Annotated in this window: 53 protein-coding genes, 3 tRNA genes and 1 pseudogene (1 of these 57 running past the window's edge); 29 read left to right on the top strand and 28 right to left on the bottom strand. The window is 46.5% G+C overall.

Annotation, left to right across the window (positions count from 1 at the left end; all coding sequences use genetic code 11):
• The 4 genes from J3492_RS09360 to J3492_RS09345 all read left to right on the top strand — a co-directional run.
• On the top strand, positions 1-771 hold the end of the coding sequence (locus J3492_RS09360) for a glycosyl hydrolase family 28-related protein (RefSeq protein WP_207991785.1). The gene continues 2,043 nt to the left of window position 1, outside the view; only the last 771 of its 2,814 coding nucleotides appear in the window; its start codon lies off the left edge, out of view; its stop codon occupies positions 769-771.
• A gap of 362 nt (positions 772-1,133) precedes the next feature.
• Entirely contained in the window at positions 1,134-1,547 is a 414-nt protein-coding gene (locus J3492_RS09355) for a hypothetical protein (protein WP_207991784.1), read from the top strand.
• Between the two features lie 31 nt (positions 1,548-1,578).
• Positions 1,579-2,327 (top strand): IS5 family transposase gene (locus J3492_RS09350; RefSeq protein WP_165596948.1). Its coding sequence is split into 2 segments (ribosomal slippage): positions 1,579-1,909 and positions 1,909-2,327, totalling 750 coding nucleotides; the frame shifts between segments, so codons are not numbered across the junction.
• Positions 2,328-3,752 carry a glycosyl hydrolase family 28-related protein gene (locus J3492_RS09345; protein WP_207991783.1) on the top strand — a complete coding sequence of 475 codons (1,425 nt, stop codon included), beginning with the start codon at positions 2,328-2,330 and terminating at the stop codon, positions 3,750-3,752.
• A 114-nt stretch (positions 3,753-3,866) separates the two neighbouring features.
• On the opposite strand, the gene J3492_RS09340 is transcribed toward J3492_RS09345, so the two are convergent.
• The 8 genes from J3492_RS09340 to J3492_RS09305 form a co-directional block, all read right to left on the bottom strand.
• Positions 3,867-4,073: a hypothetical protein gene (locus J3492_RS09340; protein WP_207991782.1), complete on the bottom strand. Its 207-nt coding sequence runs from the start codon at positions 4,071-4,073 to the stop codon at positions 3,867-3,869.
• A 19-nt stretch (positions 4,074-4,092) separates the two neighbouring features.
• On the bottom strand, positions 4,093-4,836 hold the full coding sequence (locus J3492_RS09335) for a type 1 glutamine amidotransferase (RefSeq protein WP_207991781.1): 744 nt from the start codon (positions 4,834-4,836) through the stop codon (positions 4,093-4,095).
• A 183-nt stretch (positions 4,837-5,019) separates the two neighbouring features.
• On the bottom strand, positions 5,020-5,904 hold the full coding sequence (locus J3492_RS09330) for an N-acetylmuramoyl-L-alanine amidase (protein ID WP_207991780.1): 885 nt from the start codon (positions 5,902-5,904) through the stop codon (positions 5,020-5,022).
• A gap of 146 nt (positions 5,905-6,050) precedes the next feature.
• Positions 6,051-6,812: an MOSC domain-containing protein gene (locus J3492_RS09325; protein WP_207991779.1), complete on the bottom strand. Its 762-nt coding sequence runs from the start codon at positions 6,810-6,812 to the stop codon at positions 6,051-6,053.
• 300 nt (positions 6,813-7,112) lie between these two features.
• Entirely contained in the window at positions 7,113-7,514 is a 402-nt protein-coding gene (gene rsfS / locus J3492_RS09320) for a ribosome silencing factor (RefSeq protein WP_207991778.1), read from the bottom strand.
• A 121-nt stretch (positions 7,515-7,635) separates the two neighbouring features.
• Positions 7,636-8,400 carry a nicotinate (nicotinamide) nucleotide adenylyltransferase gene (nadD, locus tag J3492_RS09315; protein WP_207991777.1) on the bottom strand — a complete coding sequence of 255 codons (765 nt, stop codon included), beginning with the start codon at positions 8,398-8,400 and terminating at the stop codon, positions 7,636-7,638.
• 274 nt (positions 8,401-8,674) lie between these two features.
• Positions 8,675-10,819 (bottom strand): phosphate acetyltransferase, encoded by a 2,145-nt coding sequence (gene pta, locus J3492_RS09310; protein WP_207991776.1) that lies wholly within the window; start codon positions 10,817-10,819, stop codon positions 8,675-8,677.
• A 175-nt stretch (positions 10,820-10,994) separates the two neighbouring features.
• Positions 10,995-12,227, bottom strand: coding sequence for an acetate/propionate family kinase (locus tag J3492_RS09305; RefSeq protein WP_207991775.1), 1,233 nt, complete (start codon positions 12,225-12,227; stop codon positions 10,995-10,997).
• Between the two features lie 568 nt (positions 12,228-12,795).
• Between J3492_RS09305 and lptM the strand changes: the two genes are divergently transcribed.
• From lptM to J3492_RS09285, 4 genes are all read left to right on the top strand, one after another.
• Positions 12,796-13,002 carry an LPS translocon maturation chaperone LptM gene (gene lptM, locus J3492_RS09300; protein WP_207991774.1) on the top strand — a complete coding sequence of 69 codons (207 nt, stop codon included), beginning with the start codon at positions 12,796-12,798 and terminating at the stop codon, positions 13,000-13,002.
• A 44-nt stretch (positions 13,003-13,046) separates the two neighbouring features.
• On the top strand, positions 13,047-14,399 hold the full coding sequence (gene lysA / locus J3492_RS09295) for a diaminopimelate decarboxylase (RefSeq protein ID WP_207991773.1): 1,353 nt from the start codon (positions 13,047-13,049) through the stop codon (positions 14,397-14,399).
• Positions 14,400-14,631: 232 nt separating this feature from the next.
• A complete protein-coding gene (gene dapF, locus J3492_RS09290) occupies positions 14,632-15,519 on the top strand; it encodes a diaminopimelate epimerase (RefSeq protein WP_207991772.1) in 888 nt (295 codons plus the stop codon).
• Between the two features lie 75 nt (positions 15,520-15,594).
• Complete coding sequence (locus J3492_RS09285) at positions 15,595-16,611, top strand: tyrosine recombinase XerC (protein ID WP_243453202.1); 1,017 nt, start codon at positions 15,595-15,597, stop codon at positions 16,609-16,611.
• Here J3492_RS09285 and J3492_RS09280 read toward each other — a convergent pair.
• Positions 16,583-17,491: a nitrilase-related carbon-nitrogen hydrolase gene (locus J3492_RS09280; protein ID WP_207991771.1), complete on the bottom strand. Its 909-nt coding sequence runs from the start codon at positions 17,489-17,491 to the stop codon at positions 16,583-16,585. The two genes, J3492_RS09285 and J3492_RS09280, sit on opposite strands and share 29 nt — an antisense overlap.
• Positions 17,492-17,836: 345 nt before the next feature.
• On the opposite strand from J3492_RS09280, the gene rpoN reads away from it, so the two are divergent.
• Together rpoN and hpf are read left to right on the top strand one after the other, a co-directional pair.
• Positions 17,837-19,591, top strand: a complete 1,755-nt coding sequence (rpoN, locus tag J3492_RS09275; protein WP_207991770.1) for an RNA polymerase factor sigma-54 — start codon at positions 17,837-17,839, stop codon at positions 19,589-19,591.
• 356 nt (positions 19,592-19,947) lie between these two features.
• Positions 19,948-20,319 carry a ribosome hibernation-promoting factor, HPF/YfiA family gene (gene hpf, locus J3492_RS09270; RefSeq protein ID WP_207991769.1) on the top strand — a complete coding sequence of 124 codons (372 nt, stop codon included), beginning with the start codon at positions 19,948-19,950 and terminating at the stop codon, positions 20,317-20,319.
• A gap of 163 nt (positions 20,320-20,482) precedes the next feature.
• On the opposite strand, the gene thiS is transcribed toward hpf, so the two are convergent.
• The 4 genes from thiS to J3492_RS09250 form a co-directional block, all read right to left on the bottom strand.
• Entirely contained in the window at positions 20,483-20,683 is a 201-nt protein-coding gene (gene thiS / locus J3492_RS09265; RefSeq protein ID WP_207991768.1) for a sulfur carrier protein ThiS, read from the bottom strand.
• Positions 20,684-20,894: 211 nt separating this feature from the next.
• The gene (locus J3492_RS09260; protein ID WP_207991807.1) at positions 20,895-21,263 is read right to left on the bottom strand and encodes a DUF423 domain-containing protein; all 369 of its coding nucleotides are present in this window, start codon (positions 21,261-21,263) and stop codon (positions 20,895-20,897) included.
• A gap of 79 nt (positions 21,264-21,342) precedes the next feature.
• Complete coding sequence (gene rpoH / locus J3492_RS09255) at positions 21,343-22,206, bottom strand: RNA polymerase sigma factor RpoH (RefSeq protein ID WP_207991806.1); 864 nt, start codon at positions 22,204-22,206, stop codon at positions 21,343-21,345.
• A 250-nt stretch (positions 22,207-22,456) separates the two neighbouring features.
• Positions 22,457-22,948 (bottom strand): sulfurtransferase TusA family protein, encoded by a 492-nt coding sequence (locus J3492_RS09250; RefSeq protein WP_207991767.1) that lies wholly within the window; start codon positions 22,946-22,948, stop codon positions 22,457-22,459.
• Between the two features lie 271 nt (positions 22,949-23,219).
• Here J3492_RS09250 and J3492_RS09245 point away from each other — a divergent pair, with 271 nt between their 5' ends.
• Positions 23,220-24,887, top strand: a complete 1,668-nt coding sequence (locus J3492_RS09245) for a M48 family metalloprotease (RefSeq protein WP_243453201.1) — start codon at positions 23,220-23,222, stop codon at positions 24,885-24,887.
• Positions 24,888-24,954: 67 nt separating this feature from the next.
• Here J3492_RS09245 and J3492_RS09240 read toward each other — a convergent pair whose 3' ends face one another.
• Together J3492_RS09240 and rpsU are read right to left on the bottom strand one after the other, a co-directional pair.
• A complete protein-coding gene (locus J3492_RS09240; protein WP_207991766.1) occupies positions 24,955-25,404 on the bottom strand; it encodes a GatB/YqeY domain-containing protein in 450 nt (149 codons plus the stop codon).
• Between the two features lie 255 nt (positions 25,405-25,659).
• Positions 25,660-25,875: a 30S ribosomal protein S21 gene (gene rpsU / locus J3492_RS09235; protein ID WP_201575929.1), complete on the bottom strand. Its 216-nt coding sequence runs from the start codon at positions 25,873-25,875 to the stop codon at positions 25,660-25,662.
• A 382-nt stretch (positions 25,876-26,257) separates the two neighbouring features.
• Here rpsU and J3492_RS09230 point away from each other — a divergent pair, with 382 nt between their 5' ends.
• The 4 genes from J3492_RS09230 (at position 26,258) to J3492_RS09215 (ending at position 28,997) form a co-directional block, all read left to right on the top strand.
• Complete coding sequence (locus tag J3492_RS09230; RefSeq protein ID WP_207991765.1) at positions 26,258-26,629, top strand: hypothetical protein; 372 nt, start codon at positions 26,258-26,260, stop codon at positions 26,627-26,629.
• A gap of 124 nt (positions 26,630-26,753) precedes the next feature.
• Positions 26,754-27,323 (top strand): c-type cytochrome, encoded by a 570-nt coding sequence (locus J3492_RS09225; protein ID WP_207991764.1) that lies wholly within the window; start codon positions 26,754-26,756, stop codon positions 27,321-27,323.
• 226 nt (positions 27,324-27,549) lie between these two features.
• Complete coding sequence (gene tsaD / locus J3492_RS09220; RefSeq protein WP_207991763.1) at positions 27,550-28,587, top strand: tRNA (adenosine(37)-N6)-threonylcarbamoyltransferase complex transferase subunit TsaD; 1,038 nt, start codon at positions 27,550-27,552, stop codon at positions 28,585-28,587.
• A 38-nt stretch (positions 28,588-28,625) separates the two neighbouring features.
• Positions 28,626-28,997 (top strand): CrcB family protein, encoded by a 372-nt coding sequence (locus J3492_RS09215; protein ID WP_207991762.1) that lies wholly within the window; start codon positions 28,626-28,628, stop codon positions 28,995-28,997.
• 150 nt (positions 28,998-29,147) lie between these two features.
• Here J3492_RS09215 and J3492_RS09210 read toward each other — a convergent pair whose 3' ends face one another.
• From J3492_RS09210 to potA, 5 genes are all read right to left on the bottom strand, one after another.
• Positions 29,148-29,711, bottom strand: a complete 564-nt coding sequence (locus J3492_RS09210; protein ID WP_207991761.1) for a GNAT family N-acetyltransferase — start codon at positions 29,709-29,711, stop codon at positions 29,148-29,150.
• Positions 29,712-29,931: 220 nt separating this feature from the next.
• Entirely contained in the window at positions 29,932-30,822 is an 891-nt protein-coding gene (locus J3492_RS09205; RefSeq protein WP_207991760.1) for a LysR family transcriptional regulator, read from the bottom strand.
• A 79-nt stretch (positions 30,823-30,901) separates the two neighbouring features.
• Positions 30,902-31,702 carry a spermidine/putrescine ABC transporter permease PotC gene (gene potC / locus J3492_RS09200; RefSeq protein ID WP_207991759.1) on the bottom strand — a complete coding sequence of 267 codons (801 nt, stop codon included), beginning with the start codon at positions 31,700-31,702 and terminating at the stop codon, positions 30,902-30,904.
• Positions 31,702-32,589, bottom strand: coding sequence for a spermidine/putrescine ABC transporter permease PotB (gene potB, locus J3492_RS09195; protein ID WP_207991758.1), 888 nt, complete (start codon positions 32,587-32,589; stop codon positions 31,702-31,704). The genes potC and potB overlap by 1 nt, the downstream gene beginning before the upstream one ends.
• Positions 32,589-33,830, bottom strand: a complete 1,242-nt coding sequence (gene potA / locus J3492_RS09190; protein ID WP_207991757.1) for a spermidine/putrescine ABC transporter ATP-binding protein PotA — start codon at positions 33,828-33,830, stop codon at positions 32,589-32,591. Before potA ends, potB begins: the two co-directional genes overlap by 1 nt.
• A 364-nt stretch (positions 33,831-34,194) precedes the next feature.
• Here potA and J3492_RS09185 point away from each other — a divergent pair, with 364 nt between their 5' ends.
• The 3 genes from J3492_RS09185 (at position 34,195) to J3492_RS09175 (ending at position 36,696) form a co-directional block, all read left to right on the top strand.
• The gene (locus J3492_RS09185; protein WP_207991756.1) at positions 34,195-34,833 is read left to right on the top strand and encodes a carbonic anhydrase; all 639 of its coding nucleotides are present in this window, start codon (positions 34,195-34,197) and stop codon (positions 34,831-34,833) included.
• 244 nt (positions 34,834-35,077) lie between these two features.
• The gene (gloA, locus tag J3492_RS09180) at positions 35,078-35,656 is read left to right on the top strand and encodes a lactoylglutathione lyase (RefSeq protein ID WP_243453200.1); all 579 of its coding nucleotides are present in this window, start codon (positions 35,078-35,080) and stop codon (positions 35,654-35,656) included.
• 53 nt (positions 35,657-35,709) lie between these two features.
• On the top strand, positions 35,710-36,696 hold the full coding sequence (locus J3492_RS09175; protein WP_207991755.1) for a mechanosensitive ion channel family protein: 987 nt from the start codon (positions 35,710-35,712) through the stop codon (positions 36,694-36,696).
• Positions 36,697-36,789: 93 nt separating this feature from the next.
• On the opposite strand, the gene J3492_RS09170 is transcribed toward J3492_RS09175, so the two are convergent.
• The 3 genes from J3492_RS09170 to ribA all read right to left on the bottom strand — a co-directional run bounded on the left by J3492_RS09170 (position 36,790) and on the right by ribA (position 39,256).
• Entirely contained in the window at positions 36,790-37,263 is a 474-nt protein-coding gene (locus tag J3492_RS09170; protein ID WP_207991754.1) for a c-type cytochrome, read from the bottom strand.
• A gap of 279 nt (positions 37,264-37,542) precedes the next feature.
• A complete protein-coding gene (gene hemF, locus J3492_RS09165; RefSeq protein WP_243453199.1) occupies positions 37,543-38,538 on the bottom strand; it encodes an oxygen-dependent coproporphyrinogen oxidase in 996 nt (331 codons plus the stop codon).
• 61 nt (positions 38,539-38,599) lie between these two features.
• Positions 38,600-39,256: a GTP cyclohydrolase II gene (gene ribA, locus J3492_RS09160; RefSeq protein ID WP_207991753.1), complete on the bottom strand. Its 657-nt coding sequence runs from the start codon at positions 39,254-39,256 to the stop codon at positions 38,600-38,602.
• 502 nt (positions 39,257-39,758) lie between these two features.
• On the opposite strand from ribA, the gene dxs reads away from it, so the two are divergent.
• Together dxs and J3492_RS09150 are read left to right on the top strand one after the other, a co-directional pair.
• Positions 39,759-41,828 carry a 1-deoxy-D-xylulose-5-phosphate synthase gene (gene dxs / locus J3492_RS09155; RefSeq protein WP_207991752.1) on the top strand — a complete coding sequence of 690 codons (2,070 nt, stop codon included), beginning with the start codon at positions 39,759-39,761 and terminating at the stop codon, positions 41,826-41,828.
• Between the two features lie 274 nt (positions 41,829-42,102).
• Positions 42,103-42,930 (top strand): inositol monophosphatase family protein, encoded by an 828-nt coding sequence (locus J3492_RS09150; RefSeq protein WP_207991751.1) that lies wholly within the window; start codon positions 42,103-42,105, stop codon positions 42,928-42,930.
• 229 nt (positions 42,931-43,159) lie between these two features.
• Here J3492_RS09150 and J3492_RS09145 read toward each other — a convergent pair whose 3' ends face one another.
• Positions 43,160-44,554 (bottom strand): WS/DGAT/MGAT family O-acyltransferase, encoded by a 1,395-nt coding sequence (locus tag J3492_RS09145; RefSeq protein ID WP_207991750.1) that lies wholly within the window; start codon positions 44,552-44,554, stop codon positions 43,160-43,162.
• A gap of 393 nt (positions 44,555-44,947) precedes the next feature.
• Entirely contained in the window at positions 44,948-45,763 is an 816-nt protein-coding gene (locus J3492_RS09140; RefSeq protein ID WP_207991749.1) for a thiazole synthase, read from the bottom strand.
• 252 nt (positions 45,764-46,015) lie between these two features.
• On the opposite strand from J3492_RS09140, the gene gspE reads away from it, so the two are divergent.
• Positions 46,016-47,557, top strand: coding sequence for a type II secretion system ATPase GspE (gene gspE / locus J3492_RS09135; protein WP_207991748.1), 1,542 nt, complete (start codon positions 46,016-46,018; stop codon positions 47,555-47,557).
• 105 nt (positions 47,558-47,662) lie between these two features.
• On the opposite strand, the gene J3492_RS09130 is transcribed toward gspE, so the two are convergent.
• Positions 47,663-48,157 (bottom strand): RidA family protein, encoded by a 495-nt coding sequence (locus J3492_RS09130; protein WP_207991747.1) that lies wholly within the window; start codon positions 48,155-48,157, stop codon positions 47,663-47,665.
• 103 nt (positions 48,158-48,260) lie between these two features.
• Complete coding sequence (locus J3492_RS09125; RefSeq protein ID WP_207991746.1) at positions 48,261-48,983, bottom strand: DUF4442 domain-containing protein; 723 nt, start codon at positions 48,981-48,983, stop codon at positions 48,261-48,263.
• Positions 48,984-49,397: 414 nt separating this feature from the next.
• Between J3492_RS09125 and J3492_RS09120 the strand changes: the two genes are divergently transcribed.
• The 8 genes from J3492_RS09120 (at position 49,398) to gspF (ending at position 56,973) form a co-directional block, all read left to right on the top strand.
• Entirely contained in the window at positions 49,398-50,936 is a 1,539-nt protein-coding gene (locus J3492_RS09120) for an McrB family protein (RefSeq protein ID WP_243453197.1), read from the top strand.
• Between the two features lie 5 nt (positions 50,937-50,941).
• The gene (locus J3492_RS09115; RefSeq protein WP_207991745.1) at positions 50,942-52,492 is read left to right on the top strand and encodes an McrC family protein; all 1,551 of its coding nucleotides are present in this window, start codon (positions 50,942-50,944) and stop codon (positions 52,490-52,492) included.
• A gap of 199 nt (positions 52,493-52,691) precedes the next feature.
• Complete coding sequence (locus J3492_RS09110) at positions 52,692-53,837, top strand: RNA-guided endonuclease TnpB family protein (protein ID WP_207991744.1); 1,146 nt, start codon at positions 52,692-52,694, stop codon at positions 53,835-53,837.
• A 321-nt stretch (positions 53,838-54,158) separates the two neighbouring features.
• Positions 54,159-54,235 (top strand) — tRNA-Pro (locus J3492_RS09105).
• A 101-nt stretch (positions 54,236-54,336) separates the two neighbouring features.
• Positions 54,337-54,413: transfer RNA gene (locus J3492_RS09100), tRNA-Arg, on the top strand.
• Positions 54,414-54,452: 39 nt separating this feature from the next.
• Positions 54,453-54,528: transfer RNA gene (locus J3492_RS09095), tRNA-His, on the top strand.
• 216 nt (positions 54,529-54,744) lie between these two features.
• Positions 54,745-55,716: a hypothetical protein gene (locus J3492_RS09090; RefSeq protein ID WP_243453196.1), complete on the top strand. Its 972-nt coding sequence runs from the start codon at positions 54,745-54,747 to the stop codon at positions 55,714-55,716.
• A gap of 54 nt (positions 55,717-55,770) precedes the next feature.
• Positions 55,771-56,973: a type II secretion system inner membrane protein GspF gene (gene gspF, locus J3492_RS09085; RefSeq protein WP_207991743.1), complete on the top strand. Its 1,203-nt coding sequence runs from the start codon at positions 55,771-55,773 to the stop codon at positions 56,971-56,973.
• 160 nt (positions 56,974-57,133) lie between these two features.
• On the opposite strand, the pseudogene J3492_RS13230 reads toward gspF, so the two are convergent.
• Positions 57,134-57,671: pseudogene (locus J3492_RS13230) on the bottom strand (RNA-guided endonuclease InsQ/TnpB family protein); the annotation flags it as partial.

The raw sequence follows: 57,671 nt of genomic DNA, 5'->3' as shown, positions 1-57,671 counted from the left end.
CTTGTAACTAATGTTAGTATCATTAGCTCTCAATCTTTAAATAACGAAGGCAATGGTATTGTCATATCCGAAAGAGCCTCTGGGGTTAATCATGGGATTAACAATATAACTGTAGATGGCAATGAGGTAGTGGGTAATGGACTGAATATCCTTCTAAATGGGGTTACCGATGGGCAGATTACTAACAACTTCATTGATGGTGTCGGTACCGCATTTAGTGCAGATGGCCGAGTACTCACTGGTATCGCACTTGATGATAACACCAACGGTATTGAAGTGAGCGGTAATACGGTTGTTACCAATGGTAATGAGGTCAGGCGTCATGATATCGATGACAGAGGCCAGGGTAACGAGGTATTTGACAACTTAGTTATTGGTACTGACGGCAATGACGCTCTTCAAGGTGGCTTTGGAAATGATATACTCAATGGTGGCTACGGTCGGGATATCCTAACGGGTGGTGATGGCGCAGATATTTTTCTCTTTAATAGTGAGTTGGGTGCGAAGAATATCGATACTATCACAGACTTCAACTCAAGAGAAGGAGATCAGATTGGTCTAAGTGAAGTGATATTTGGAGACCTTAGTATCGAGAGCTTAGAAGGTAATTGGTTTGCTGCAGATGGCGAGCGATCAGACGCTAATACTCGTGTCTTGCAAAAAGGTAATAAATTGTATTTTGATGCGGATGGCTCCGATAATGCTTTCTCCGAAGTTCAGTTTGCGACAGTAAATCAAACACTGACGATGGATGATTTCATTATCATGTAACGCGTAGTGTATATGTGATCAAAAAAGGTGTCTTAGTTAAAAAAAGCTATCAAGTAAATTTACTTGAGAGCTTTTTTGCGTGTATCGTTTTTGCATCTCATATTTTTAGACATTCTCAAGAGTATGCTTATTGTTAGAGGGAAATAAAACTATGTTGTTAACTGGTTAGGTTGTATCCAACTCTGTTTTTTACTACTATCTTCATTATTAACTAAAACGATATCGTTAGCCTTTTAGGAAATGAGCATGAAGAACCAATTTTAAAACTATAGGTCATGTCTTTATTATAAGTCCTATATAGGTAAGTCTCATTCACCATAGCTGTTCATTCGAGTCGATCAATCATAAAGCTGAGATAATAAATGAAATATCCCCTACTCTTACTCACTTCATTTTCTCTACTTGCTTTTAGCACGGGATGTATGGATGTGCCAGACAGTAAGGTGACAGCTATGGCTGCCGACAACAAGCTATTTAGTCACTTCACTATCTCTAATGCCTCTATTGGTATGATAGTCAGGGGCAATAAGGATGGCATGTTAAGCGCGAAGATTCAGGATGCTGATGGTGTGCCGAACTCTAGTGTCAACTACCAGTGGTTTGCAGACGGCCAAGCGATAGAGGGTGCAACAAAAGATACCTATAAACTGACCAGTAACGAAGCTGGTAAAAAAATCACCGCAGCAGCGCATACTAATGAATCAGGGTTGGCACAAACCAGAATTAGTGACAGTGACGCCAGTATTTATACCACTGATCCTGCTAGGATGTGTTGACATATATAGAATAATTGATAATCATAGTGTTATGACTAGATTAACCCTAAGTGATGCCCAGTGGGCAAAGATAGCACCGTATTGTGCAGGTAAAGAGACCGATGTTGGTAGAACAGCGGTAAATAATCGACTATTTATCGAAGCTGTTCTATGGATTGTCCGAACAGGTAGTCCGTGGCGAGACTTACCCCCTGAATTTGGTAACTGGAACAGTGTTTATAAGCGCTACCGTCGATGGGTAAAAAGCGATAGATTCAGCAAGCTATTTAATGCTCTGAATGACTCAGATTTAGAGTATGCCATGATTGATGGCACTATTGTTAAGGTACATCGTCATGGACAAGGCGCAAAAGGGGGGCTTGTCATCAGGCAATTGGCAAATCAAGAGGCGGTATGACCACTAAAATCATGGCAATGGTTGATGCATTAGGCAACCTTGTTGATTTTACTTTATTGAAAGGACAACAGCATGACATGGCTGGCGTTAAACCTTTAATTAAAGACAAAGAGTTTGGTGCATTGCTTGCTGATAGAGCCTTTGACACGGATTGGCTACTGCTAGACTTAGAAGAGCGTGGTAGCAAAGCGGTCATACCCCCTAAACGCTCTCGTTTAAAGCAACGAGATTTCGATAAAGAAATGTACAAGTGGCGTCACTTAATCGAGAACTTCTTCTGTAAGCTGAAAGATTTCAAGAAAATTGCCATGCGTGCTGAAAAAACGGATGAGTCGTTTGCTGCTAATATCTATTTAGCAGCGACGATTATCCATTTACGGTAATTGTCAACACACCCTAGTTCACTGGTAGTGGATGTGACCGATGGCGACTATGGCGCTAAAGGAAATGATCGCACAGATGATACTGCTGCTATCCAAAAAGTCATTAACTTCGTTGCTAAAAGCGGCGGTGGTACCGTGTATATTCCTGAAGGTGACTATCTAATTGATACCACAGCCAGATTAAGAATGCGTAGCAATGTCACCGTAAAAATGGAAGATGACACCGTACTAGAAGCGATTCCTAGTGACAAAGGCACTCATTATGTTTTCTTTATTAGAGACGTCGAAAACGTAAATATCACTGGCGGTACCATAATCGGTGATCGTTATGATCATATTGGTACCAAAGGAGAGTGGGGTATGGGTATAGGTATCCTAGGCTCAAAAAACACCACGATTGAAAATGTAAAGATAAAGGGTTTTTGGGGCGACGGTATCTATATTGGGGCGAGCAAAAGTAAGAGTGAAAATGTGACAATTTACAATGTGGTGTCTGACAATAATCGTCGCCAAGGGCTTACTATCGTCGATGGCAATGGCATTGAGATTATCAACTCTGTATTTAAGAATACCAATGGCACTCGCCCAGCAGCGGGCATAGACATAGAGCCAAATAATGACGAGCTAGTGACGAATGTAGATATTCTCAGTTCCAAATTTTTGCATAACGAAAGTTATGGTATGGTGATCTCCGAGAGAGCTTCTGGAGTTAATAACGAAATCAATAATATACTTGTAGATGGCAATGAGATTGTCGGTAATGGCACAGATTTTCGGATCAATGGTGTCACTGACAGCAAAATCACTAATAACTTTATTGATGGGGTTGGCACCGCACTCAGCTCAGACGGTCGAGTCTTAGCGAGTATCGTACTCAATGACAAAACGAGTGGTATTGAAATAAGTGGTAATACGGTCGTTACCAATGGTAACGAAGTCAAACGAGCCGATATCGATGACAGAGGGCAAGGAAATAAAGTATTTAGCAACACAGTGATGGGCACTAAGGAGAAAGACCATCTGAAAGGAGGTGTCGGCGATGATACTTTAATAGGTGCTGCGGGTGACGATATTCTCGTAGGAGGTGTAGGTCGTGAAACGCTTTATGGTGGTGGCGGTGCAGATACCTTTGTGTTCAGTAGCAAGTTAAGTGCAAACAACATTGATACTATCGCAGACTTTAGCTCAAAAGAGGGCGATAAGATTGGCCTCAGTAAACGAATATTTGGAGACCTTAACGCTAAAGGTCTAAAGGGTAACTGGTTTGCTGCAGGTGGCGAGCGAGCGGATGCCAATACTCGTATTCTACAAAAGGGTGATAGTTTGTACTTCGATGCAGATGGCTCAGGCAAGGGCTTCTCAGCAGTTCAGTTTGCGGTAGTGAATCAAGCCCTTACCAAGAATGATTTCATCATTGTAAAATGAGAAGCAGGAGAGAAGCTAATCGATAGTGTTCCAAACTCTGTGCCACTGTCGTTTAGATTAAGCACCTGCTGATGCCGTCATAAATAAAAGCTAAATGAGTAAAGATTCTAAAAGTTACTCATCTGTTGAGTGCTCTTTAGCTTTCTTCTGAGCCTCCGCAATCAACTCATGAATCTTAGCGCTTTCTCTTAGCACACAAGCCTCGTAAGCCGACAGCTGCGCAGGCTCTTCTTTCTGCTTTTCCTGCTGCTGCTCTTGTTTCGCTTTCTCTTCTAGGTATTTCTGTAGCTTGTCTTGTTCGTTATGTTGTGAGTTACTCATGATATATACTCCTTACTATTTAGTTTGCCGCTATCCGATTTAGCATCGCAGATAGCCTTGCGTTATTTGCTTTGATATATTTATCACCCAATTCTAATATCTCAGCGGGTGATTGCACGGTGTTGGGATAATCTTTAAGTCCATTTTGAATGGCATTATTGCCATTTAAGACCATCTTAGCAAGGCTCTCTTTGGTCACTTCAAAGTGACATTGCCAGCCCAGTACCCAAGTGCCTCGCTCTTTATGCAGCGAGGTCTGATAGACAAAGCCTTGATTCGCCCAAGCATCCGATGATGCGATAATGCTTGCGCCTGTTGGACAGTCAAAACCATCACCATGAAAGTGAAGCACGTTAAAGTCCTGTTTGGGTAAGTCTTGTAATAAAGGATGTGCCTGACCTGCGGGCGTCAATCGCATCGGCAACCAGCCGATTTCTTTTACCCCAGAAGGCTGCACGCTAGATCCCAAACAGTGGGCGACAAGTTGCGCCCCAAGACATACACCGATGACCGTTTTACCCGCAGCCATGCTTTGTTTAATCAGGCGTTTTTCTGCTATGAGCCACGGGTGTTTTTCTTCATCATGGACGCTCATCGGCCCACCCATAACGATCAGCCAATCAAAGCGATCAGGATTGGGCAGGGTATCATTATCAAAAGAGCGACTGATGGTCATAAGGTGACGCTGACGGCTTGCCCACTGCCTGATAAAGCTCAAGTCTTCATAATCAGTATGGAATAGCGCATGAATACGTAGCGTCATAAGAGGCCTCATTAACAAGTATTGATTAACCAGTATAGTCAAGGAGTTTTAAAATCGCTACAAGGCGACCGGCCGCAGATAGTACACTAAGTACATCTAGGGTGGGTAACACCGTAGCGGTTTAAAAGTGCTCCGACTATATCAATTAAAGCACATCGTTTTGGCAAGGCTTAAAATTCAGCCTTAATAGAAGTCATCACGACCCGCATACTTTTTATTGAGAGCTTTTAGGATCGCATAAGTCTCTAAATCCAGCTCGCCCGTTGGCTGTTGCGGGCGAAAATGCAATTGAAACGCATAAACCACATCACGACTGGCTTTATCCCATTCGTTTGTATCATTGATTTGATAGCCGTAATCACGAAAGGCTTGCTTCATCTCGGGTATCGTCGCCGCTGCAAAGGTGCCTGGATGCATAAAGAACTGCTTATCAAATTCATCATACCAAGCGCCAACGCCGTACTCCTTATGCAGTCGCTCCCAAGGGAACTTGGCACCGGGGTCGATTTTACGGGACGGTGCTATATCAGCATGACCAACGATGTTTGTCGGTGAAATGTCATAACGCTTGGCAATATCTTGCACCAGATCGGCGACCTTTTTAATTTGTAATTCATCAAATGCCACAAAATGCTCATAAGGATGATATTGTAGCTCGCTATTTTTTAGCGCCTCTCGATATTCAGGTTTGATGCCTGCATTTACAATCTCGATGCCGATAGAGGTGTCGTTTAAGATACTGCGCCCAGCAAACCCGCTATCGCCTGCATGCCAAGCACGCTCAGACTCGGGCACGAGGCTATAAATTTTATTGTCGTTCTGATTCAGAATCAGATAATGAGCGCTGACTTGACTTGTGGTCAGAGTTTTTATCGCTCGTTCATTATCAGAGACGGTGTAGTGCAAGACGATGGTTTTGATGCGCTGGCTTTTGCCTGTAGCTTGGTAGGTTTCGCTATCGACAATGTAACTTTCGGTGGTGGCTACTGGAGAGATGGCCGTCACGCAGCCGATTAAGGGTAGTGTGAATAAAGACACCAATGCTAAAGCGGTGATATTTTTTGCCATAAAATGCTCTGTGTTAAAGATTCAATATCAAAGTGATAGTATAAAACCTTCTGTTATTCATTATCTAAACCACTGTGTTTGAGACAGTTCTGCTTACTCTTTTAGCCATCGCTATATGCTGTCATTGAGCGTTTATTTATTATAAATTAGGTCGTTTTAATCTTCTTCTTAAGTACTTTTTTCCAGCTGTCCTCCAGACACTCAATCGCCAGCCAAGGTTCAATCACTTTAGCGTCAAACTTCTGTTTTGAGTTCGATAACTGCCACAGCGTCTCAAGGGTGGCAAACGGATAAGGGCGCTCGGTCAAATAAACAGGTAATCCCGTGTCAATCAGCCCGTCACGCACCACTTCAAAGTACCAACCTGCAATGCCTTGCTTACTGACCCAAGAGGCGACATTCGGTATTTTGCTAAACTTAAATTGTCCAATTTGATCGTTTATTTTATAGCACGGGCGGCGCGGCTGTACGATACGTAGCTGGACGCTTTTGTCGTCATCAATAGCACCATACTGCAACACATCGCCGATACAAACGCTCGACTCGTCCATCTCTGGGAGATTGTTGACTGCTTCCGTAGTTAGGTTTTCACCCAAAGTGCCGACACGTACCTTGAGCCCAAACTCAGCATTGATTTTGTCATAGGTCGCTATCGGCAGTTGATGCACGGCTTTTAAGGGGCCACCATGATGACGGCGGTCGGCTTGTTCGTCGGTAGTCAGTCCCATAAAATTGACGGTGACAGGTGCTTCAATGGGTTTTTTATCGATGGCGCTCATCTGCTCACGGGTAAACGGCATAGCCTTGCCGGCACGCACGCAAGTTAAGTTAGCGATATGGAGGGGTAGGGGGTGGTTATAATTTGATAGATTTTGTTGAGATGGTGACTGGTTTGCTGCTGCGCTCATGGTATGTCCTAAGAGAAAGTTGAGTATCTTTGTAGAGAGGGAGTAGAGTCAGTTGAAAGTATAACTGTTATATAGATTTAGATGCGCTACTGGGATGGATTTTGCGCAGCCTCTAGGGACGCAGCACGCAAGTAAGATTTATACCAGTAGCGCTACATGCTTTTTAAAGTGCGTCGACTATACGAAGCGATAGCGCTATCTTAGCGCAAAGGAAGGCAGCTTTCAGTTTATTTCAAACATAAAAAAGACCAGAATAGTCATCTGGTCTTTTGCTTTAACAATACATTTGAGAAAGCAGTCTTAGTTACGGCGACCCGCTTTCTTTTCACGTGGCGTGGCAACCAGCTCAGCTAGGCTTTCAGGTGATGACCATAGACCTTCAAGATCATAGAACTCACGAGCTTGCGGCGTCATCATATGCACGACGACAGCGCCCAAATCGATGAGTGTCCAGTCAGAATCAGCACCGCCTTCACGGCCAAGTGGCATAAAGCCGGCTTCTTTGGCGGCAGCACCGACACTGTCTGCAAGCGCACGGACATGACGCTTAGAGGTACCGTCAGCGATGACGATACGCTCCATCACATCAGTGAGGCTCTCTACATCCATTACGGTAATGTTTTTGGCTTTCATACTATCTAATGCGCTTTCAACAACGGTTAAGCACTGTTTTAAACGGTCGTCAGTCATGGTATTGGTCATAAGTTTGAATCTCTTAAATTGTAAATATTAAACAGTCATTTGTTTGGCTTTACTGGGTTTTTGCTAAGTCTGACATTGATAAATAAAACATCAGATAAAAAATGACAAAGATAAAACGATTTTAACGGAATTGAACTGCGGAATATAGCCGATGGGCAATAATATAATGATAAACAGCAGGATTTATTAATTGAGCCAGAGGTTTTGGTAGCGTATCTGGCGGATTGCTCTGTGTTTGTAATTGATTGCGAATGTCGGTACTGGATACGGTGCTGACTTGGCGCTGGTCAATATAAATGCGTCCTTGGTCGTCATTTTTCAAGACGGTGGTCAAGTCAGCCAAAGAGGCTGTCACTTGTCCTTGAAGTTCGGTTGGTAGTTGATACAAAGGTGTGGTGGCGCCCAATGAGTCACTCTGATGCGCATCAAGGCGATTAAATATCCATAAGTGGACATAATGAGTCAGTTGTAGTCCGTCTTGCCATTTATCCAATTGACGAGCGCTGTCCATCCCCATGATAAATATCAGGCTGTCGTTGGGATAACGTCGGCGTAGCGCTTTTACGCTATCGATGGTATAGACAGGCGGGGCTTGCCACAGTTCAAGCTCACTAATCTGTAAAGGCGTCTCCTGCGTTGCTAGTTTTAACATGGCCAAGCGATGGGCAGGGTTGGTGCTGCGGTCTTTGAAGGGAGAGCGGGCATTGGGCAATAAAGAAACCTGTAGCGGGCGCTGTTGCTGCTGAGCAATCGAAGATAAATGTTCATAAACAGACATCGCCATTTGCAAATGGCCATTATGCACAGGGTCAAATGAGCCGCCAAGATAAGCACGAATGGCTGATGCAGGGGTTTGGTCATGATGATTATTGGCGTTATTTGGCATAAATGAGTGAGCAGCAGAGCTATACAGGATTGATTGAGCATAGTGTATAGTCAATTCGAAATAAAATCGATACGTTTATATTGTCGTGCTACTGGCTTCTAAGTATATCAACTATAGAGCGCAACTGATAAGAAGCACAAAGACTCAGGAGCTGATTGAAACGATCAGCATCAAAAAGCCGACCATCGTGATGACAGTCGGCTACATAAAAGTGTACTTTTGAGTTAGATAGTGCGTTGGGTTAAATACGACACCCTTGTATCTTAACTAGATGCTAAATCTTATCACTATACGCTTGAATGGCGGTCAGAGCGATGGTATAGATGATGTCATCCACCAACGCACCACGAGACAAGTCGTTGACAGGTTTGTTTAGGCCTTGGAGCATGGGGCCGACACTGACCACATTGGCACTACGCTGTACCGCTTTATAAGTGGTGTTACCGGTGTTGAGATCTGGGAAGATAAAGACATTGGCTTGACCAGCGACAGGTGAGTCTGGCGCTTTTTGTTTGCCGACGCTCATCACCGAAGCGGCATCATACTGTAGCGGGCCATCGACTTTGAGCTCAGGCGCACGCTCACGGACGATTTGTGTGGCTTGAATGACTTTTTCGACATCTGCACCTGTCCCTGATGAGCCAGTAGAGTAGCTGATCATTGCCACTTTTGGCTCGATACCAAAGGCTGCTGCCGATTGAGCAGACTGAATAGCAATCTCAGCCAGCTCTTCGGCATTTGGGTCTGGGTTGATCGCACAGTCACCATAGACCACCACTTGCTCAGGTAGCAGCATAAAGAAGATCGATGAGACCAGTGAGTACTGAGGTGCTGTCTTAATCAGCTGAAAGGCTGGGCGTACGGTATTTGCAGTGGTGTGAATGGCACCAGATACCAGTCCATCGACCTCATCCATCTGCAGCATGATAGTACCTAAGAACACCGTGTCTTCAAGCTGTTCAGCTGCCATCTCTGGCGTGGTTTTGCCTTTGCGACGTTCAACCACCGCCTCGACGTATTTGTTCATATCGAGGTCAGCAGGATCGATGATCTCTAAGCCTTCTGGCAGGATTAGGTCACGATTTTTGGCGACTTGCTCGACATCAGCACGCTTCGCCAGTAGCACACAGTCAGCGATACCACGGCTTTGACAGATACAGGCTGCTTCTACCGTGCGTGGCTCAGAGCCTTCTGGTAGAACGATGCGTTTTTTGGCATGTTGCGCTTTTTTGACCACTTGATGACGAAATGCTGCAGGTGACAAGCGTGGTTTGTGCTCGCCGCTGAACTGCGCTTTGACCCAGCCCAAGTCCAAGTGCGCTGCCACATAGCGTGTAACCTCTACAGCTCGCTCGGTGTCATCACTTGGAATCTCAGCGCTCATGTTCAACAGGCTTTGTACCGTCTCAAAACTATCAGACTCGACACTCATCACAGGGACGCCCGTCTTTAGCGCTGATTGCCAAAGCTCAGCGACCGCAGCGTTTGGTGAGACGCCGCCGGTGAGTACTAGGCCCGCTAGCGGTATGCCATTGATACACGCAAGCGCCGCAGCCAGCAGTAACTCATCACGATCGCCAGGTACCACGACGAGAGTGCCACGTTTGAACACTTCATCTACTCGGGCTACTGAGCGAGCGGTTAGGCTGATGTCGTTGATGCGACGAGTTTTGGCATCACCAACATTAATCCAAGTAGCATCGAGCTCAGTGGCGATATCCCAAGTACGGGGCACAGACAACGAGTCACTAAATGGTACCACGCCAATCAAGCGGAATTGTTCAGTATCAAAGTAAGGTGACAGACGCTGCACTTCTTGAATAAAGCCCTCATCCAAGCTGACAATCGCTTCACCAGGAGCCACAGGCTGGTTTTCAAGAGTATTTGGAATATTCACCCGCATCAAGATACAGCCCAAAGTACGATCAGAGCCCATACCACTAAACTCACGTGCATGGACGTCCAGTTTGTCTGCTAAATGGGCAGGCTTGCTGGTATCGACAGTACTGACAAAGATGATTTTGGCATCTAGTGCGTGGGCGATGGCACGGTTGACTTGTGAGGCATAAGATGCTTCTGTGGTCGATACCAAGCCCTCACAAACGACCACGCCATAGTCGCCTTCGATGGAGTGGTAGTTTTCGACCACCTCTTCCATTAAATCATCGAGATTGTCATCACCAATCATACGCTCCACGCGTTGGCGATTGATGGATTTGGGCGGCGTTAGACCAAAAGCATGCATGGCCAAGGCGCTGGAGCTGTCTAAGCTGTTTTGTTTGTCTAAGGTATCGTCTTGCAAAAATGGCTTCATAAAGCCAGCTTTGATGCCGTTGTAATCTAGCGCACGGATCAAACCGAGGGCGGCTGAGGTGACACCAATACCACGACTAAGAGGAACGAGTAAAATGGTTTGCATAGTATATCCTACTATATTATGTGTATATCCTTCACGAGGAGAGGCTGCTTAGCTGCGTCGACTCTAGATAAAAGAAGGCTGATGGTGTATTTAATCGATGTGCAAACAGCCTTCATAAATTCAGCAATTCATATAAGGTCAGGGACCAAACAGCCAGCGAATGGTCAGTAAAGATTTAGTCCAATCCCAATGTTTGGCGCGTCTCTTTGGCAATCTGACACTCTTCATCAGTTGGAATCACCCACAGCTCGATACTGCTATCCTCTGTATGCAAACTGCCTTCTGCACCGCCGACAAGAGAGGCGTTTTTGTCTTCATCAAACTGGATACCAAAATGACGCATGACAGTTAAGATGCTTGCACGAGTAGTGGCTGAGTTTTCGCCGATACCACCAGTAAAGACAATGCCAGTGAACTCAGGTAAGGCGCAGCTTAGGCTGGCAAGGTATTTGCCCACACGATAGCAAAACATCTCAATGGCAAGCTGGGCGTCTTTGTGGCCTTCGTTAGCGGCTTGCTCGATGGTGCGCAAATCGTTGGATAAGCCTGATATACCAAGCAGTCCACTTTCACTATTTAGCATCTTATCGATCTCTTCTAGGCTCATGCCCAACTGACGCTTTAGATGAATGTGCAAACTGGGGTCAATATCACCACAACGTGTGCCCATCATCAGACCTTCAAGCGGAGTCAGACCCATACTGGTATCCAAGCTTTCGCCGTCATAGACAGCAGTCGCAGAGCAACCATTACCCAGATGCGCAGTCAACCAACCATGGGAGCCTTTTGCACTTGTGATTTCGCTGGCACGTTCTGAGACATAAGCATGGGAGGTGCCATGGAAGCCATAGCGACGGATTTTGTGTTCTTCATACAAAGACTTGGGAAGGGGGTAACGGTAAGCAACGGCAGGCATGGTTTGGTGAAATGCGGTATCAAAGACGACGACTTGCGGAATCTCAGGATAGATGGCTTGAACCGCTTCGATACCTAGAGCGTTGGCAGGGTTGTGTAGTGGGGCGAGCACCTTTAGGCGTTTTACTTCTGATAATACATGCTCGTCCACACGTACCGCCTCTGAGTACTCACGGCCACCATGGACGCCGCGATGACCCACAGCGATAAAGTCGTATTGCTCAAGTAGTGCTAGGATTTTTTGTAGTGCCAACTCATGACGACCACCTGGGATAGTGATCTCTAACTTTTCACCATTTAAAGTGGTGTGCTTAATACGAGCGGTATCAAGCCCTAAGTTTTCGGCTAAGCCTGTGATACGAGTCGATTCGTCTTCACTGATTAAGGCATACTTAATCGAAGAGGAGCCGCAGTTTAGTACCAAGGTTGGGTTGATGAGTTTTGATTTACCGGCATTAAGATCGCTAAAAGTGGTGGTTACGCTGTCGCTCATGCTCTATCCTTAGATGGTTTTGGAGAGGGCGGTCCATTATCAATGAACCGTTGGTTAAATAAATACCGTGACATGTCCATCTGCCTTGAAGTGGACGGTGTCAAAAAACAGCCCTACTAATCGTCGGTTATCAGTAGGTTATATCAATAAAAAATAGATGTAGGTGCGTTGGTTTACCTCGCTTATATGCACAAGGTTTTGTCTTTGTTTAACAACTTTTCACTGTTATACCACGACAACGACAAGGATTACAATAAGCAGCCAACAACTATTCATAACAAGTGTTCACTATGTAATGCGGCTAATGATTGGCTGACATTGCGATATATTGTAAATCGTAAAAATTGTAAGAAATTTTGTCAGAGTGCTGTTTAGCCATTTTTAAGCTATGGGCTGTGTTTATTCAGCTTAAGAGGGCCTCTAGACATCCAGAGGGTTTTGCAATAAATTATTGACCCAGAAAAACGAAGAAGCGCACGGCTTTATCGAATAATGCTATGATGAGCGCTGATTAAGTATTTGCTCTAAATGAGTATTAAAAATAAGTATTAAAAAGGTGAGCTACCCTATGATTACGACACGCCGCTCTTCAGACACCCATAGCAATGGCTTGTTTTTTGGTATTGACCGCCAAATGTTATATGTCTTGACTATCGGGTCTGTGATGGCTGGATTGGCCGGATGTGGACAAAAAGGCAATTTGTATTTGACAGATACCAGTAGTGAGGTTGTCGCTATTGCCGAAGAAGTTAGTGATGACCCTAACGATTATTAATAACGAGTAACCCCCAACCCATTGATTAAACCAGAGAGCAAAGTATGAGTGATTCTAAGGTGCAAGCCGTATCTGTAACGACCGCAACTGAGCAAGGGCTATATGTCGACCCCGTAGCATTGACGGCTCATTTACCAGCATTAGGGTATAGCGATGAGGCTTTGTTTATCGAAAAGGTAAGCATCAGTGAGTTGGTAGCACACTATGATACGCCGTGTTATGTCTATTCAAAGCAAGCGATATTAGAGGTTTATCAAGACTATAGCGATAGCTTTGCAGCGATTGACCATCAGATTTGCTATGCTGTAAAAGCAAACTCTAATCTGGCGGTATTGGGTATATTGGCACAGGCGGGCGCAGGGTTTGATATCGTCTCTCGCGGTGAGCTAATGCGGGTACTGGCAGCAGGCGGCAAAGCCAGTAAAGTGGTGTTTTCAGGTGTTGGCAAAACCTATGACGACATCGAGTATGCATTGACGCAAGGTATTGCCTGTTTTAATGTTGAGTCGGACAGCGAGCTGATGCTGATCAATGAGGTGGCGCAGAAACTCGATAAGCGTGCGCCGATATCGCTACGGGTCAATCCAGATGTCGATGCCAAGACCCATCCCTATATCTCCACAGGTCTTAAAGACAATAAGTTCGGTATCGCCCATGAGCAAGCGCTGGCCGTCTATAAGCAGGCAGCGGGCTTGTCGCACATCGACATCGTCGGTATAGACTGTCATATTGGCTCACAATTGACAGAGGTCGAGCCGTTTATTGCGGCGCTGGATAAAGTTATTGAGCTGATCCATAGCTTAAAGAGTAAAGGTATCACGCTCAGTCATGTTGATCTGGGCGGCGGCTTAGGGGTGCGTTATATCGATGAAACGCCTGTGTCTATAGGCGAGTTTGCCAATGCTCTATTGCCTAAGCTAAAAGAGCTTGGCATGACGGTGTTTTTTGAGCCAGGGCGTAGTGTCGTGGCTAATGCTGGCGTGTTATTGACCCGGGTGGACGTACTCAAGCCGACTGAACATAAAAACTTCGCTATCGTGGATGCGGCGATGAACGACTTGATTCGTCCAGCCCTTTATCAAGCCGAAATGGCGGTCATTCCAAACCGCCTACCCAGCGATGGTATCAATAATGATGATACCCAGCCTTGGGATATCGTCGGCGCTATTTGTGAGACGGGCGACTTTTTGGCAAAAGATCGCTTATTGTCATTGGCGACGGGTGACATCTTAGCGATTACGGGTGCAGGTGCTTACGGCTTTACGATGAGTAGTAACTATAACTCACGTGGGCGGGCAAGCGAGGTTATGGTCTCAGAGGACACTCACCAATTGATTCGCAAGCGGGAAAGTCTCGAGTCGTTATATGCTGATGAGATATTGTGGCAAGATAAGTAAGACGCACACTGTCGAGCGTACGGACCCTCTGCTGTAGTAGGGCCGTCATACTAATACCGTCATACTAAGTCAAGAAGTAAGCAAACATCACCCATTGTTACTATAACAATGGGTTTTTTATGGCCAAGGTTTTATTCAATCAGATATCAGTGTTGATGGGGCGATAGTTATCATTGTGCTAGGCAGCGTGCTAATATAACGGACACATAAAAATAGAATAGGACAAAAGGATATGCTCATAGAATTTACAAAAATGCATGGTCTGGGCAATGATTTTATGGTCATTGATTTGGTGACCCAGCGCTTAGAGCTGACCAAGGAGTTGGTGCAGTTACTGGGTGATAGACATTTAGGCGTTGGTTTTGATCAACTGCTCGTCGTCGAGCCGCCGATGCGCCCTGACGTGGACTTCAGTTATCGCATTTTCAATACCGATGGCAGCGAGGTCGAGCAGTGCGGCAACGGTGCCCGCTGCTTTGCCCGTTTTGTGCAGGCTCGCAAGCTATCATTTAAGCAGCGTCTGCGTGTTGAGACGGCCAGTGGTATTATCTCTCTTACCACGGATCGCTATGGCTGGGTAGAAGTCGATATGGGCAAGCCGAAGTTTGAACCGAGTGAGATTCCATTTACCCCAAAAGCCACGACAAAGATCCAAAATGCTTATCATCTGAGTGTCGAGGGCACGCCTGTGCAGCTGTTCGTCGCCAACATGGGTAATCCACACGCCATTATCAAAGTAGATGACGTGCTTGAGGCTGATGTGAAAAACCTAGGCAAAGCGATTGAGTCGCACCCTGCATTCCCTGACAAAGTCAATGTTGGTTTTATGCAAGTGATGAATCAGCGTCACATTCGCCTTCGTGTCTATGAGCGTGGTGTCGGTGAGACGCAAGCTTGTGGTACTGGCGCTTGTGCTGCCGTCGCCGTAGGCATACGTGAAGGCTGGCTTGATGAGGGCGAAGAGATTCGTGCCCAACTGTATGGTGGCAGTATGATCGTACGTTGGCAGCCCGGGTATTCAGTCATGATGACGGGGCCGACTGCTTTTGTTTATGAAGGGGTGTTTAGTCCAGATGGATTGATGGCGCAAGCCGGCATTCAGCCCACGCCAAGCAGCTAAACGCATGGTTATAGCGTTTGTCAGTAGCACGCATCAGGGGTTGTGCTCATGTCTAATAAAGAGGATTTAGTTTACATGCCTGCTGAGTCAATGGGTTTCGAGGACATAGAGTTGGATGAACAAGTACGAGAGCTGCTTGTGCCTGTCCATCGCTGGCTCAATACATTGGCAGTGCGTCGTCATTCAGTACATACTTTGACGGCTTACTTTGCCGCCCTTAGACAGTTGGCGCTGTTTTTACGTGGTAAGCAGATGACGTGGACCCGCTGTGATAAGCGCCAGCTTGCCCAGCACATCAGCCAGCGTTTAGAAGAAGACGAGTTGGCACTGGCGAGTGTACAACAAGAGCTGTCAGCCATTCGGCACTTCTATGGCTGGCTGATAGAAGAAGGGCTAGCACGTATTAATCCAACCACGGGTTATCAGCTAAAACGCAGCCCCAGACCCTTACCTTCTATCGCAGATGTAGACCTGTTGACGCAGCTATTAGATCAGCCGATGCCTGATGCGCCTGAGCAAGCAAGGCTGTGGTTACGTGACAAAGCCATGTTTGAGCTGCTATATAGTAGTGGCTTGCGGGTGGGTGAGCTGGTGGCGCTCGACATGACAGATATAGACCTATCAGCGCTACGTGTGCGCGTGACAGGCAAAGGTAACAAGACCCGTTTGATACCTTTAGGCACAAAGGCTGCCAATGCAATCACACGTTATCTGCCGCATCGTAATCTGTGGGTCGAGCAGCAAGATGAGGCCTTATTTATCAGCGAAAAACTCGGCACCCGCTTATCGACACGGGCGGTACAACAGCGCCTCAAAGTCGCTGCGACTCGTGCTGGCATTTCACAAAACCTATATCCGCACTTGCTGCGGCATTGCTTTGCCTCGCACATGCTCTCAGGTAGCGGCGACTTACGTGCCGTCCAAGAAATGCTAGGGCATAGCGATATCAGCACCACCCAAATCTATACCCATGTAGACTTTGCCAAATTGACCCAAGTTTATGACCGAGCTCATCCACGAGCCACGCATATCAAACAAGAAGAAAAAGAAAGGCAAACCCAAACTAGGCCAAACGATGGCAATCAAAGATAGGCATTTTTTGTCGACCTTGTTGCTGTGCCTCTTTATCTAAAGTAGCAAACACTAGCGCATAGTCGTTGTCAGCCGCTGCACCTTGTAGCGCACTATTATCGTAACTGTCTACCATTGAGCCATTAAAATCAGTAATCGCAGTATGGCCCCATGTTTCACGTGTTTTACCATTTTTATAGTGATGCTCGCCACCTTGGGCAGCGCCAATGACCATACATTGACTGTCTAGCGCTCTTGCCTGTAGCAGTAGGGACCAGTGTGCTTGTCCCGTCAAATAGGTAAAGGCTGAAGGCGCACTCAAGATATCAGCGCCTGCTTGTCGCAAGCGCTGCGCTAGAGCTGGGAAACGCAAATCAAAACAAACCATCATGCCCAGTTGGTAGACCACATTGTCAACTTCAATGGGTGCTACGACTGTCTGGGTGCCCGGCTCAAATGTCGCTGCTTCATCGTAATTGCCGTGCTTGTCAGCGACGGTTGCTGTAAATAAATGAATCTTGTCATAGCGAGCCACCATTTTGCCCTCAGGAGAAAACAGCAAACTGACCTGACGCAGACGTCCATTAGGTACAGCAGTGCCATCAGGACGATAAAAACAGGGTAGTGTGCCTGCTAGCAAATAAACCTCGAACTCTCTAGCATAGCCAGCTAGGACCTCTGATAGATCGTCAAAGCGCTCAGCTGTTGGAAACTGTCGCCCCATACTACAGCAGTTCTCAGGCAGCACCACAAGCTTGACGCCTTGTGCACTGGCCGCAGCAATCGCTGACTTAATGGTAGCAAGATTATGCTCGACGTCTTGCTGAGTGTTCAGTTGTACCGCGGCAACAGTCAGCTTATGAGGGGTGGTATCATTAGGGGTAGGACTAGGTGTGCTCATAGTGTATGTCTCAGTGCAGTGTTGATAATCAAGGTTTTGCGTTCAGATTAAGGCTTGTTTAAGATGCAGTTGATTTTTCATTATGCATAATAGCTTAGCGGATATTGAGTGCAGATGCACCAAGGCTTAGTAAGTTGTTAAGTGCCAATATCTTTTAGGTTTTGCTCTGTATTAGGGCTTATATGGCTCTATCAGAAAATAATTGTTTCAAATAGATACGTAGAAGGTAGATTAACATAGCAAAACCGCTACAAAAAATGCTATCGTCATGACTTAAAGGGTTTAACAAGCTCGAATCAACATGAGATACCACATTTTATTAACACTGGAGTGCAATAAACCAGCATGAGTATGTCGTTCGGATTGGCGGCCACGCTAAGCACCTCACAAAAACTAACGCCACAAATGCAGCAGGCAATCAAACTGCTGCAGCTCTCTAGTCTTGAGCTCGCACAAGAGGTGCAGGCTAAGTTGGATAGTAATCCCTTGCTTGAACGTATCGAAGATGACGAGGAGTATCTTGAACCAGATGCTGGCATAGAAGATGAGTGTTCAGATTGCTTAACCCTCGATATGTGGAATACTGAATCAGCAGAAAACATGACAAATATCGGTTCTGATGAGGGGCATATTGAGTATGAAGACAGCCTTAGTGATAGCACAGACCTGTTTGACGACAGTGTAGACGTGCTTGATGATGGCTTTAGTGACAGCCTAGATATGTTGCAGCAATCGACTATCGATAACGATGCGATTGACGACAGTATGCTGGATAACGACTACCTGAGTGCAGATAGTAGTGGCAATGATAGCGACAACAGCGACTATCAAAATAGCATTAGCGATATAGACTATAGTAGCTTCGATACGAGCAGCTATAGTGGCAATGCTTCCTCCTCTGCAGTTGCAGATTTTGATGAATTAGATAGCTACCAAGGCAGTACCAGCGCCACTATCCAAGATCACGTGCGTTGGCAGCTGAACTTCAAACGTCTATCAGATACAGATACTGTGATAGCAGAGTATCTGGTGGACTCGATGGATGATATGGGTTTTGTCCAGTTGAATATTGATGAGCTGCTACAAACCTTAAACACCATGGCCAGCTTTTATCAGTGGGAGCAGCAGGTAGAGCGTGAAGAGATAGAGATGGTACTGCACATCATCCAGTCCTGTGATCCATTGGGCGTAGGGGCACGCAACTTGTCTGAGTGTCTCACGATACAACTGGCCAAACTCGACCCCAATACTGAACATATAGAATATGCCTACAAATTACTGTCGGCAAGCGAGTATTTGGTAAGTAATAACATCAAAGCCTTAACCGAGACGACAGGCCTAGCGCCAGCGCATATCACACCAGCGTTGGCGTTACTGCGCACATTAAACCCTGCGCCTGGCCTTGCCTTTCAAAACAGCCGCCTTCATAGCGCACAAATACCTGAAAGTTACGATATTCCAGATGTCTTGGTCACACCCATACGCTATCAAAACGATGAAATTGCAGGGCAAGATGGGGGGTGGCATGTACGCCTCAATCCAGAGACGTTACCAAAGCTGCGTGTTAACCAAGAGTATGCAAGTTTGGTTAAGCGTGGCGATGATAGCCCAGATAATCAGTACCTACGCGAAAACCTAACAGACGCCAGATTGTTTATTCGCAGTATTGAAGAGCGCAATCAAAACTTACTAAAGGTGGCCAGTAGTATCGTGCGCCGCCAAGACGAGTTTTTGCAACAAGGCGCCACAGCTATGCAACCATTGATTTTAAAGGAGGTGGCAGAAGAGGTCGGTTTGCATGAATCTACAGTGTCACGTCTGACCACCAGTAAAAGCATCTTGACACCGCAGGGCTTATTTTCTCTCAAGTACTTCTTTTCATCACATGTCAGTAGCAATGACGGTGATATCTCGTCGACTGCGATTAGCGCCATGATCAAGCAGCTGATCACAGATGAAGACCCCAAAAAGCCCCTATCTGATAGCCGTATACAGGCACAGTTGCTTGCAGAGGGGATTGATATCGCTAGGCGTACGGTCGCCAAATATCGTGAGGCAATGAATATCAGCTCATCAACGCAGCGAAAGAAAAAATACTAAGGCAAAAAGCTTTTAAAACGCAGGTCTATGGTTTTGGCGAAAGAAATATTAACAAAAGCAATTATAAAAAATAAAATTTTTCGATTATATATAATTTTAGAGACAATATAAGCTTTAGTTACATTCGGTTACATTATAGCGTCTTGCTACTGACGGGATTTCATGACAAATTAGAGTCATACCAATAACAAATACCAACCTTTTCACCTATATCAAAAAACGTCATAAAAGCGAGGTGATAAAAGGACATATCACAAATATATGATGAATTCGTTGAGGTTATCGGTACAGTAAGATGCTTTAGGTAAAAGCTAGAGCATCTTTTGACTTTAAGCAATATATATAAGGATAAGTATATGAACGTTTCTATTAGTGGTCACCATATCAGCATTACTGAAGCGATGGAAACAGCTGTTCGCGAAAAGCTTGAAAAAGTAGAGCGTCATTTTGACCAAATACAAAGTATTCAAGTTATCTTATCACTAGACAATAGCGGTAGTGGTAAAAAAAGCCATAAGGCTGAAGCTATTTTGCGTGTTTCAGGTCAAGAAATGTTTGTACAGTCTTATGATGATGATATGTATAAAGCCATTAATGACATGGCAGACAAACTCAACAGGCAAGTCAGAAAGTATAAAACCCGTTTAGAGCGCAAAAAGACGCAGGGCGCAGGACGTGATGGGCGCTACCAAGACCTCTCAAGTGGCGATACTGCCCCAGCGGTATAATCTTATTAGGGTTTAATAAACGACGTATAACAATAATAAATAATATAGCTACTCGTCGCGTTAAACCTTTATAAAAGACAAGTCAGCCAAGGAAAAAAGACCGCAACGTTTTATACGCTGAGGTCTTTTTTATTGTACCCTGATAAGTCAACATTCCTAATAATTAGCCACCACCAACGGCTTGCACCACCTCGATAGTCATGCCCTCCACGATACGCAGTTGAGCAAGCTCGCTTTTTGGGACCAGCTCACCGTCGACTTCGACAGCATAACGGCCTTTACTTAGCCCAAGCTCATTTATGACAAGCTGGACCGTTTGATGTGTGGTTTGTAGTGTCTGTCCATTGACAGTAATCATACTCATAGTCTTTACTTCCTATAACTGAAAGCTTTTGTTTTTGGGGTCTGCTAAACATTCAAAAAACATAGTTTGCGAGGATAGCGTAGGGTTTATTTAACCCTGATACAGTGCTGTGGCTATCTGATTCACTTGTTTGTGGCTTGCTTGCTTGTGGCGTAGTGTGGCATAGAGTATATCAGGCTTATGTGAGATTGAGTCTCGTATCATAAGCGGGCTAGTACTGCTGGGCTCGAAAAGTGCTAATCGCCAACCACACCCAACCTGCGATCATCAGGACGCCGCCGATAGGCGTAATCGCCCCAAACCAACGAGGCGCACCAAGGGTCATCGCAAACAAGCTACCAGCAAAGATGATGACACCGATTTGCAATAACCAAGCAGTGGTCTGTGTGGTATATCTCAAGCGGATAAGTAAGCCGACAAGTAATAAACCTAATGCATGGATAAAAAGATAAAGGGTCGCAGTATGCCACCACGCCAGCTGCTGCGCATTGACCATGCTTTTGATGCCATGAGCACCAAAAGCCCCTAAAGCCACAGCGATAGCGAGATTTATCGCAGCAATGCCTATCCAATTTAACATCATAAAACTCTTATCATCAAGTTATAGCGCACAAGCGATGGCTGTCTCTTATAGCGGTCTAACGGTCGGTTAACGCCAATTATTGAATGTCATCAGGCAGTATGACACTGTCTATGGTCATGGCATCACGGATTTTATCCATCGCATTTTTTTCGATTTGGCGCACCCGCTCGGCAGAGATGGAATAAACCGCTGCCAGCTCGTGCAGGGTAGACTTTTGCTCAGACAGCCAGCGCTGCTCGACGATATCACGTGAGCGATCATCTAGCGTATCCATCGCCGCTACCAAGGCTGAGGTGTTACTGTCTTCCCAATCAGAGTCTTCGACTATCTCGGCTGGATCAACACCATCTTCCAAAAACAGCTGCGGTGCATAGCGACCATCGTCATCATCACTAGATTGAGTCTCGAAAGAAGCATCATACGAAGTCAAACGAGACTCCATCTCTAGCACTTGTTTGCGGCTGACATTGAGGTCTTTGGCGATGGCGTCTGCTTCTTCTAAAGTCAGCTGGTTGTTGGTCTTTTTTAGACTGCGAAGATTAAAGAACAGCTTGCGATGAGCTTTGGTAGTGGCGACTTTGACGATACGCCAGTTACGAATCACAAACTCATGAATCTCAGCCTTAATCCAATGCACAGCAAAAGAAACCAAGCGTACGCCTTTATTAGGGTCAAAGCGTTTGACGGCTTTCATCAAGCCAAGATTGCCTTCTTGTATTAGGTCTGCCTGTGGCAAGCCGTAGCCAGAGTAGCTGCGAGCGATGTGAATGACAAAACGCAAGTGTGACATCACCAGTAAACGTGCGGCCTCGACATCGCCTTCATCAAAATAGCGATGAGCAAGCTCTTGCTCTTGGGTAGGCGTCAAGATTGGGATTTGATGCACCGTATTGATATACGCACCCAGATTGACCCCAGGTGCCGATAAATGCGTCGGCATCGCCGGTACCAAATCACGGGTGCTGGTCTTTTCTAAAGCGCTAGCATCATACGGCGGGCGTTTGGCCGCTGCTTCTAATGCTGCTTCACGGGCGGCGTTTTTTGGGGTCGTACTGTCATCGGGGGTACGCCCTTTTTGAGTGGTTTTTGAGTTATTAGGAGGAGTAGCCATATTCTTGACCTTGATCAAATAAGTAAACCATTATGCAATTGAGAATTTTTATTGTCTTAATTGTAAATGATAGTCATGCTTAGTTGCTATCAGTTTTGGTAATGATGAAGTGAAATATTGTATCGGACGACGGTTTTGACAGACCCTCTTCGGCTGGCCCTGCTGTCTTTTGATTGACTGTCAGTATCAGCGTATCACCATGAGAGGCCTGTTGACTTTGTTGGCAAAACGCTGTGATATCCGCTTGTGAGTTGGGATCGGTGGCGACAACGTACAGTGACTCATGAGCTGCTACGTCACGCAACGCCACTTTAGTCTTTAATAAGGGCATCGGGCAAGCCATGCCACGTCCATCGACCATGCGCTTGATACCGATTGAGGATGGGTTGGTATCATGGCCATCCTTGGTTTGACTGTCATTTGCTCTATCATCAACCACATTGGCAATACATGCAGCAGGCAATAGAGCCAATAAGGACTGTGAGACAAAGCGCTCGGCCTCAGGTAACTTTGCGGTCAAAACCACCGAATAAGGTGCGTGTGTATTGATAGCGTCATTATCAGCGGACATAACATAAACCCTTAAAATATGGTTGCTTGGGCCCAAAACACTAGCCCAATCTGAACCAGATATTATAGCAAATTGCTGCTTGGTAATTGCAGTTGAATATAATCATCATAATGTTGAGCCGATTAGAATCAAACAGAGTTGCACGGTCATGTTGCACGAAAGTGACACACTGCCTAGACATTGGTAGTCAAGAGAATACTGGAATTGACGTGGTCATATCAACCTCGTATAGTCAAAACACAATCGTGGCTAAACGCATAGGATGCAGACATTGAACCGCTCTAATCATCACGCCTGTCTAACGACTGAGTTTATAAAAAACACCATTGATAAACGACAAGGGTTGGTTTTGACCTGCCCACTGGTTTTATTGGCTTTGATCAGCAGTCTGAGTATCCAAGCTTATGCGCAGCCTATGACAAATGCTCATACCACCAAGGTGTCTACACCAGCAGCGCTAGCCACTACCAATTATGGCTCATGGCAACCCTCTCGTGCTCAGGAGTTAAAGCTACCGAGCTTACAAGGTCAGGGGTTAAGCTTTGCTGATCAGTATCAAACCAAGCTACTCGGTGAATGGTCGCTACAAAACATCAATGGCCGCATCAAAATGGAGCACGATCCTTGGATTCAAGAAACCATAAAAGACATGACTTGGCGTATGAATGCGCAAGTGCGTCAACAAGCGCCTTTGGCTTTGGTGATTATTGACAATCCCAGTATCAATGCCTTTGCCGCACCAGGCGGCGTGATTGGTGTCAATACAGGTACCATATTGGCCGCCAACAGCATGGATGAGCTGGCCAGTGTCATTGCTCATGAAGTGGCGCATGTCAGTCAGCGTCACTATGAGAGCGGGGCAGACGAGCGCAAAAAAGCACTGCTCATGCAGATAGGCGGCATGTTGGCAGCAATAGCGGCATCGGCTGTAGATGGTGACGCTGCAGCGGCCGTGATGATGGGTAGCCAGACCGCAACCATGAATAGCAGTATGGCCTTTAGTCGCAGTAATGAGCGAGAAGCTGATCGGGTGGGTATGCAAATAATGAATCAAGCGGGATATGACCCTCGTGCGATGCCAAGATTTTTTGCTACTATGAATCAAAAAAGCCAGCTCAATCAGGTAGAAAACCAGTTTTTGCCAAGCTTTGTACGTTCGCATCCTTTGAGCAACGAGCGTCTCAGTGATACCCAAAGTCGGGCTCAGCGCTATCCGCCCTTGTCGCTCAATCAGCAGCAGCGCCATCAAGCATTATTTGACCTGCTTTACTGGCGAGTGCAAGTCATGGGTCAGCACGCTTCAGAGACCTCACTCACGACCGCTGCAAAAAACAGCATCGGTGCCAAGCTGGCTTTAATGTATTGGTATGGCGAGCAGCAGCGCTTTGATGACGCAGAAACACTCATGACTGAGTTTCAACGCTTAACAGCAGCTAAGCGCCAAGCGCTAGAGCCGCTATTGTCGATTACATACAGCCAAGTGCTGAGCGAGCAAGGCAAATGGCAGCAGGCGGTTGATGTCTTACAAGCCCAGCAAAGACTGTACCCTGAGCGCCGTGATTTGCGCCTGTACTTAGCTGAAGCCTTGACGCAAAACAACCAACCAACCCAAGCACAAACCCTGCTAAAGCCTTTGACTCAGCAGCAACCCAGCGATCGTTATGCTTGGCAAAGCCTACAGCTGGCCAATGAAAAAATAGCCAAAACGGCGACCTCATCATCAGTGGCTGATATTGCGACTATCAATGCGCTACGTTATCGCAGTTATGACCAGCTATGGAATGCTCGTTATGAGTCAGCGCTGACGTCATTGACACAAGCCAAACAGCTTGCTGAGAAGATGCAGGCCAGTACACAGAGCAGTAGTGCTCGTCCGCTGCTTGCAAATATCGTCCAAGAGATAAAAAACGTAAAAACCGCAAAAGACTATAAGCCTTAAGCGGTTATTTATAGCTCATACGGTATGGGCGCTTTATTTATGACAAGCTTGTATGAAGGCAGTTGAGTCAGCCTTGTAGCGCCTCTTTTACCAGTCTTGAGATGACAGCAGGATCCGCACGACCAGCGGTTTTGGTTTTTAGTGCGCCCATCACGCTACCCATATCACGCATAGACGTCGCACCTTGCTCAGTGACTTCCGCATTGACCAAGGCGGCAAGCTCATCATCGTCCATCTGCTTGGGCATAAACTCATTAATGATATCAATCTCAAACTGCTCTTTGGCGGCTAAGTCGTCACGACCATTTTCGGTAAAGATATTCAGTGACTCTTGGCGTTGTTTGAGCTGCTTTTGTAATATATCGAGTACACCAGCATCATCCAGCTCTGTTTTACGGTCAATCTCAATCTGTTTGACCACAGCTTGCACGTTACGTAGCACTTTAACACGCTCAAGCTCACGGGCTTTCATAGACGCCTTGATATGATCAGATAGGCTTTGCTTAAGTTGGCTCATTGGCTTAATCATTCCTTATATATTTTGTAGAGTGTCGATGTTATCGTTTAGGGGTTATCGTTTAGGGATGGTATAAATACTAAAAATTGTAGCATAAAAAACGCCACTGATATCAATGGATAACAGTGGCGCTAGTATATCTGGGATTATGATATATATAGGTAGTGACAGGGATAATCTGATATTTTATTATCCAAACTCATTATCGACTGATACAAATGGTATGAATGCCAGTAAACAGTCGCTAATCAGTGCTTAGTACATACGCGTGGTACGGATAGTTTCGCGTTGTAATTTTTTCTTATAACGCTTTACAGCAGCCGCTTTTTTGCGCTTGCGCTCTTGCGTTGGTTTTTCATAAAACTCACGTTTACGTACATCTGATAGTACACCAGCTTTTTCACAAGCACGCTTAAAACGACGGATAGCGATATCAACAGGTTCGTTTTCTTTAACCTTAACTGAAGGCATGAATACTCCTTTTGGAATGAGATATAAAGGCATTAGCTTGGCTGTATAATAGTATTTAGCCGTAATATCTCAAGATTACAGGCATCAGCTCAAACTAGGACAATTTTGTGTGCTTACACAAGGGCAGGTATTTTACTAAAAAAATCCAGTAAAGTCAATGCCTTTAGAGCATTTATGTCTTGTGAGCATAGGGGTGCTGAGTATAGGCCTGCTTTAGGTATTTACTCCACTTCTTTTGCTGTATTTAAGTCAACACCACCGCTGGTTATGCTAATAAAATTGCGGCTGTCTGTAACGTATCGGCTAAAGTTTATGTTATTATGATTTCCATACTGTAGTAAATGTTTTATGCTTTTATGTCAATTTTATTGAGGGTTTTGGAATGAAAAAAACAGCACTAAACATGGCTTTAAGTACGGCACTTATGGTCAGTCTGGGGATGGGTCTCACAGCGTGTAGTGGTGACAAAGAAAAGGTATATGCCCCAGATCGGGTTGACGAAGCGGCTGAGCTTGCTCGTAGCAATGCGCCCGAAGCTGAAGTTATGGAGTTCCCAGAGACTGCAGCAGCGCCCGAAGCTGATGAGGCGACAGACATGGATGATGCCGCATCTGAGGCAGACCCAGTAGACGCAGACGCTTCAGAGGATAATTCAGATGACGCTGCTGACATGGATGCTGACGCTGACAGTGACGTAGCAGAAAGCACTGATGCCGAGAGTGCTGATGCTGCTGAAGCAACGGTAGCTGAGTAGTCTATATCTATAATAAACCGTTACATAGCAGGCCGTGTCAGCTGTCACTTGTCAGATATAACCGAGGCGAGCGCCTTGTGTCGGCATCAGCCGCCACCGTCAAATACACAACAGAGGGTTAAATATGAACAATAAACAACAGCGTATACATAAACTCACATTATCTACTCTTGGTATGAGTGTGCTGCTGACGCTAAGTGCCTGTAGTGGTGACAATACAGCTGATGACGCCCCTGCCGCCGTCGAAGAACCTACGACAACGGTAGTAGAGGAAGCGCCAGTCGTAGAAACAGAAGTGGCCACTGATGAGCCAGTGCTAGACGCTGCGTCTGAAGAAACAGCTGTGGTCGAGGAGACGGCTGTAGTTGAAGAGACAGACGTGGTCGAAGAAGAGATCACCACGGAAGAGACAGTGACAACTGAAGACGAGGCTGCTGAGCCTGAAGTGCTGGCCGCAGGTACAGGCGCTAAAATCTATGAGGCAAACTGTAAGCTGTGTCACGAAGGTGGTCTACTAGGGTCGCCCATACTGGGTGATAAGGCGGCATGGAGTGCTCGTCTGACTAAAGACAAAGAAACGCTTTATATGCACTCTATGAATGGCTTTAATAAAATGCCAGCGCAAGCGACCGATAAGGTAAGCGAAGCGGAGGTTCGAGCTGCTGTGGACTACATGATCGAAGCGGTCAGCTGATACGTCTTTTTCAGAGCCACGATTGACTACTCATCAGGCTCTAAGCCCGTATGCGCCATTGAAATTTGCTAAACTTACCGTCATTGTAATAACCAATGGCGGTTTTTTTGTATCTGCTTATGGGTCAATAAAAAGGCCAAAAGTAAGATAAAAAAACCACACGCAGATCTGGCTACACTAAAGACAAAAGCACACTAAAAAACAAAGGTATGATAAAGGCGACAGCATGAAAGTATTGGGTTTAGAAACCTCTTGTGATGAGACGGGGCTGGCTATTTTTGATAGCGAGCAAAGAGACAGTGACAATCAAGGCCTACTTGGGCAAGTGCTGTACTCTCAGATAGAGCTGCATGCCCTGTATGGCGGCGTCGTACCTGAGCTTGCCAGTCGTGATCATATCCGTAAGCTGGTGCCTTTGCTCAATGAGCTTTTGGCGCAGTGCGGTATGACGAAAGATGATATCGATGCCGTGGCCTACACTAAAGGCCCGGGGCTTATTGGTGCTTTGATGACGGGTGCATTATTTGGCCGCAGCTTGGCTTATGGCTTGGGTGTACCAGCGATTGGTGTTCATCATATGGAAGGCCATTTGCTCGCACCACTTATGGGCGCCAACCCTCCAGCGTTTCCTTTTGTTTCGCTGTTGGTATCTGGAGGGCATACACAGCTGATCGCCGCTTATGGTATCGGACAATATGAGATATTGGGCGAGTCCATCGATGATGCGGCAGGGGAGTGCTTTGATAAGGCCGCCAAAATGCTCAATCTACCGTACCCTGGTGGTCCCAATATTGCCAAATTGGCGGAAACGGGTAATCCGAATGCTTACGATTTACCAAGACCCATGTTGCATCGAGGCTTGGATTTTTCGTTTAGTGGTATGAAGACAGCAGTACACAACCTGATTAAAGATACGCCTGATTCTGATAGCGACCCACACGTCCGTGCTGATATTGCCGCAAGCTTTCAGCATGCTATGGTCGATACGCTGGTAAAAAAATGCGTGAAAGCCCTGAAGCAAGTCAGCATGAGCCGCTTAGTGATTGCTGGTGGTGTCAGTGCCAATACCCATCTGCGTAAGACCTTAGAGCGTGAGCTGGCTAAAATAAACGCCTCTGTGCATTATGCACCACCAGAATTATGTACTGATAATGGGGCGATGATTGCTTATGCTGGCTTTGAGCGTCTGCAAGCAGGGCAGTCTGATGATCTAGCTGTCAGCTGCGTGCCCCGTTGGCCGATGACCGAATTACCAGCGCTGTAGTTGTCTGTTTGTCGCTTTGATCATAAAAAGGATACGCTATGCAGTGGTTGGCCATTGGTTTAGGAGCAGCACTTGGGGCCTGCTTGCGGGCATGGCTGACACGCTTTAATCTGTTGCACAGCTGGATACCACTGGGTACATTGGGGGCTAATGTCTTAGGCGGTCTACTGATCGGTCTGGCGCTGGTGTGGTTTGAGCGTATGGGTAGTGGCCTATCTGATCATGTACGGGTATTTGTGATTACTGGGTTTTTGGGTGGACTGACGACCTTTAGCACGTTTAGCGCTGAGGTTTTTGGTTTTATCCATGATGGGCGTATACTGGCAGGGTTAAGCCTTGTGGGTTTGCATGTAGGGCTGACTTTGCTGGCGACTGCTGTAGGGTTTTATTTGTTTAAGTTGGTTTTGTGAGCTTTGGTAGATGTTGCTCGTTTGATGGTCTGATATAAGTAGTTCTTTTATAGCAGTCTATTTTGAGTGGTCTATTAATAGGTTTTAATGGCAAAGTAATTGGTTCGTTTGGGGGTATACATTCATCAATAGAGCTCAGAGTATCCTTAATTAGTGCTTTTTTATTTTCATCCATTCTTCTCGCGACACTTTGTATAGTACGTGTTCGGCAAGTGGGTCTGTAACTTCTATAGCAGGATGATGAAAGTTTTTTCTTGTGTCCTTCATATCAAGACGTTCCATGACGCGCTGTGAACGCTTATTTATCTTTGCAGTAAACGATACGACTTCATCGAGCTTTAGTTCTTCAAAAGCAAATTTTAAACAAGCATTAGCGGCTTCTGTAGCATAACCATAGCCCCAAAAGTTTTCACCCAATCTCCAACCTATTTCGACACAAGGATTAAACGGAAGATCTTGTTGTGGTTGATTTAGACCAACAAAGCCGATAAAAGTATCACTACCTTTGAGACTTACTGCCCAAAAACCCCAGCCTTTTTCATCTATAAGCAGTTGGCACTTTGAAGCCATAGCATTACTTTCTTTTTCTGTCAGTAGCTTAGGAAAATACTCCATTACGTCTTTACTAGAGTTTATTTTAGCAAAGAGTTTTAAGTCTTTTTTTCGCCAGTGCCTTAAATAAAGGCGATCCGTTTCTAATGTTTTCGATAGCATGACTAACCTTATGTTTAAGTAAATTAAATCTCGTCTTAGAGATAAGCGTTTACAATGAATAAAATATTGATTCAAAAACCAACTGCATGTACATCATAAAGTAAACTGCGGCTATTTCAGCGTGTCAAAACGTTGATATCAATAACCTACAGCCAAACCTTCAAATCCTCACTAGGGTACCATGCTTATAGCCATGATCAGTGATTATGGTAAATAAAGCCTACAACGGCTTCACAATCTCATCAAGTAAACTCGCAAACCCCTGCATATAAGCCATGTCTTGGCTCGAGGTACGTGTTGCCGCATACAGTTGACAATGCACGCCTGTGCCTAATGGCCGAGAAACCACCCAGCCCTTTTTTTCGTATTCTGCGACTACCCAATCGGGGAGAGCCGCCACCCCACGCTCGCTGGCGACCAATTGAATCAGCATTGCCGTCAGCTCTGTGCTTCGAATACGTGCAAAGCTCACATCGCTTGGTGTCATAAAGTTGGCAATGATATCAAGGCGCTTGGCTTCTACTGGATAAGCAATTAAAGTCTCGTCTGTTAAGTCTGCAGGCTCAATCCTCTCTTGTGCGGCCAGATCATGCGTTGGTGAAAGCACCAAACGGCTTTCGTACTCAAATAAAGGCTGATAGCTGATCCCTTCTATCGGCAAATCACTGGTGGTAATAAGCAGATCAATATCGCCCTCGGTCAGCAAATGATGCGGCTCAGGTTCAAACCCCGTGGCAAAGTCCAGCTCCACATCCGACCACGCACGGCGATACTGATTGAGTATCGGCATCAGCCAATCAAAGCAGCTGTGACACTCAGAGGCTAGGCGTAGCCTGCCAGCTTGTCCGTGCGCTAAGCGCTTGAGGTTGGATTTGGTGCGAGTGACTTGCGGTAAGATGCTGTCTGCGAGTGCCAACACTGTCTTGCCAGCAGGCGTAAAGGTCAACGGACGGGTGCGCCGATTGACCAGACTGATGTCATAATAGCTCTCCAGCTCTTTTAGCTGATGTGAGACGGCAGAGGCGGTGACATGTAGCTCATCGGCCGCCGCTGCTAGCGAGCCGTGCGCACGTAGCGCCGTTAAGGTGTTCAGGTGACGAAGTTCTAACATAGCATTATCTAATAACAGAGATGAATTAAATTCATTGTACTAGATATGCCAGTGAGTTTCATTCAAAAGTTAGTATGACTTAGCGTCGACGCAATAATAATTGTGAGATAACCACCAACACCAAAGACGCAACCAACAATAACGTACCGATGGCGTTGACTTCAGGTTTTAGTCCGACACGTACCATGGAATAAATCCGTAGCGGCAAAATCTCATAACTTGGCCCTGTGACAAAGGTAGAAACCACCACATCATCTAGTGACAAGGTAAAGGCCAGTAACCAACCTGCCATCACTGCGGGCATAATCACAGGAATCAAAACCGTGCGCACCATGGTTGACTCAGAAGCGCCCAAGTCACGTGCCGCCTCCATCAAGCGCTCATCCAAGCTACTGAGGCGGGCAAACACAGTGATAACCACAAACGGCAGGCAAAAAGTAATGTGCGCCAGTAGTAGTGAAACAAAGCCTAACTGTAGACCAATCAACAAAAACAATGCGAGCAATGAAATAGCCAAGACAATCTCAGGCGACATCATCAGCACAAACAACAGCCCGTTTAATACGCCTTTACCACGGAAGTTATAACGGTGTAAGGCGAGGGCGGTCAGTGTGCCTATCAAGGTTGAAACGGTCGCAGCGACCAAACCCAAAACGATAGAGTGCCAAAAAGCATCAAGCATGGCTTGGTTATTAAATAATGACTCGTACCACTTTAAGCTAAAGCCGCCCCAATTATAGCCAATCTTTGACTCATTGAATGACATGACGACCAAAACAATAATCGGCAAGTACAACAGAGTATAAATCAGACCCAGATAGCCTTTTGCTGCGATACTACCGATGCTAAGGGGTCTCGTGTGGCGTTGGTTATTAGACATTAGGCCACCTCATTAAAGTCAGTCTTACCAATGCGGCGACTACTGGCACGGTAGGCAAGCAACAGCACGGCCATGGCCAGCGTCAGTATCACACTGGCGGCAGCACCAAACGGCCAGTCACGAGCATCCAAAAACTGGTTTTTAATGATATTACCTACCAGTAAGTGACGTGAACCGCCCAGCACATCAGCCACATAGAACATCCCCATAGCTGGCAATAGCACTAACAGTACTCCTGAGATAATGCCCGGCGTGGTGAGCGGCAGTACCACGTGCCAAAAGGTCTGCCGTTTGGAGGCGCCCAAATCCTGTGAAGCCAGTAGCATGTCATTACGCAAATCAGTAAAAACAGCGTAAAGCGGCAGTACCATAAAGGGGAATAACAAATAAGTCAGACCTGCTATCACTGCGCCTTGCGTATATAAAATATTGATAGGAGCATCGATGACCCCTATCGCCAGTAGGCTTTTATTGATCAAACCATTATTGGCAAATAGCAGCTTGAGAGCATAAGTGCGTACCAAAGAGTTGGTCCAAAACGGCAAGATCAGTAGCATCATCAGTAGCGGCTGCCAGCGTGTCTGGGCTTTGGACACCAGCCAAGCAAACGGATAGCCGAGTAACAAGCAAAGCAGGGTCGTGATCCCTGCCATCCATAAAGAGTGGACAAATACCTCAAAATAGAGCGGGTCCATCATGCGGACATAGCTATCGAAGCTGACAGGTAAACTGATAAAAGCACTGCTATCACGGGTCAAAAAACTGACGGCAATGACCAGTATATTGGGCAATAACGCAAATAGCAGTAGCCAGCCCCAAATCAGCCATAGCGTTGCAGTACGAAAGGGGCTTTTGCTGCCCAAATTAAAACGGCTAATACGTGCCATCAGCTGCCATCCTTGTATAGCGTCGTCTCTTGTCCCGTCAAAGGCTCTTCGGGGAGTACCCACTCCCAACCATCGACCCATGCCACTTTCACCGCTTCATTGAGCTTATAATCAAAGCTTGGGTCATCTTCATCAAAGAACTCAGAAGCCTTGATAATATGGCCGTTAGCCAGCTCTATAATAGAGTCTAGGGTGCTGCCTTTGTAGTTACTTTCAATGACCCGACCGAGCAGTCCTGCCTGCCCGTCGTCTGCAGGGTCATAAATCCGTAAATCCTCAGGGCGAAGAAGTAAGTTTACGATATCACCGACTTGCACATCATTGGCAAAGTCAGGGCGACGCAGATTGCGCAAGGTTGCCTTGCCCTCTTGCACCTGTGCTTCACAGACTTCGACCTCGATGCGGCCATTGGTCACTCTACCATCACGATCAGGCTGCTTAGGGTAGACGCCTTTGACCTCGGCTTTAAATAGATTGGTTTCGCCGATGAATTTGGCGGTAAATAAGTTGGCCGGCGTTTCATAAATTTCAATGGGTGTACCGATTTGCTGAAACCTGCCGTCTTTCATCACCGCAATGCGATCAGACATCGACAGCGCTTCTTCTTGATCATGAGTGACAAAGACAAAGGTAATGCCAAGCTCACGCTGCAGCCGTTTAAGCTCAGACTGCATCTGCAAACGCAGCTTGTGATCAAGCGCCGATAGGGGCTCATCCAGCAACAAGAGCTTGGGACGATTGATGACCGCCCGTGCGATGGCAACACGCTGCTGTTGACCACCGGATAAGTCTTGCGGTTTGCGGTTGGCCAAATGCTCAAGCTGTACCATAGCGAGCATCTCACGTACCCGAGTCTGAATCTCATCCTTGGGTACCTTTTTGAGCTTGAGGCCATAGGCGACGTTTTGTGCCACGCTCATATGCGGGAACAGCGCATACTGCTGAAACACGGTATTGACGGGACGCTTATCAGCGGGTAGCCCTGCCATTTGCATACCATCTAAAGAAATTGTCCCTGCCGTTGGCTGCTCAAAGCCGGCAATCAAACGCAGCAATGTCGTCTTACCACAGCCTGACGGACCAAGTAAGGTTAAAAACTCACCATGCTTGATATCTAGATTGATGTCTGTCAACACTTCGGTTTGGTCGTATCTTTTTTGTAGACCCTTGAGTTGCAGCAGGGTCTCATCAGCATTGGAGGATGCAGAAGCGATAGGCGTATTCATCAGTGAATCAGTCATAAGGTCTATTCCTAGGCGTCCCATACGCCAGTGCCGAAATGAGGTATTTAAAGGTCTGAAGACAAAACACTATAAACCAGCTGGCTTGGTATGAGTAAAAGCCTGGTCTAATGGCTGCATATTATAACAAACCCTTGGTATAAATCAGTGCAAGTTCGTTATCGGCAGACCTTAACCATATTAAAATAAATTTCTTATTATTTTTTAGTCGCTATTACTATACAATCCCTTTAAGGCTGATATATGCTGATAGCTATAGCGTGCTTGAGACTCAAATCAGACTCAGTAATAATGTCGCCAACCTCTATTTAGTTTAATTTCTTAACAACTACCCCGAAGATAGTTTGATAAAAAAGGATTTATTATGCCTAATGATATACGCCCAAAAACGGGTCAAGAAGCACTCGAGCTGTTAAAACAAGGTAATGCCCGCTATGTCGAAAGTCTCTCTATGACAGATCCTTGTATGCAGCAGCGCCCTGAGCTAATCAGTGACCAAGACCCTTTGGCGATTATTTTGGGCTGCTCGGATGCCCGAGTACCGGTTGAGATTGTCTTTGATCAAGGCCTCGGTGATTTGTTTGTCATTCGAGTCGCAGGAAATGTGGTTGCACCCTCACAGATTGGCTCAGTTGAGTTTGCTGCCGAAAAATTCGGTACTAAGCTGGTGGTGGTACTTGGGCATTCACATTGCGGCGCCGTGACCGCTTGCGTCGAAGCATTGATCAACCCCGAACAAAACTATACCCCCAACTTGCAGTCGATCGTTGATCGTATTCGTCCAAGCGTCTATAACCTCCATGAGCTGGCTACCGCCAACGGACAAGATGTCGATGCTGACGAGCTGCTTGAGAGCTCCATTAGTGCCAACGTACGGATGTCAGTCAGTCAGCTCAAGCATGGTTCACGAGCGCTAGAGGATTTGACGACGAGTGGTCAGCTGTTGGTCGTTGGTGCAGAGTATGATTTAGCGACAGGTAAGGTGTTGTTTTTAGACAATTAATGACGGCTGTGCGCAGGCAGATGAGAGGCAAATGGAGCCTAGGCCGTGTCCTCATTTTTAGCCCATTTAGGTGTCCTTCGATTGAATTGAGGACAGGCCCTAGATAAAACATATTGAGTCATATTCTTACAAAACCTCAGCACGCATCGCCTGGTTTTCTATTATCATGAAATGGTCAAACCAATCATGACAGTCGTGATTGGTTTGTTTACACATATTATTTTTTGTCAATATTAGGATAACTATGTCTAATTTAATGCCTCATTCAGCAACTGATAACCATCAATCAACGGTCGCTCAACCTGACAGCAGCGTAAAGACAGATGGCATTCAGCCCATCTCTGCACAGACTTCAGGCTTTACTTTTAACCACACCATGCTGCGAGTCAAAGACCCTGCTAAGTCACTGGAGTTTTATACAGGTGTGCTTGGTATGACGTTACTGGCAGTAAAAAAGTTCCCTGATATGGAGTTTGATTTATACTTTTTAGCCAAGCTGACCGAGGAGGAGCGTGATCACTTGCCAGCGGGTGAAGAGTTGGAAATCTTTGCATTCCGTCAGCGTGGTATCTTAGAGCTGACCCATAACTATGGTACTGAGAATGACGCTGACTTTAGCTATCACGATGGCAATAGCCAGCCTCAAGGCTTCGGTCATATCTGCTTTAGTGTGCCAAATCTAGATGAAGCCGTGGCTTGGTTTGACAAAAACAATGTCGAATTCAAAAAACGCCCAGAAGACGGCAGTATGAAAAATATCGCCTTTATCAAAGACGTCGACGGCTACTGGATTGAGATTGTACAAGCGGACTTGATGGGCTAGTGTAGCGATTCTTTTGAACCTGAGCCAATATTAACTGAAGGATAACCTGTTTTATGTCGAGCCCTGTCGCTACTGCTGAAACCACTGCCGATACCGCAACGGATGTTGTGCCTACTGAAGCTATGACTTATCACACTATAGCCGATACGGCTCATGAGCTGGTGATGAGCTTTGTCGAGCGAACGCCTTACTTTATCGCTGCGATAATCTTGATCGTTATCTTTTGGCTATTATCAAGACTATTCAAAAAAGTGGTGCATAAAATACTGGGTAAACGCCGGCATCAAAATCTGGTCAAAGTGTTTCAGCGAGTCGGCGGGGCATTAATTGTCTTTGTCGGTTTTATGATAGCGATGGTCATTGCGGTCCCAGGGTTTACCCCTGCCAAGCTCATCGGAGCACTGGGTATAGGTTCAGTTGCCATTGGTTTTGCGTTTAAGGATATCTTTCAAAACTTATTGTCTGGTATTTTACTGCTACTCTCAGAGCCGTTTCGCATCGGTGATCAGATTATCTCAGGCGACTATGAAGGGACGGTTGAGGACATCAAAATCCGTGCCACCACCATTAGAACGTATGATGGACGGCAAGTGGTTATCCCCAACTCGGATCTGTATACGTCTGCACTGACTGTCAATACGGCGTATAAACAGCGCCGTCTGCAAGTGGCCGTCGGTATTGGTTATGAAGATGACATCGAAGCGGCAAAAGCTGAGATTTTGCAGGCATTAGATAAAGCAGATACGGTGTCTACCAAAGCCAAGCCCAGCGTGATTGCCACAGGCTTTGGCGGTTCATCAATAGACCTGACGGTACGTTGGTTCATCGAAGATGGTACCCAAGCGAACAAAGTCGCCTCGATTCACCAAGTCATCGTAGAGATCAAGACGGCGCTAGATGCGGCAGGGGTAAATATACCTTTCCCGATACGTACTATCGACTTGAGCGACCCATCGGTAACCGCTATCGTCAATAAAATACAAGAGCAGCAGGCGCTTGATGCCAGTAATACCACCACAGCCTACGATAACTCACACTAAGTTGAGAGTCAGGTTTCTCTTCTCATAGATTTGTATAAAAAAACCGCCATATCATCTGATATGGCGGTTTTTCTCAATTGTGCTGACTGATTATTAACCGTTGTCTTTTACTTTATAGTCGGTATGACAAGATTTGCAGCTCTCGCCAACTGCGCCAAGGGCTGGCAAGACCTCTTCGATGCTCGTCGCTGACTGTGCCGCAGCGTCTAGTTCAGCAGTTACTTGCTGGAAGTGAGCGGCTTTGGCGGTGAAGTCGTCATTGTTGCTCCACACCGCTGATGTGGCATTACCCAACGCTTCTGAATTCTCAAAATGAGTCCAAGGCGTCGCCGCATCACTTGCTAAGTATGACGCTTGTTCTTTGAATACCTCTGCATCAAAGGTCTCAGGCGCTTCTGCCATATCACTCATGACCCCCATCGCATCACCCCAGCTTTTCATGCTGTCCTGACGGGCCTTGACATCAGGGTCTACTGACGTACTACAGGCCGTCAGACCTAGGGCCGCTGTCATCAATGTAATGCCAAAAACTGATTTTAATGAGGTGTTTTTTTGAACCTTTATCATAAGTGTGACTCCTTTTTTATTACTGTCGTCGACCCTTTATCAAAGAATGATCAGGTTCCTCTTGTAGCTGGTATGTCGCATACTGGCACAATCGGTTGGCTAATCTGTCCTTTTTAATCGAATCAACGGTACTCACAGGCACAGTAACTGCCGCCTCCAAATTAAATGGCTAATGCATTAACCATGATTTAAAAGTGATTTGTAAAATCGCTTCGCTTAAAGAACTATTGTAGACAAATTTTTTTATAAAATAAGCACAATTGGTATAAATGATGTAGCTTATAGGTTTAACCAATCACGTGGTTGTAGATAAAAATCAGTCAGCTCAAACTCTGCGGTACCTGGCTTAGGCTCAAAACGATAGTGCCAGCTGACCAATGGCGGCATACTGACTAAAATAGACTCAATACGTCCATTACTCTGTAGTCCAAAGAGCGTACCTCGGTCATAGACTAGATTGTACTCAACATAGCGGCCACGGCGATACAGCTGAAACTGGCGCTGCTCATCCGTGTAAGGGTTTTTTTTGCGGGCTTCAAAGATAGGCAGGATACCATCTAGATAGCCATCACCGACTGCCTGCATAAAGTCAAAACAGGTTTCAAAGTCCCAGCCACGACTGTCTGTATTGACATCATCATAAAACAAACCACCGACGCCGCGCTGCTCATCACGGTGGCGCAAATAGAAGTACTCATCGCACCATTGTTTAAAGTCAGGATAGATACTGTCGCCAAAAGGTGCGCATAAATCATGACAGACCTGATGCCAGTGTACGCAGTCAGACAGCACTGGGTAAAAGGGCGTTAAGTCAAAACCACCGCCGAACCACCAAATAGGATCTTCACCTTCTGCTTCGGCGACGAACAGACGGACGTTGGCGTGACTGGTTGGCACATGAGGGTTTTTGGGATGTACAACCAAGGATACGCCCATGGCTTGGGCTTTGCGACCGGCGATATTTGGATGGCGCGCAGTCGCTGAGGCAGGCAGGTTATGGACGTGAATATGACTGAACATGACGCCCGCTTTTTCGATGACCTCACCATCTGCTAAGATACAGGAGCGACCGCCGCCGCCTTCGGGGCGCTCCCAGTCATCAGGAACGAAGGTGGCATGACCACCACCATCACGCTCTTGCGCCTCTAACGCTTGGCAGATACGCGCTTGTAGAGCGACCAAATACTCACGTACTCGGGCAATGTCAGTGTTTGTCGGGGTGGTGCCCATGTCAGCTGCCTCTGAGGTCGTATTTGGGTTATGAGAAGTCGTCATAAAGACACCTATAATAAAAGTGGGTGATAATAACTTGTGAAGCGTGGAATAAGTGCGGGCGTCATTTATTCAGATGGGCTGCTGTATAAAACTCTTTATCAAGCAAGTGCCCCATACGGTCGCGCTTGGTGGCCAAGTATTCTGCATTCATATCATTGACGCCGACCACTAAGGGCACACGTTCAGAGACATTGACACCATGCTTGGTTAAATAAGCCACTTTATCAGGGTTGTTGGTGATAAGACGTACCTCATCGACGCCCACATGGGCCAACATCGGTGCACACATGTCATAAATACGAGCGTCAGCAGGTAAGCCTAGCATCAGGTTGGCATCCAAAGTATCGTGCCCCTGATCTTGTAGTGCATAAGCTCGAATCTTATTGGTCAAGCCAATCCCGCGGCCTTCTTGGCGCAGGTAGAGTATAGCGCCGCAGCCTTCTGCTTGTATGGCTTGCATGGCAGTGTTGAGCTGTGGGCCACAGTCGCATTTTAATGAGCCAAAGGCATCTCCTGTCAGGCATTCAGAATGAATACGCACTAACGGAGCTGGGCGCTGTCTTTGGTCTGTGTTATCCGTCGCAGATTGCTCATCGCCTACTGGCAGGCCAACCGAGAGCATGACATGCTCTTGACCGTCATCGTTTTCAAAGACATGAAGATCAAACTCGCCATGACGAGTGGGCAACTTAGCACTAGTAATAAATTGATATGACATTGATGTCCTGCATAGACTGATTATTGTAACGATAGATGGTGTAGTCATAGTCATGTCGTGATAACTATGTCGATATGGTTGTATAATGCCAATAAAAATAGCATGTTAGTCGCAATTGTGAGAAAAACACACAAAGTTCACAGACTACGCACGATGATTAAAGCGACTGTTTAAAAAAAATGCTATTATGCCATACTATTTTGATGGATACAGTGACAAGTCTTTGTCCTTACATTACTGTATCGTCATTAGCGCATAAGTAAAGCTACATTTTATGAAGAAAAAGTGACTTTTTTTGTGTATCACTTATGCACCTTTGAATAACCCAAAGACGATGTTTTAATCCCCGCTTGATTTATTTTGCTAGTCGCATATAACTTGTGACTATGTCGGTTGGGATACGCTTTTAACGGTCGCACTCTATCTTATCAGAACGGTAAGGCAGCGTGTCGATATGCAAAAGTAGCATCTTGTCAGCAGATTGGTAGGTATCGTACGATTTATGCAGCAGACATCTTATTCCACACAGTCTTGGTCTTCACCTGCGTCGCTTTCTACGCCATCAGCTACCGACTCTGCTGCACCCCTATCTGGCTTGCAACAGACGTTTGAGCAGATACCGCATACGCGTCCAGAGACGCCACTACTGGATGCTATTGACGCTCCTTTAGACCTAAAAGCCCTTACGACCGCGCAGCTCATCACTTTAGCGGATGAGCTGCGCCTGTTCTTATTATATTCTGCTGGTCAAAGCGGCGGACATTTTGGGGCCAATCTGGGCGTGATTGAGCTCACTATTGCGCTACATCACTTATTAGATGCGCCAAATGATCAGATTGTTTGGGACGTTGGTCATCAGGCTTATGCTCATAAGGTGCTGACCGGACGCCGTGATAGACTGGGCAGTATTCGTGCAAAAGGTGGGCTGACGGCATTTCCTGAGCGAGCCGAATCGATTTATGACACCTTTGGCGTGGGACACTCTTCGACTTCTATCTCCGCTGGGCTGGGCATGAGCCTAGCGCTGCGCTATCAGGGTCGCCCGCAGACCGTGGCTTGTGTGATTGGTGACGGGGCGATGACCGGCGGCATGGCCTTTGAGGCGATGAATGATGCGGTACAGCAAGACGCTGACCTATTGGTTATTTTAAATGATAATGATATGTCGATATCCTGCTCTATTGGCGGGTTTTCGCGGCATTTGGCCATGCTTTGGGAGTCAGGTTATCAAGTTGATATCTCAGATGAAGGTACACCGTTATTACGCCGTCGCCCACATATGCAAGCGTATGATAGACGCAAGCGCCATAGCGAGCAGCGCAATGTACCACAGTTAGAAGATAACTTGTTTACTGCCATTGGCTTTACGTATTTTGGCCCGTTTGATGGTCATGATATGCCAGAGCTGCTGCGGGTGTTGTCACTAGCCAAACAAGTCCGTGGTCCTGTATTGGTGCATATTTATACCACTAAAGGGAAGGGCTTTGCGCCGGCTGAGGCTGATCCAGTTGGTTATCATGCGATTAGCAAATTACCTGTAAAAGAGGTAGCAAAGACTGACTCAAAGAAAGACAGCGCTGCTGACACTAAGGTGCCTGCCCTTAAGTATTCGCAAGTGTTTGGGCAGTTTTTATGTGACAAAGCGGCACAGGATGACAAGCTGCTCGCCATCACGCCAGCGATGGAGGAAGGCTCGGGTATGATAGACTTTGCTCGTCAGTACCCTGAGCGCTTTTTTGATGTGGCGATTGCTGAGCAACATGCCGTGACTTTGGCCGCTGGCATGGCCACTCAAGGCGTCAAGCCAATCGTGGCCATTTACTCCACTTTTTTGCAGCGTGGTTATGATCAGCTGATTCATGATGTGGCGCTACAAGAGTTGGATGTGACCTTTGCCATCGATCGAGCGGGTTTGGTGGGCGAAGACGGTGCTACCCATGCGGGCGTTTTTGACTTGGCTTTTTTGCGCTGCGTGCCCCATATGCTGATCGCCACGCCAAAAGATGAAAACGAGTGCTATCATTTATTAAACACCTGCTATGAGTACCAAGGCAGCACAGCTGTACGCTACCCACGCGGTACAGGTACAGGTGCGATGATCAGTCGTCCAGCGCAAAGCTATAAAATAGGACAAGCAGTCGTAGAGTCTGTCTTGGGAGAAGATAATGCTCCTAAGAAGCTTGCGCTGCTCGCATTTGGGACCATGGTAGCCACTGCCGAGCAAGCGGCTAAAATCCTGACCTCGGATGAAGCAGTGTCTGACTGTCAGGTTCAAGTAGTAAATATGCGCTGGGTAAAGCCGCTGGATACCAAGCTGCTTGAGACGTTGCTTACGCAAGGCGTCACTCATATCGCAACGCTAGAAGAGCATATGATCATGGGCGGTGCTGGCAGTGCGGTAAATGAGTACCTGCTAAACGTTTCTCCAGCCTTTGCCACTAGCCGTCCTGCTATTGCCAATATTGGTATTCCAGATCGGTTTATTGCGCATGGATCACAAGCAGAGCAGCTGGCTGACTGTGGTCTTGATACCAGTGGTGTGGTTGTTCAGTTACAGCGTTTGTTGTCTTAACCAAAAATAGAGATATAGCTCCAGCACCTACTTGCCGTAGGTGTTTATTGTTTTACAGCTTATGTCGTTTATGATGGCAACCATGAGAGATGGTGTGCTTGGTGTTTTCGGTTTTTCTTATTTCGTATTTTTAGTATGATGTTATCCGTGTTTTTAGGTTGTAAAGAAGTAAGGTAATCCAGTGGACAATTGCTCTGCTGTTTACCAGTATAAAGGCAATATTAGCAGTTCTCATTTTTTCGTTTTATTCATTCATTAAGCAGATAGGTTATTTATGGAACCCATGGTCGTCATCGCAGCGCGTGCTGCCGAAAAAGTCGGTGCAGAAATTTTACATGCGCATCAAAACCGCCACAAAGTCGAGTTTGATACTGAATCAAAGGGCATCGATGGCTTGGTGACCCGCATCGATCGTTATAGTGAAGAGCTGACCATTGCCACCCTAAAAAACAGCTACCCCAACCATTCGTTTTTGGGCGAAGAGTTTGGTATGCAAGAAGGAAGTGGTGAAGATGCGGACTGGTGCTGGATTATCGATCCGTTAGATGGCACCAAAAACTTCGTTCATGGTATCCCGCAGTTTTGCGTATCGATTGCGGTACAGCATAAAGGCGTGACCCAGCATGGTGTGGTGTATGATCCTGTTCGTGATGAGATGTTTTCGGCCAGTCGTGGCAAAGGGGCTCGTCTGAATCAGCGCCGTATTAACGTCAGTGAACGTAAGACCATTGATGGTGGTTTGTTTACCACGGGTCATCCTCTTGAACGCAAACGGGATGGACAGGTCATCTCTTATGCTAAAGAACACTTTGAGAGCTTGCAGAAGGTGTCAGAAGCGGGTGGTCAGGTACGTCGTTTAGGCTCAGCTGCGCTAGATTTATGCTATGTGGCTGCTGGACGTTTCGATGGTTACTTTGAGATGTCTATCAAGCCTTGGGATATCGCCGCAGGTGAGCTTATCGTATCAGAGGCGCGTGGCGTCGTGGTCGATCACACAGGTGCACACAACTCTATGAGCTCAGGCTCTATCTTTGCCTGTAATGTGAAGTTGTTGAAACCCTTGATGCAAATGGTCGTGCCGACATGGCGTGATGCAGTATAAGTTAAAAGCAATAATATATTCATTTGCATAAAAAAAGCTGGCACCAAAACGGGGCCAGCTTTTTTATTATAGTCGGAGTACTTTTAAACCGCTACGGTGTTACCCGCCCTAGATGTACTTAGTGTACTATCTGCGGTCGGTCGCCTTGTAGCGATTTTAAAATTTCTTGACTATAGCATCTTTTCGGTGTGATGGTGAATCGGCCGTCTATTTATTCAAGCCATTCACGCTATTTTGGTAGACCAGCACCTAGCTCATCGCATGTTTGCTCTAGTAGCTGTAGCTCTTCTTCTATTAATATCAGCATGTCTTGCACATGAGGTACGGTCTTGCTACAAGCCGTGATGCCAAACTCAATCTTATCCAAATAGCTGGCCAGTGTGATATTGATGGCTTGACCATTAAACACGACAGAAGCGGGATACAAGGCTTGTAGACGAGCCCCATTCCAGTACAGAGGTTTTTCAGAGCCAGGGACATTGGAGATAATAAGGTTGAAGGCTTGTTTTTTGGGGAATAGACCCGTCAAGACATTGATACCCTCCCAAGCGTAGGCAATAGCGCTATAGTTGATGACTTGGGCCTGAGTCATACGTCTAAAGCGGCGCTTGCCGTTATTCATACTGCGATGAATCAGTTTCATCCGCCGTATAGGGTCATCTAAATGTGTGCCCAAATTGGCCAATACAAATGAGAGCTGATTGCCGGCTGTACTGTTGTCACTGCGTAGTGACATGGGTACAAAAGCAATCAGAGGCTTGGTAGGCAATGCATTCATTGAGATCAAGTAGCGACGGATGGCCCCAGAACACACTGCAAGTACCACATCGTTTCTACTCACGTTGAGCTGGTCAGCAATATCATGAAAGCGCTTGATATCATATGACTGAGCGGCTATTCGCCGTGAGGCAGAGATGCGCTTGTTCAGTATGCTCATTGGCGCATCAAAAGTACCCACATAGCCTTCATCGCCATAGTTTTTAAAGTTGTCTAGCAATTCTGTAAATACAGGTTTGATGGTAGACAGCTGCTCTTTTATGATACCAGATATAGATTTTTTCGTGGGGAGGGCAGCGTCGATTTGGTTGCGATGGCGAGCGACTAACGACCAAACAGGCAGGGTGACAGTTTCCGTCGGTGACTGTGATAGCGTCTTTTGCAATAAGCGCATGGCGGCGATACCATCCACTAAAGAATGGTGTATTTTAAAATACAAAGCGAAGCGCTCAGGGCCATCTTCGGTATCTGGTTGTACGCCTTCAATCACATGACACTCCCAAAGCGGCATAGCACGATCAAGCAGGCGTCCATGCTCTCTTGAGACGTACATGAGTAATTCACGCACGCGGGCTGGTTTGGGCAGAGCGACATGATGAAAGTGATGCTCAACATCAAAGTGTTTGTCTTCTTTCCAAAATATTAGATTTTCGAGTACCTGATTAAAAGGAAAGCTTGGCGGTGCTTCAGAATTTTGCATCTGTTTTACCAGCTGATAGACAAAGTTATGCTCTGAGCCCTGTGCGTCTTCAGGCAGCTCAAATAAAAACAGCCCGCCCACATGCATAGGCTGCTTACGAGATTCCAGAATCAAAAAGAGCTGATCAACAGCTGTCAAAAGTCGCATAATAAGTCCTTTTATGGCGGTAAATAATGGGTAATAAGCTATTCATATTCACCATATAAGCGCCTACTTAAATGATTACTACCTTATAGAATTGCTAATATCCTAAATAATGACTGATACCTTAAATGATTACGACAACATTGCTTCTATACAAGTATAGACCGCTGTGTTCAAGCTTTATAATTGTGTTTTATCAATACTTTATATAGGGAGTATAAGTCAAATAACAGTATAGTCAGCTGAATGTAAACTGTTATGGATTTAAGCGCACTACTGGTATAATTTTTACTTGCGTGCTGCTATCCCTAGAGGCTGCGCAACTGTACTTCAAAAGATAGCATCCCAGTAGCACTATGACATTTTTAGAGTGTATCGACTATACGCTCTCATAAGCTACTGAAAAAAGTAACCAGTTTGTGGTGAGCTGGCCGCAGCCATTTTTCGCATCGGCATCCGCCCTGCCAAAAACGCCTCACGTCCTGCCCAGATAGCGTGCTTCATAGCTTGCGCCATCAGCACAGGGTTTGTGGCATTGGCAATGGCGGAGTTCATAAGCACCCCATCACAGCCAAGCTCCATAGCGATAGCCGCATCTGAGGCAGTACCGACGCCAGCATCAACCAGCACAGGCACATTTGCGTTTTCGATAATCAGGCTTAGTGTGTGGCGATTGAGCAGTCCCAAGCCAGAGCCGATCAGACTGCCTAAGGGCATGATGGCCACACAGCCCATACTCTCTAGCTCTTGGGCGACGATAGGATCGTCAGAGGTGTATACCATCACTTCAAAGCCATCATCGACCAATTCTTTTGCCGCCTTGACGGTCTCCATAATGTTTGGATACAGGGTTTTTTCGTCCCCCAATACTTCAAGCTTCACCAGATTATGCCCACCCAGTAGCTCACGAGCAAGCTTACAGGTGCGCACCGCCGTTTCGGCATCAAAGCACCCAGCAGTATTGGGCAAGATAGTATATTTGTCTGGTGAGATGACATCCAACAAGTTTGGCTCGTCATGGTTTTGACCGATATTGGTACGACGAATGGCCACCGTCACAATCTCAGCCGCCGACGCTGCAATAGCCGTGCCGGTCTCGTTCATGTCTTTGTACTTGCCAGTACCCACCAGCAGCCGTGAAGAAAAAGTACGGCTGCCTACAGTAAAAGTATCCTGGGTCAGAGGGGCGTTGTTATCGGTGGTTTGTGACATAACTGACATCCTAATAGTCGGCGGGCTATCTGTAATGGCGAAAATATAAAGGCGAAAACCGAACAGCGTTATCAAACATCCTCTAGAGCACACCCAAATAGCCAGCGCTTGTTTTTATCAAGGTAAAATGGTGCAAAAGCCTTGCAAGTGGTATAAAGCAAAATGCTATTATAACAAACTCGTAAGCGCTTACTGACAAACTTTAGCCAGTTTGATGCCATTCACGTCTTTTATTGTTATCAGGTCATCATTATGATGCAACTGCCCTATAGTTTTGCAAAACGCCATCAGCTTTTAGTCGTGTTAGCGATGGACCCTGAGCTGCCGCCGACCTTGGTGTTGACCAAGGCGACGCCGCTATCAGCCATCAATGAAGCAGCGCGGTTTTTGCAGCAGCAAGGTATTCGCAGCGTGCCAACCTACCAAAGCATCAGCTCAGACGAGTTTGAAAAACGTATGAATGCCGCTTATGCCAGCAATACAGGGGAGTCACAGCATATCGCTGCCGGTCTTGAGGACCATCCTGACTTAGACAGCTTGGCGGATAGTGTGCCTGAGACCGAAGACTTAATGGACAGTCAAGACGATGCGCCCATTATTCGTCTGATTAATGCGCTGCTGTCTGAGGCGATTCGTCTCAATGCCTCAGACATTCATATCGAAACTTTTGAAAAGCGCTTGGTCGTACGCTTTCGAGTCGATGGTGAGCTCAAAGAAATCATCTCGCCCAAGCGCCAATTAGCACCGCTTTTGGTATCACGTATCAAGGTAATGGCCAAGCTCGATATCGCCGAAAAGCGTATACCACAAGATGGGCGTATCAGCTTACGTCTGGCAGGACGAGAGGTCGATGTGCGGGTATCGACCCTGCCTTCAAGCTTTGGTGAGCGGGTGGTGATGCGCCTGTTAGACAAGCAAGCAGGGCGCTTGGATATGACGTATCTGGGACTGTCAGATAGCGATTATACTGAGCTCAAGCGCTTGATACATCGACCACACGGTATTATCCTAGTCACGGGGCCGACGGGCTCTGGTAAGACGACCACCCTTTATGCAGCCTTGACCGACCTCAATGATCAAACCCGTAACATCTTGACAGCCGAAGACCCTATCGAGTTTCAGCTCGATGGGATCGGACAGACGCAGGTCAATAATAAAGTCGATATGACCTTTGCCAAAAGCCTACGGGCAATGCTGCGTCAAGATCCAGATGTGGTCATGGTGGGTGAGGTTCGAGACATCGAAACCGCCGAGATTGCAGTGCAAGCCTCATTGACTGGGCATTTGGTACTATCGACCCTGCACACCAATACCGCTATTGGTGCCGTGACCCGCTTACAAGACATGGGTGTGGAGCCGTTTTTATTGTCATCATCGCTCATTGGTGTGGTGGCACAGCGTTTGGTGCGCACGCTGTGCTCGCATTGTCATACTTGGCAAGCAGCAGATACAGAGCAGGCCAAGCTGTTTACCGAGATTGGACTGGCGTCAGATATGGAGCAGCTATCAGACCAGTCGCTCAATTTGCCCAAGCCTGTCGGCTGCGATAAATGTAATCAATCTGGCTTTAAAGGACGTACGGCGATATATGAGGTCGTGCCCATTGATGATACCTTGCGGCGTATGATTCACAGCAACACAGCAGAGTACGAGCTAGAAGCGTATGCCAGACAGCAGACACCCTCTATTCGAGCGGATGGCTTACATAAGGTACTCACAGGACGAACGACACTAGAGGAGGTGCTGCGCGTCACCAAAGAAAGTGCCAACACCGATGAGGTAGTAGTGGGCTAGCAGACAGACAGGCACAGACTTCAGTTCAATATGGTTGAGCACAAAAAAATAACTGACTATAATAGCCAGTTATTTATTATTAAACCGTACTGATGCTCATCGCTATCATTTTGCGGCGATACATTCAACTTCGACACTAGCGCCCACAGCCAAATCCTTGACGGCAAACGCTGAGCGTACCGGATAAGGTTTGGCAAGCTCAGTCTTATAGACTTCATTGAATGCAGCAAAGTCATCGATATCCGTCAGCATAGCCATGCATTTGACCAAGTCTGACTTTTGATAGCCATACTGTAATAATACTGAGTTGATGTTATCTAAAACCTGTTTGGTCTCAGCAGCAACACCGCCTTCTACTAATTCTCCGTCCTTAAAGCCAAGCTGTCCTGACATATATAACGTATCACCCACACGCACCGCGCTAGAGAACGGGTACTCGCCCCCATCGCCCAAAAACACAGGGGCAGACTTAGTCATAGTCGCATTCGCAGCCGCTTTCTCTGGAGCAGCGTGAGCACTGATGGCCAGTCCTAAAGAGCAGGCGCCTACCAAGAACGCTTTAGACAGGGCTGCAGTGGCTTTATGAGTAAACTTGGACATCTATGTCTCCTTAGTATTTAGGTTTTCATCAGTATCACATGGTTAAGGCTGCATTTCTGTTAACCGTTTGTTGCTGAGATGTTTAGACCGTTAAGAATCCACCTCACTCCGCTTGAGTAGGGTCTTTTATTGCAGGCTTGTCAGAGGACGCATCAGCAGACTCTTTAGAAGAGGTGCCCTGACGACGGGCTTCAAGCTCAGACTTAGGCACCCAGGCCCAAGTCATCTCTACGGTAATGGGGTCACGCTTGCTATCAGATTCACGATCATCAATCACACAAGGGATGACCATCTCGCCTTTAGGTTGATCTAGAATCTCTAAGCGCTGCTCATCGCTCAATGTAGCGACAGCGGCGACTTGGCCTTTTTTGAGCGGGCGATAAAAGTTTACCGAATAAGACTTGATGAGCAGTACACGATCAGAAGGTAGGTTCAGTCCCAGTATAAACCCTGTCGCTGTTTCGGCAAGCAAGGTCACAGCGACGGCATGAATAGAGCCGATGTGGTTTTGTACTGTTTTTTGGTTGTTTAAACTGACCACAACCTGATTGGGCTCTACCATCTCGTAATAGACGCCTGTCGTGCCGACATAAGGCACGACTTTACCAAAAGCTTTGGATAAAATACTTGAGCGTGCGCCCGCAGGTAAATACTTGGTAACCGCCAGTAGCTTGGTAAACTGGTTGTTGATGGGTTTTAGGCTGCTTTTTGGCGCATCGTTTTGTGGACTAAGGGCGTCAGATACGATTTCTGGTAGCTTGGCTGGTAGATCAGTGGGTATCTTAGCGGATAGCTTTCCGGGCAGTTTGTTTAGTAAGCCTGACATAAAAACTCCTCAGGTAATATGATTAAGCAGAACGCTGTTTTGAGAGTATCCTTTCTATTTTGGATTTGACTACAGTAGGCAATCCCATGCTGGCGACTTAGAGTACATCGACTATAGTCATAGGCTTATGTTAGCATCAACTGAGATGAGCCTGTCATTATTAACATAGACTAGGGCGTGTCTTCAATTCAAATGATGATATCTAAATGGGCTAAAAATGGCTAAATTTTGTCATACTGCGTCAAATAACTGATTAATATCCCGATATTACCTGCGTTATTTTCCTTGTCTGACAGCAATTTATTTCATTTTTATGACCATTTTCAAAATGAAGACACACCCTAGCACGCTCAAAAAATACAATATAGAGCGTGTTAAACATTAGAGTGTGTTAAACATTCAATGAGCGCAATCATGAACCCTAATGACCTGCTGAGTTTATTTATGAGTGGTGTTTCCCTGAACCGTTTGGATCATACCCAGCCTATCAATATTATTTATACGGGTGTCGCTGGCACTGGTAAGACTTATCGGTTGTTGCAGATTGCCAAGCAGTATACCGAGCAGTTGCCGACGACCAGCACTCATGAGCTGCTGTCACAGCTGCTGTATGAGCTAAGCTGGCGCGAAGTGGTGTGCTTGGTGTTTTTAGATCTAAAGACGCAGCAGCAAGACTTGCTCAAGGTTCCTGAGATCGTGAGTCATGAGTTTTTTGTCGCCAAAGCGGCCCAAAATGAACGTAACAAAAACCTCAATAATACGGCATGGTCAGTGCTACAGACGCACAGCCCTGCCCACTCAAAGACAGTCTCGCATAAAAACCGTGCCGCCCAGCCTTACTTTGATAAAGATGACAGCGGCAGCTGGTATCTACTACGCAATAGTATGGCCTTACTTGATGATTTGGCGCAGCAGCTGGCAGACTTTCGTCAAGCGCAGCGAGACAATCAAGCGCTGAGCACACAGCGCTATAGCATGGTCAGCTTTCATCAAGCTTATGGTTATGAGGAGTTTGTCGAAGGCATTCGCCCAATCGTTGTCCCGAGTTCATCAGCCCATTCAGCTCCCAATCCGTCAGTAGCGCAAAGTCAGCAGATGCACTATGACATTCAAGATGGCGCTTTTTTACGTCTTTGCCAGCGGGCGGCTAACGATCCTGACCATCGCTATGCCATGCTAGTCGATGAGATCAACCGTGCCAATGTGTCACGAGTATTCGGTGAGCTGCTAAGCTTGATCGAGCCTGACAAACGTGCTGGACAGGCACAGGCCATGCAAGTCAATTTGGCCTACTCTGGACGGGCGTTTAGCGTACCTGCTAATGTCGATATCTATGCCACTATGAATACCCAAGATCATTCATTGGCACCGCTGGATATGGCATTGCGTCGGCGCTTTCGTTTTGTCGATTGTCCGCCGCAGCCTGAGCTGTTGGCTGTGATTCAGATTTCTGAGCAGACATTTACTAGCTCGGCGGCTCATGGCAGCTTAGAAAACCATCACCGAGATAAAAATGACTCGCTAGAGACGATTGATTTGGCAAAAGTCCTGACAGGTCTAAATCAGCGCATCACACAGACGTTAGGACAGGATGCTCAGTTGGGCCATGCGTTTTTATTATCGGTACAGACGTTAGCGCAGCTGCGAGCGGCTTTGGTTGAGCAGATCATTCCGCAGTTGGCACAAGCTGCTGGCGGACAAGTGGCGCTACTACAGTATTTGTTTAATGATGATGCGCAGCCTGCTAGCGCACAGTTTATTCAAGACAGTCAGGGCGTGTCACCCCAACAGGCTGGCAAGGCTGACCGACAGCTCAGTCCCAACTCTAACCATCACGTACCCAATGCATTTTTAGGCGCAGCGATAAATGTAGGCAATTATCGTATCAATCCAGATCTCATCGCACAGACAGGCGAGTTTGCCCGTGCTGATGTCTATCAGCGTTTGTATTGATATCCATGATTGACCATACCTACGGCACTGCTAATCCTGCTGGCATCCAAGCTACGAGTGGCGCTAATGCCACTGGCGTCAAGGCCACTGATGCCTCAGTCATCAGTGTGTTTGAACATCAGTATTTGAGTGTGCAAGACTTTACGCAAGCGGCAGATTTTGAGTGGTTATTGGCGCAAGAGCTGGCAGTGTTTAGCATCCAGCGCAAACAGGGACAATGGCGATTAAAAGTCGGTCATTATATAGGGGTAATTGTTTTGCCGAGTGGCATCACGCTTGAGATTTTGCCCAAACCCATCGCTGGTGTGCCAAGTGACCGTGCGTCAGATGAGGGTCATATTTTGCGTAGCCGTTACTGGGTGCAGCAGATGCTATCTGACTTAACGGCAGTAGCGCATCGCCGCAAACTGCTTCACACAAAAAATTTAGGTCAGCTTAGTCCGCATCTTTCGCCACTATCTGCACAAACACCTCCTATGTCGCATTGGTTTGTCACGCAGTTTTTACAGCTGTTAACGGCTTATCAGCCAACCAAGCAGTATCAGACACAACAGCGCAATCAGTCTATGTTACAAGGCAAGCTGTTGATCAAAGAGCAGCTAAGGCGCAATCTGCATCAGCCACACTTGTTTGTCAGTGAAGTCAGTCAGCTCAGCGCAGAGACGCTAGCCAACCGCTTCATTAAAAGCGCCTTGCACTTGATAGGGCAGTTGGTACGCTCACAAGACAGATATTGTGCTCAGTCAGTGTCATGGTCTGCGGCAGTGATGCCATGGCGACAAATCACTGCGCTTAGCCTGCATGAGCTGGGGCAGCTTGAGTCTTTGTATCTGGTCGCCAAGCACCAGCTAGACAGGCAGCCATTGGCAAGTGTACAGCGGCACGGCGCTCAGCAGCTTTTGGATCTGGCATATTGGCTATTACAGGTGCAGCAGTCCAGCCAGGTCGCAGGCGGTAGTCTGTCCCAGCCTCAGTCCAGCTATCATCACTCGCCGCTGCGTTTATGTTTGCTAATCAATATGAATCAAGCGTTTGAGCAGTGGGCCACGCATCGTATTTCTGAGTGGTTTACTCAGACAACGAGCGACAAATCTCCACGCTATCAGACATACTTTCAAGCAAAACAGGTGTGGCTCAGTGATGACTCTGGGCAGGCGTGCTTGTCTATGCAGCCAGATCTGCTGGTCTATGATAAGGCTGTGGCAGGTGATACTCGTAAAGCTAACCCTAGCAGCGCTGACGCTGCCAAAGATACTGCCAACGCCAGTAGTGCCAGTACCGCTACTCATTGTAGTCATGTTATTGATATCAAGTGGAAGCACTTGGCCCACCCACGTGACCTCAGTGCCAGCGATGCTTATCAATTGACAAGTTATGCTCAAGTTTATCACGCCCAACAGGTCTGGCTGGTCTATCCAGTCACAGATAGCACTCGTCAAGCCGTGGCATTACGGCATCCCTCACCGCTTGATCGCTCAGAGCATCCAAGCCTGCCCACGCTATGGTTGATGCCGTTTAATGTCTTGACCGGAATGCTCAACGATATCATTGATTGACAATCATGCCGTGGTCTTTATTTTTTGATGAAGACACGCCCCAGTAGCGCAGTGTGTTTTTTAGAGTGCATCGACCGTGGCGCACCAAAAATTTTCATCTCTATTCCTCAGTCTTTTCCTCCACGCGGTTCAGCGCGTGGAGGAAAAGACTTTTAGTTAATGTTTGATTTCTCACAAAATTAGTATTAAAATGTGAGCTATGAAAAATAGAGCCTACAAATTCCGATTTTACCCAACCGATGAACAAGCTATATTGCTTGCTCGGACGTTTGGCTGTGTCCGATTTGTGTATAACTCTATTTTGCGCTGGCGCTCTGATGAATACTATCAAAGCAAGGCCAAGATAGGCTATGTCCAAGCCAGCGCTAAGCTTACTCAGCTTAAGAAGCAACCTGAGCTTAGCTTTTTGAATGACGTATCTTGCGTCCCTACTCAGCAAGCTTTGCGCCATCAGCAAACCGCCTTCAAGAACTTCTTTGAGGGTCGAGCTAAATACCCTACTTTTAAATCCAAGAAGCATAAGCAGTCTGCTGAATTTACTAAGAGCGCCTTTAAGTATAAAGACGGCAATATCTACATTGCTAAGAATAAAGAACCGCTTAATATCAGATGGTCTAGGGAATTGCCTAGCGCACCTAGCACTATCACTATTACCAAAGACCGTGCAGGACGCTACTTTGTATCGTGCTTGTGCGAGTTTGAAAACCAAGCATTGCCAAAGTCTGATGCCAGTATTGGTGTTGACGTTGGTATAAAGCACCTGTTCGTAACCGATGCTGGTTCTAAAGTTGACAATCCCCGTCACACAGCTAAATACGCTAAGAAGCTTGCCCGTGCACAACAAAGACTGAGCCGTAAAAAGCTTGGTTCTGCCAATCGTGCTAAGGCTCGTCTTAAAGTAGCTCGTATTCACGCTAAAATCTCCGATTGTCGATTAGATAACTTGCACAAGTTGTCTCGCAAACTAATCAACGATAACCAAGTTGTTTGTGTAGAAACACTTCGAGTTAAGAACATGATTAAAAACCCTAAGCTTGCTAAGCACATCAGCGACGCCAGTTGGGGTGAATTTGTACGGCAACTAGAATACAAGGCTGATTGGGCGGGTCGCTCTATCTCTAAGATAGACCAGTTTTTCCCAAGCTCTAAGCGCTGTTCTGGTTGTGGGTACATACTACCGTTTTTGGCGCTTGATACTCGCCGTTGGGTCTGCCCTGAATGCAGTGCTGACCATGACCGTGATACCAATGCTGCCATCAATATTAAAACTGCCGGGCTGGCAGGGTTAGCCTTTGGAGAGAATGTAAGTCTTGCGCGGCCAGTCTGCATAAGTAATTCTCGTTGAATTAGGAAGTCCTAGTAGCGATGCTAGGAATCCCCGCCATTTAGGTCGGGGAGGAGGTCAACTAAAGCCTGTTGAATATTCGACAGACTCTGTTATAATGGCGCCCATAAGGAGATAACAAAGGATGTTGGTCACCGTATCGTCTCGTTTACAGCAGCCTGTTATTAAAAAACAGCAGTTCTGTAAAATAGATTGAAAATAGAGGTTGACATACCTAACGTTACCCCTTATTATATGCACCTCGATAGCGAGGAACATTAATAGTTAGCGGTATTACCGATAACCCATTAATCAACAAGCTACCGTGACAATAGAGAATTTCGGAGTGTGGCGCAGTTTGGTAGCGCATCTGGTTTGGGACCAGAGGGTCGTAGGTTCGAATCCTATCACTCCGACCATCTATTTTAAGAGCCTTACAGGCTTTTTTTTATGTATAATGGTTTAGTTCTTAATATATCTTTGATTACGAGCTGGCCTAAATATATAAAAGCCCATAAGAGCGCCTGTAGCTCAGTTGGATAGAGCACCTGCCTTCTAAGTAGGTGGTCGCAGGTTCGAATCCTGCCAGGCGCGCCATTTAGCCTGTATGTCTTGCCATTCTCGGCAATCATTATGGCGGCTGTAGCTCAGTTGGTAGAGCCCCGGGTTGTGATCTCGGTTGTCGTGGGTTCGAGTCCCATCAGTCGCCCCAATTTCTCTCTTCTATTTTTCTCTCCTCTTATTTAATTTTTTATCAATTGCCTTTGTTGGTATTTTTTTTCGTCTAAATTTGATGCATGGCCAGTCGGATAACGATACTAGAGCTGACAATAGAGTGGGGTTCAGGTACTATATAACTGTGTACTGCCTTAGTGCAGCCTTTTTAGTCACTGAGGCAGCGTTTATTTTTTGCTGTTGATGGTACGCTATGACCCAACCGACTTTTGAACACAGCCTATCCCATGTCAACACAGACGGTGAGCCGGAAAAATATTTCTCTGTGCCGTTGAGTAAAGCGGATTTGCTTGCTTTATTTACTACGCCTACGCCTCCTACGCCTATAGACGACATAATCAGTGATACCCATCAATCAACTGATACTGCGGACTTAGCGTCGACTATTGCCGAGCAACGTTTGGCGCTTTATCACCAGCAGCATGAGCGTACACGGCTTTTGTACTTGGCGCCCGCAGAGACACGACCGACCTACTTGGTACAGACATTAAAGTCACAGTTTGCAGAGTATCAGCAGTATAAGCTGGCGCAGCAATTGGACAAACGGGGCCTGCTCGATGTCGATGCGCTAGAGAGACTGTGGCAGCAGCTGCACGTCGTCGATGATATCATCGCTGATATCGTGCGGCATATGCCTGCACAAAAGCCAGCTGGCTGGCAGCTGACTGCACAAGACGGCCACAACCCACTGCGTATTGCCACCCTTGGCAACCTGCGTCATCCCAAACCTATCCGTGACCAAGCCAGTTTAAATAGCTATGTATTGGGGCACTTTGGGGTCAGTAGCTTTACTTATGATCGGGCTTATTATATCGGCCATGTGATTGGTTATTTGTTCAGCTGCTATTTCTGTGCGCACTTATCGATCAGTTATGGCGTCACAGCGCTCGGCGAGGATGTCGTTGAGGGTTACGATTATGCCAGTCTTGAAACCCCATATATGGTACGTTTGTTGCAAGGTCTTGATGGTTATTGTAAGAAGCGTGTCTATCAGTTGGCCGTGATTTGTGCGCGGCTCAGCGTCTATGTGTCTGATAAACGTATAGAAAAAATGCTCATCGCTGAGGTCAATGATTTTGACAAAAAACTGCAGCAGCAGCATCTGGATGTCCTACTACTGCAGGGCATGATGCCTGAAAGCAACGACTCTACGCCTTTATTTTAAACCGCTGCTGTATCTGTAAGTGCTCACTATGAGCTAATCTTAGGATTTTTTGCCATGCCTGCTTATCATTATAAAGCGCTTGATGATCAGGGCGCTGTCCGTAAGGGGCTGTTAGAAGGCGACTCGGCACGGCAAGTACGCCAACAGCTGCGAGATAAAGACTGGATGCCCGTCGAGGTCAATGCGGTTAATCAGCAGCAGGGTCGGCAGCGTAATCGTTATAAAAAGCCTTCCGCTTATGAGCTGGCGTTGCTCACCCGTCAGCTGTCTGTGCTACTCGCTGCAGGCATTCCGCTTGAAGAAGCACTCGCCGCCGTTGCCAAACAATCTCCCAAAACTCACATCAAATCTCTGATGTTGGCTGTGCGCTCGCATGTTTTAGAGGGCTTAAGCCTCGCTCGTGCTCTGCAGCAAGCCGCCAGTTTCCCACCTTTGTATATCGCCACCATTGCCGCTGGCGAAAAGTCAGGTCATTTGGATCTGATCCTCAATCAGCTGGCCGATTACACCGAAAACCGCTTTGCACTGCAAAAGAAAATCCAAGGGGCGATGGTCTATCCGATTGTGCTGATGGTCATGGCGTTTACCGTTATCATGGGGCTGATGAGCTTTGTGGTGCCCAAAATCGTCAAGGTGTTTGAGCAATCAGAGCAGGCGCTACCACTGATTACACAAGTGGTATTGGCCATCTCTAACGCCATCACCGAGTGGTGGTGGTTGATGTTGCTGCTGCTTGTTGGTGTGGCGTTGCTACTTTATCGTTTTGCACAGACACAGGCAGGCAAGTTGACTATCGATAGTCTGGTACTCAAACTACCGATACTGGCCCGACTGTCCAAAGGCCTGAATGCGGCTCGCTTTGCCAGCACGCTAGCGATACTGGTGCGCTCGGGGGTACCCTTGATTGAGGCGTTGCATATCGGGGCGGCAGTCACCACCAATCTACACATTCAAAAGACCATTACCGATGCCGCCGATAGAGTCACCGAAGGGGCTAGCCTCTCAAGTCAGCTAGAAAAATCTGCCTACTTTCCACCGATGATGGTGCAGATGATCAAAAGTGGCGAGAACTCAGGAGAGCTTGAAAGTATGCTCAGCCGTGCCGCCAATATGCAAGAAGCTGAAGCGACTAACTTCATCAGCACCTTACTATCGTTACTAGAGCCTTTGATGTTGGTGTTGATGGGCGTAGTGGTGATGATCATTGTGATGGCAGTCATGCTACCTATCGTCAATATGAATGATTTGGCGAGTTAGAATAAATATAAACCCACTCATCTAACGAGACCTTGTCCAAGGTTTCGCAAGTCTTGCCTATTGTTATAACTTAATAGCAATCGATGTCATTATATGAATAAGTAAGTTATAGTGACTTTCAGTTGACTTCCTCCCCGACCTAAAGGAACGGGGATTGCTACTAAAGACGGCCAAGCCCGACCGCGAGAATGTTTTTTGCTCCATTAACATCTCTGTTATGGGTCGTTTTACAAGAACGACAAAACCATACTCTTATACCAAGACCTGATCTACCTTTCGGACTGTCTTGGCGAGAGCCGCAATTTGATCAGGTTTGGGTGCTGTACGCTTCATTGACTTCCAAGATAGTGGCAACCTGCGTTCGCGCATTTGTAGTCCAGTTGCCGCTTTATTTCAAACCAACCAGCGTCATAGACGGATTTGGCCAGTTTGGATGAAGTGAATGAGTTTGATTTGATTTTACCAACAACGATTAGGCTGTTGGCTTTGACAAGCTTTGATGTGAATTTATGAATCAGATCTTGGCGGGTGTTTTTACTCTTGGCGTGAATGGCCTTAACCCGTTTTTTATTCTTGGCTCTTTGAGCGATGGCCAGTTTTTCAGCGTATTGATGGGTGACTTTGATTTGTAGCTGATCACCTTCACTAGTGACTGCGGCATCTTTACAGCCTAAATCAATACCGACTTGGCCCATGCC

This window comes from Psychrobacter coccoides (assembly GCF_017498085.1).
In the GTDB taxonomy this organism is placed as follows: Bacteria; Pseudomonadota; Gammaproteobacteria; order Pseudomonadales; family Moraxellaceae; genus Psychrobacter; species Psychrobacter coccoides.
Note: the sequence above shows the minus strand (reverse complement) of the source record. Positions and strands in the feature narration are given on the sequence as shown.

Excerpts from the sequence above, each read along its gene's own strand:
- J3492_RS09355 (WP_207991784.1), top strand. The coding sequence starts at position 1,134 with ATGAAATATCCCCTACTCTTACTCACTTCATTTTCTCTACTTGCTTTT.
- J3492_RS09340 (WP_207991782.1), bottom strand. The coding sequence starts at position 4,073 with ATGAGTAACTCACAACATAACGAACAAGACAAGCTACAGAAATACCTA.
- J3492_RS09335 (WP_207991781.1), bottom strand. The coding sequence starts at position 4,836 with ATGACGCTACGTATTCATGCGCTATTCCATACTGATTATGAAGACTTG.
- J3492_RS09330 (WP_207991780.1), bottom strand. The coding sequence starts at position 5,904 with ATGGCAAAAAATATCACCGCTTTAGCATTGGTGTCTTTATTCACACTA.
- J3492_RS09325 (WP_207991779.1), bottom strand. The coding sequence starts at position 6,812 with ATGAGCGCAGCAGCAAACCAGTCACCATCTCAACAAAATCTATCAAAT.
- rsfS (WP_207991778.1), bottom strand. The coding sequence starts at position 7,514 with ATGACCAATACCATGACTGACGACCGTTTAAAACAGTGCTTAACCGTT.
- nadD (WP_207991777.1), bottom strand. The coding sequence starts at position 8,400 with ATGCCAAATAACGCCAATAATCATCATGACCAAACCCCTGCATCAGCC.
- pta (WP_207991776.1), bottom strand. The coding sequence starts at position 10,819 with ATGCAAACCATTTTACTCGTTCCTCTTAGTCGTGGTATTGGTGTCACC.
- J3492_RS09305 (WP_207991775.1), bottom strand. The coding sequence starts at position 12,227 with ATGAGCGACAGCGTAACCACCACTTTTAGCGATCTTAATGCCGGTAAA.
- lptM (WP_207991774.1), top strand. The coding sequence starts at position 12,796 with ATGATTACGACACGCCGCTCTTCAGACACCCATAGCAATGGCTTGTTT.
- lysA (WP_207991773.1), top strand. The coding sequence starts at position 13,047 with ATGAGTGATTCTAAGGTGCAAGCCGTATCTGTAACGACCGCAACTGAG.
- dapF (WP_207991772.1), top strand. The coding sequence starts at position 14,632 with ATGCTCATAGAATTTACAAAAATGCATGGTCTGGGCAATGATTTTATG.
- J3492_RS09285 (WP_243453202.1), top strand. The coding sequence starts at position 15,595 with ATGCCTGCTGAGTCAATGGGTTTCGAGGACATAGAGTTGGATGAACAA.
- J3492_RS09280 (WP_207991771.1), bottom strand. The coding sequence starts at position 17,491 with ATGAGCACACCTAGTCCTACCCCTAATGATACCACCCCTCATAAGCTG.
- rpoN (WP_207991770.1), top strand. The coding sequence starts at position 17,837 with ATGAGTATGTCGTTCGGATTGGCGGCCACGCTAAGCACCTCACAAAAA.
- hpf (WP_207991769.1), top strand. The coding sequence starts at position 19,948 with ATGAACGTTTCTATTAGTGGTCACCATATCAGCATTACTGAAGCGATG.
- thiS (WP_207991768.1), bottom strand. The coding sequence starts at position 20,683 with ATGAGTATGATTACTGTCAATGGACAGACACTACAAACCACACATCAA.
- J3492_RS09260 (WP_207991807.1), bottom strand. The coding sequence starts at position 21,263 with ATGTTAAATTGGATAGGCATTGCTGCGATAAATCTCGCTATCGCTGTG.
- rpoH (WP_207991806.1), bottom strand. The coding sequence starts at position 22,206 with ATGCCGACGCATTTATCGGCACCTGGGGTCAATCTGGGTGCGTATATC.
- J3492_RS09250 (WP_207991767.1), bottom strand. The coding sequence starts at position 22,948 with ATGTCCGCTGATAATGACGCTATCAATACACACGCACCTTATTCGGTG.
- J3492_RS09240 (WP_207991766.1), bottom strand. The coding sequence starts at position 25,404 with ATGAGCCAACTTAAGCAAAGCCTATCTGATCATATCAAGGCGTCTATG.
- rpsU (WP_201575929.1), bottom strand. The coding sequence starts at position 25,875 with ATGCCTTCAGTTAAGGTTAAAGAAAACGAACCTGTTGATATCGCTATC.
- J3492_RS09230 (WP_207991765.1), top strand. The coding sequence starts at position 26,258 with ATGAAAAAAACAGCACTAAACATGGCTTTAAGTACGGCACTTATGGTC.
- J3492_RS09225 (WP_207991764.1), top strand. The coding sequence starts at position 26,754 with ATGAACAATAAACAACAGCGTATACATAAACTCACATTATCTACTCTT.
- tsaD (WP_207991763.1), top strand. The coding sequence starts at position 27,550 with ATGAAAGTATTGGGTTTAGAAACCTCTTGTGATGAGACGGGGCTGGCT.
- J3492_RS09215 (WP_207991762.1), top strand. The coding sequence starts at position 28,626 with ATGCAGTGGTTGGCCATTGGTTTAGGAGCAGCACTTGGGGCCTGCTTG.
- J3492_RS09210 (WP_207991761.1), bottom strand. The coding sequence starts at position 29,711 with ATGCTATCGAAAACATTAGAAACGGATCGCCTTTATTTAAGGCACTGG.
- J3492_RS09205 (WP_207991760.1), bottom strand. The coding sequence starts at position 30,822 with ATGTTAGAACTTCGTCACCTGAACACCTTAACGGCGCTACGTGCGCAC.
- potC (WP_207991759.1), bottom strand. The coding sequence starts at position 31,702 with ATGTCTAATAACCAACGCCACACGAGACCCCTTAGCATCGGTAGTATC.
- potB (WP_207991758.1), bottom strand. The coding sequence starts at position 32,589 with ATGGCACGTATTAGCCGTTTTAATTTGGGCAGCAAAAGCCCCTTTCGT.
- potA (WP_207991757.1), bottom strand. The coding sequence starts at position 33,830 with ATGACTGATTCACTGATGAATACGCCTATCGCTTCTGCATCCTCCAAT.
- J3492_RS09185 (WP_207991756.1), top strand. The coding sequence starts at position 34,195 with ATGCCTAATGATATACGCCCAAAAACGGGTCAAGAAGCACTCGAGCTG.
- gloA (WP_243453200.1), top strand. The coding sequence starts at position 35,078 with ATGTCTAATTTAATGCCTCATTCAGCAACTGATAACCATCAATCAACG.
- J3492_RS09175 (WP_207991755.1), top strand. The coding sequence starts at position 35,710 with ATGTCGAGCCCTGTCGCTACTGCTGAAACCACTGCCGATACCGCAACG.
- J3492_RS09170 (WP_207991754.1), bottom strand. The coding sequence starts at position 37,263 with ATGATAAAGGTTCAAAAAAACACCTCATTAAAATCAGTTTTTGGCATT.
- hemF (WP_243453199.1), bottom strand. The coding sequence starts at position 38,538 with ATGACGACTTCTCATAACCCAAATACGACCTCAGAGGCAGCTGACATG.
- ribA (WP_207991753.1), bottom strand. The coding sequence starts at position 39,256 with ATGTCATATCAATTTATTACTAGTGCTAAGTTGCCCACTCGTCATGGC.
- dxs (WP_207991752.1), top strand. The coding sequence starts at position 39,759 with ATGCAGCAGACATCTTATTCCACACAGTCTTGGTCTTCACCTGCGTCG.
- J3492_RS09150 (WP_207991751.1), top strand. The coding sequence starts at position 42,103 with ATGGAACCCATGGTCGTCATCGCAGCGCGTGCTGCCGAAAAAGTCGGT.
- J3492_RS09145 (WP_207991750.1), bottom strand. The coding sequence starts at position 44,554 with ATGCGACTTTTGACAGCTGTTGATCAGCTCTTTTTGATTCTGGAATCT.
- J3492_RS09140 (WP_207991749.1), bottom strand. The coding sequence starts at position 45,763 with ATGTCACAAACCACCGATAACAACGCCCCTCTGACCCAGGATACTTTT.
- gspE (WP_207991748.1), top strand. The coding sequence starts at position 46,016 with ATGATGCAACTGCCCTATAGTTTTGCAAAACGCCATCAGCTTTTAGTC.
- J3492_RS09130 (WP_207991747.1), bottom strand. The coding sequence starts at position 48,157 with ATGTCCAAGTTTACTCATAAAGCCACTGCAGCCCTGTCTAAAGCGTTC.
- J3492_RS09125 (WP_207991746.1), bottom strand. The coding sequence starts at position 48,983 with ATGTCAGGCTTACTAAACAAACTGCCCGGAAAGCTATCCGCTAAGATA.
- J3492_RS09120 (WP_243453197.1), top strand. The coding sequence starts at position 49,398 with ATGAACCCTAATGACCTGCTGAGTTTATTTATGAGTGGTGTTTCCCTG.
- J3492_RS09115 (WP_207991745.1), top strand. The coding sequence starts at position 50,942 with ATGATTGACCATACCTACGGCACTGCTAATCCTGCTGGCATCCAAGCT.
- J3492_RS09110 (WP_207991744.1), top strand. The coding sequence starts at position 52,692 with ATGAAAAATAGAGCCTACAAATTCCGATTTTACCCAACCGATGAACAA.
- J3492_RS09090 (WP_243453196.1), top strand. The coding sequence starts at position 54,745 with ATGACCCAACCGACTTTTGAACACAGCCTATCCCATGTCAACACAGAC.
- gspF (WP_207991743.1), top strand. The coding sequence starts at position 55,771 with ATGCCTGCTTATCATTATAAAGCGCTTGATGATCAGGGCGCTGTCCGT.